The following is a 57,671-nucleotide window of genomic DNA, read 5'->3' as shown; positions in this document are numbered from 1 at the left end:
AACGAACGTCCAGGCGTCAAGTTCAACGATGCCGACTTGGTTGGGGCCCCAATCAGAATTACGGTTGGCCGCGACGCTGCCGATGGCGTAGTTGAAGTTAAGCGCCCAGGCGATGATAGTGCCCAGAAGGTCGCTATCACCGATTTGGACGATTACATTTCTAGCGTATTAGATTAGGATTGAAAACTCGTGACTGATAAAAACGAACTTTTACGTAAGCTTTTAAAGCAGGTGAACTTCCCCCTGAACGGGGAAGATGGGGCGCTTTTACAGGCAGGAGAGATTAAAAACGTGGATGTCTACAGTCAAGAACGTCGGTGGGATATCCACGTTTTTTTTGATACTCCCCTCCAATTTGTGACCTATAACGCCTTAAACACTGCGATTAAAAATGAATTTGCCGACTTTGTCGACGTTAGCCTCTATGTGGAAACGGCTGATGGCAGCCAGCAGCACCTTCCAGACTACTGGCATTTTGCTGTCGAAAATTCACAGTCTCTGGCCAGCCAACCGGCTGCTCAAGCCTTTTTGGCAGAGCAAACGCCGCGCCTGGACAGCCAGCGCTGGGTGATCCCGGTTAACGGCGAGCTGATGGACAAGATTCTGGAACAGCAGTTGCTTGATTCATTCTCTTTGGAACTAAGAAATTATGGCTTTTTCAATGTCAAATTGCTGACAGAAGTGTCCAGCCAGGGCAGCCAAAACGACTTTGATAGTTTGGCCCAGTTGGTGGAAGCTCATGAAAAAAGCATGCAGCAGGCCTTCCAAAATGCTCCGGATAAGCCAAAACCCAAGCCCCAGTCCAAATACCCAGCCAGACGAGGCAAGCGGACCGCTTTTGGTCCAGGCGCCATCGCCGAAAATGCCGAAATTACTCAGCTGAAAGACTTGTCTGAAGACCAGCGCAGCGCGGTCGTTGAAGGTCACGTCTTCAAGGCTGAAATGCAGGAATTACGGTCAGGCTCCTTTATTTTTACCGGGGAAATGACCGACTATACTAGTTCCATCTCCTTTAAAAAGTTCGTCCGGGACTCAGATAAAGAAGAAATTGAATACCTGCAAGGGGTTAAGCCTGGTACCTGGATCAAGATGCAGGGCAGCCTAAAAGACGACCCATATGCCCACGACTTGGTCTTTAACATCTACAGCATGGAATTAACCAAGCACATTGGCCGGCAGGAGACTTATGAAGGCGAAGACAAGCACGTAGAGCTGCATGTCCACACTAACATGTCCCAGCTGGATGCAACCGCTGACGTCAAAGACATTATCCAAACCGCCAAGGCCTTTGGGCAAAAGGCAATCGGGATTACTGACCACGCTGACCTGCAGGCTTTGCCAAACGCCTTTGAAGCCGGCAAAAAGGCGGGAATCAAGGTCATCATGGGCCTTGAAGCCAACATGGTAGATGACCATGGCCTGCTTGTATTAAACCCTGCCTCCATGAAGTATGAAGACCAAGAATTCGTTATCTTCGACGTGGAGACGACTGGTCTGTCTTCTGTTTACGATACCATCATTGAAATTGGGGCCGTCAAGATGAAGAATGGGGAAGTGATTGAGCGCTTTGACAAATTCATCAACCCCCACCATCCGCTGTCAGAAGCCACCATCAACTTGACGTCGATTACCGATGACATGGTGCAGGCAGCCGATGACGAAGACGTGGTCATCAAGCAGTTTATGGACTTCTACGGGAATGACCCGCTTTGCGGCCACAATGTTCAATTTGACGTGGGCTTCGTCAATGCTGCTTTAAGAAGAAACAATTTGCCAGAAATCAGCCAGCCGGTTGTCGACACCCTGGAAGTGTCTAGACTTTTACACCCTGAGCAGTCCCGGCACACTCTGGATTCCCTTTGCCGCAAGTACAATGTGGTCTTGGAGCACCACCACCGGGCCAACCAGGATGCCGAGGCGACGGGGTACTTGATGTTTAAGCTGCTGGATGCCTTTAATGCCAAGTACGGCGAAGATGACCTGGGCAAGATGAACGACTACAGCAACGGCGAAGGCTACAAGCGGGCTCGGCCGACCCATACGACCATCTTGGCCTTGAACCAAAAGCCCGGCCTGCGTAACCTATATGAACTCGTTTCCCTGGCTGGGATCAAGTACAACTACAAGGGCCTAAGAACGCCAAAGTCTGAATTAAGACGCCTCCACGCTGGCCTTTTATATGGTTCTGCCTGCAGCCAGGGTGAGGTCTTCATCGCCATGATGCAAAAGGGCTATGAAGAAGCCAAAAAGAAGGCTGAATTCTATGACTTCTTAGAAATTCAGCCGCCATCTAACTATGAAGACTTGATCAATGACGGTTTGATCAAGGACGAAGCCCAGCTGGAAGAAATCTTGACCAATATCTATAAACTGGGCAAGGAACTAGGCAAGCCAGTGGTCGCAACCAGCGATAGCCACTACATCGAAAAACATGAGGCAGTTTACCGCGATGTCTTGTTGGCTGCCCAAAGGGCCAACCCAAATCGGAACAAAAAGCACCCAGATTTGCACTTTTACACCACCCAGGAAATGCTGGATGAATTTGCCTTTTTGGGCGAGGACGTCGCTAAAGAAATCGTCATCACCAATCCCAACAAGATTGCGGACATGGCTGAACAGGTGCAGCCAGTTCAAGACGAATCCTTCCCGCCAAAGATTCCGCATACGGCTGAGCAGGTGCGGCAATTGACCTATGACAAGGCTCACGAATTATACGGCGATCCCTTGCCAGAGAATATTGAAGCGCGCCTAAAGCGTGAACTTGATTCCATCATCGGTAACGGCTACGGGGTTGTTTACCTGATTTCCCAAAAGTTGGTAGCCAAGTCGGTCAAAGACGGCTACCTGGTTGGTTCCCGGGGCTCTGTTGGGTCTAGTCTTGTCGCCACCATGATGGGGATCACCGAGATCAACCCAATGCCGCCACACTACCGCTGTCCAAAGTGCAAGTACTCCAAGTTCTTTGAAAATGGGGAATATGCATCCGGCTTTGACCTGCCAGATGAAAAGTGTCCAAATTGCGGCACCATGATGGTCAAGGATGGGCAAAACATCCCATTTGAAACCTTCTTGGGCTTCCACGGCGACAAGGTGCCCGACATCGACTTGAACTTCTCGGGTGACTACCAGCCAGTCGCCCACAACTTCATCAGAGTTATGTTTGGTCCTAACCACTCCTTTAAGGCCGGTACCGTAGGTACTTTAGCCGATAAGAAGGCGATCGGCTATGCCAAGCACTACCAAGACGAGCACCCAGAGCTGAAGATGAACAACGCAGAAGTTGATCGCCTGGCGATCGGGGTTACCGGGGTAAAGGCCACGACGGGCCAGCACCCAGCCGGGATCGTCGTTTTGCCAGACGACAAGGACATCTATGAACTGACGCCTTTGCAGTACCCATCAGACGATACGACCAAGGAGTGGAAGACGACCCACTTTGACTTCCACCAGATTCACGACAACCTCTTGAAGTTCGACATCCTGGGTCACCAAGACCCAACCATGATCAGAATGTTACAGGACTTGTCCGGGATTGACCCGGTTACGGTGCCAACCGATGACCCGAAGGTCATGTCGCTTTTCTCTAGCCCAGAAGCCTTAGGCGTGACGCCAGAGCAGATCAATTCTAAGACTGGGACCTTGGGCTTGCCTGAATTTGGGACGCCCTTTGTTAGAGGGATGCTGGAAGAGACCCACCCGTCAACTTTTGCCGAACTCTTGCAGATTTCAGGTTTGTCACACGGGACCGACGTCTGGCTGGGCAATGCTGAAGAACTGATCAACAACGGGACTTGTACCTTGAAAGAGGTAATCGGCTGCCGGGACAACATCATGACCGACTTGATCCACTGGGGCGTGCCTAACGAAGTCGCTTTTTGGACCATGGAAACCGTTCGTAAGGGGAAGGGAATTTCTGACGAGAATATGGCAGTCTTAAAGGAAAACAAGAATATTCCTGACTGGTATATTCCATCCTGCTTAAAGATCAAGTACATGTTCCCGAAGGCCCACGCGGCCGCCTACATCCTGATGGCCCTGCGGGTAGCCTGGTTCAAGGTCTACTATCCAGAAGTCTACTACGCAGCCTACTTCTCAGTTAGAGCAGACAAGGTTGACCTGGAAGCCATGAGCCATGGTAAAAATTCTGTGATGGCCCTGATTGGCCGGATTAAGGAAAAGGGCAATGCCGCTACCAAGCTGGAAAAGGACCTGCAAACCTACATGGAACTGGTCAATGAAGCGATCGAGCGCGGGATCAACTTCAAGATGGTCGACATCAATGAATCAGAAGCCACGACCTACAAGATCGTCGACGAGCACACCATCTTGGCGCCATTTAACGCCGTTGACGGTCTGGGTGACTCCGCTGCCAAGCAGATCGTCGCTGCCCGCAGTGAAGCACCATTTTTGTCCAAGGAAGACTTGCAGGTAAGAGGCAAGGTATCACAAAAGATCATGGACTTCTTTGAGGTCAACAATGTTCTTGAAGGGATGCCAGACCAAAACCAGCTGTCTTTATTCTAGACAACAAGTACTAACTCTTTACAAGTTGCGTAAAGTGTGATATATTTTCTTTAGTTCGAATAAGGTAAATTCGAGTGAGCAGGGATGCTCACTCTTTTTATTACGGAGGAAAATTTTGCCAAAAAACTTAGCGAAAATCCAGGAAGCAATCGAACCCGTGATCAGCGACCATGGCTGTGAACTGGTTGATTTGGAATATGTAAAAGAAAAGAGCCAAGACTACTTGCGCCTTTATGTCGACAAGCAGCCAGGCGGAATTGACATTGAAACGATTGCAGATCTGAGTGAGTTGGTTGGAGAAAAATTAGACTCATTAGTACCTGATCCCTTGCCAGACCCATACATTTTGGAACTTTCTTCACCTGGGCTTGAGCGGCCAATCAAGAAAGACGCCGACTGGGAAAAGGCCAAGGACCAATATATTCATGTTGGTCTTTACCAAAAGCTGGAAGGAGAAAAGGTCTTTGAAGGTTTTTTACGGGACATTGACGAGGAAAACCTTCAGCTTGAAATCAAGATCAAGACGAGACGCAAGCTCATTACTATTCCCCGTAAGCAAGTAGCTAACGCGCGTTTTGCAATCGAATTTTAGAAAGAGTGACCCAAAACTTATGTCAAAAGAAATGCTAGAAGCCTTTGATGTCTTAGAAAAGACCAAGGGCATCAAACAAGAAGTTATCGTTGAAGCCATGAAGGCGGCCTTAGCTGCGGCTTACAAGAAGAACTACGGCCAAGCCGAAAACGTGGAAATCGACTTCAATGAAAAGAAGGGCGACTTCAAGGTAATGGCTATCAAGACGGTCGTTGACGAAGTGCAAGACGAACGCGTCGAAGTCAGCTTGAAGGACGCCTTGGCCATCAACCGGGCTTACGAAGTTGGCGACACCATCAAGTTTGAAGTAACGCCAAAGAACTTTGGTAGAACTGCTGCGGCAACTGCCAAGCAAGTCGTTATGCAAAGACTGCGCGAAGCTGAAAATGCCCACATTGTCAACGAATACTCCCAATACGAAGATGAACTAGTAACGGGTACTGTTGAAAGAACCGACAACCGCTTTGTCTACGTCATGATTGGCAACGTTGAAGCTGTGATGGACATCAAGCACGACACCATCCTTGGCGAACACTACAACCCACAAGACAAGGTACGCGTTTTGGTAACCAAGGTTGGGGCTGACGGCAAGGGTGCTCAAATCCGAGTTTCTCGGACGGCTCCAGACGTTGTTAAGCGACTTTTTGAACAAGAAGTTCCTGAAATCTTCGACGGTACGGTAGAAATCATGTCTATCGCCCGCGAAGCCGGCGAAAGAACTAAGATCGCTGTTAAGTCTAACGATCCTAACATTGATCCTGTTGGGACCTGCGTTGGCCCAAGAGGGACCCGTGTCCAAAACGTGGTTAACGAATTAGGCGGGGAAAACATCGACATCGTCCAATACGAAGACGATCCATCTGACTACATCGCTAACGCCTTGAACCCAGCTGAAGTCATCGCCGTTCAATTTGAAGACGATGAAGACGAAAAGAAGGCCTTTGTCATCGTGCCTGACTACCAATTGTCCTTGGCCATCGGCAAGAAGGGGCAAAACGTTCGTCTGGCAGCCCGCCTTACTGGCTACAAGATCGACATCCGTCCAGAATCAGAAGTTGAATTCGTTGACGAAAGCGACGTTGAAGACGAAGATGCAGAAGCAGAAGGCGCAGTAGAAACTGCAGACGTAGAAACTGCTGAAGACAATGATTCTCAAGTACAAGCAGATGCAGAAGACCTCGGCACTGAAGCAGCTGAAGATGCTGACGCCACTGATGATGAAGAAGAATAGGTGATTTTTTGAAAAAGAGAAAAATCCCAATGCGGAAGGACTTATTGACTGACACCATGCAGCCCAAGAAGGAATTGGTGCGGATCGTCGTCGATAAGGAAAAGAACGTTTCTGTTGATCCAACCGGCAAGAAGTCAGGCCGCGGGGCATATGTGTCCTTAGAGCCAGACAAGATCGCGGCTGCCCAAAAGTCCAAGGTCTTGGAAAGGAGCTTGGGGGTAAAGGTGTCAGATGACTTTTACCAAGAGCTCTTTGAATACGTGGATCACCAGAAGGCAAGAAAAGAATTATTTGGTGATAAAAAATAAATAACAATCGACAAAAAGCCTTGAATTTGCTGGGACTGGCTACGCGTGCCAGGAAGACTGTTTCTGGAACGGAGCTGGTTATCGGCGAAATCAAAAAAGGCAAGCTTAAATGTATCATTATTGCCAGCGATCTGGCAGAAAATAGCCATAAAGAGGTCTTAGCTGCCCTAAATGACCGGCCAATTCCCGTGGTTGACGCCTTTAGCGCGGATGAAATCTCACAAGCAGTAGGTAAAAGACGCAAGGTTTTAGCATTAACCGATCAAGGTTTTGCCAAGGCCCTGCTAGCAAAGATCAAAGAAGGAGTGTGATCTAATGACCAAGAAACAAGAAAACGAAACTTCAAAGGAATTGGGCATGGAAAGCAAGAAAAATAGCGGTAAGAGCGGCAAGCTGAAGATCTCAGTCAGCGCCATTCGCAAGGGCGAAAAGAAGACTGAAAACAAAAAGCCTGGCCAACGTCGTCGCCGCAACCACTCCGGCAATGATCAAGCTAGACGCCGGCGTCCTGCAGCTCAAGACCTGCTCAAAGACTTGAAGCAAAAGCAAAGAGCCGATGAAGTTCAGTTAAATGAACAAAGCCAAGCGGCTAAGAAGGAATACAGGAAGTCCTTGAATAAGCCGGCTGAAGAAGCTAAGCCAGAAGTGAAGAAGGCTGAAGTCAAGAAGGTCGAAACTGCTGAAGCACCTAAGGTGCGGGGGCCAAAGATCTTGAAGCCATCCCCAGCTCGCCTGAAGCAAGGGCAAGAAAAGAGCGAAGGCTCTAGAAACGAACGTTCAGACAGACGTCCTGCTTCAAGAAACAACTCCCGTCCAGCTGCTCGTCCTGACTTTGCCAGTGCTCCGCTTCCAGAAAACAAGGACCGCCGCCGCGGCAACACTGGCAAGCCTGGCCGTAAGGGGCAAAATGCTTTCCAAGACCGCGGCCGAAATGGTTCAAGCGACCGGAGCGAACGCCGCAAGCGCAAGAACAAGAAGCACCAAAATGCTCCTCAAGCTAAAAAGCCAGTTACCCAAAGAAAGGAACGTCCATTACCAGAAAGCTTCGAATACGAAGTAGGCATGAACGCTCAAGACTTGGGCAAGATCTTGCACAGAGAACCAGCTGAAATCGTGAAGAAGCTCTTCATGCTGGGGATCATGACCAACCAAAACCAATCTTTGGACAAGGATACGATCGAACTTTTGGCAGCTGACTACGGCATTGAAGCCGTTGAAAAGGTTCATGAAGACATTTCCGACATTGACAACATCTTTGCTCAAGAAATGGAAGCTTCTAAGAACTCAGATAACCAAGTGGTTCGACCACCAGTTGTTACCATCATGGGTCACGTTGACCACGGTAAGACGACCTTGCTTGACCGCCTGCGTCACACCCGGGTATCTGAACACGAAGCCGGTGGGATCACCCAGAACATCGGGGCCTACCAAGTTCGGATCAACGACCGTTTGATTACCTTCTTGGACACTCCAGGTCACGCGGCCTTCTCCAGCATGCGGGCCCGCGGTGCTGAAATCACTGACATTGTTGTTTTGATCGTTGCCGCAGACGACGGGGTAATGCCTCAGACCATTGAAGCCATCGACCACGCCAAGAGTGCGGGCGTGCCAATCATCGTGGCCATCAACAAGATGGACCGCCCAGGCGCTAACCCTGCCCACGTTACTGAACAATTGATGCAGTACGAACTGATTCCAGAAGCTTACGGCGGCTCTACCATCTTCGTCAACATTTCAGCCAAGACTGGCATGGGAATTGACGAGCTTTTGGAAAACATCATCCTGGAAGCCGACATGCTGGAATTGAAGGCTGACCCTAAGCAAAAGGCCATTGGTACGGTGGTTGAAGCCCGTCTGTCAAGAGGCAAGGGCCCTGTTGCCGACGTCTTGATCCAACAAGGTACTTTAAGAGTCGGTGACCCAATCGTTGTCGGCGACACCTTCGGCCGCGTCCGGACCATGACCAATGACAAGGGTCACCAGGTTAAGAAGGCTACGCCAGCCATGCCAGTAGAAATTACTGGTTTGAACGACGTGCCAGAATCAGCCGACAAGTTGGTTGTCTTTGATGATGAAAAGACGGCCCGTGCCGTTGGTGAAGCCCGTGCACAGCAATCTCTGCAAAAGCAGCGTGAAAACACTCAGCACGTGACCCTGGACAACCTCTTTGACACTATGAAGCGGGAAAGCATGAAGAGCGTCAACATCGTCTTGAAAGCTGACGTTCAAGGTTCTGCTGAAGCCCTGGGCCAATCCTTGCAAAAGATTGACGTTGAAGGCGTCCGGGTTAACATTATTCACTCCGGCGTTGGTGCCATCAACGAAAGTGACGTAACCTTGGCTAGTGCTTCAAACGCCGTTATCATCGGTTTCAACGTTCGGCCAACCGCTACCGCTAAGAGCCAGGCTGCCGGTGAAAGCGTAGATATCCGCCTTTACAGCATCATCTACAAGGCGATCGACGACGTGAAGGCCGCAATGCAAGGTCTGCTTGAACCAACTTACGAAGAAAAGGTTATCGGTAACTTGACTGTTCGGGAAACTTGGAAGGTTTCCAAGATCGGGACCATTGCTGGTGCCTTTGTGGATAACGGCTACGTAACCAAGGAATCCGGTATCCGGGTTATCCGCGACGGCGTTGTTAAGTACGATGGCAAGATTGCCTCACTGCGCCGCTTCAAGGATGACGTCAAGGAAGTTAAGGCTGGCTTTGACTGTGGTTTGACCATTGAAAACTACAACGACATCAAGGAAGGCGACGAATTAGAAGCCTACGAAATGCAAGAAGTAAAGCCAAGCTAAGGGAGGCTTAAATGAAGCATAGAAAAGGACGAGTTGAAGGCGAAATCCTGCGCGAATTGACCAAGATTATTCGCAAGAATATCCGCGATCCTCGCGTTAGCGATGTCACCTTTACTGCAGTGGAATGCAGCAATGATTTTTCATATGCTACTGTTTACTACAGCTTGCTGACTGAAGACGAAGACAAGCAAAAAGAAGCTGAAGCCGGTTTGGAAAAGGCTAAGGGAACCATGCGGCACTTGCTCGGGCAAAGCCTGACCATGTACAAGGTTCCAGAACTGATTTTCAAGCGCGACCAATCCGTAATTTACGGTAGCAAGATCGATCGTTTGCTGGCAGACCTCAAAAAGCAAGAACAAGATCGACAAAATTAGGGAAAAGCGCCTTAGGGCGCTTTTTTGATTGAAAAAAGAGAGTAAAGCAATGATTAACGGAATTATCGTAATTGACAAGGCTGCCGGCATGACCAGTGGGGACGTGGTCTACCACTTGCGAAAGCTCCTCCACCAAAGAAAGATTGGCCATGCCGGGACGCTTGACCCCGAAGTAACCGGCGTTTTGCCGGTGGCTGTCGGCCAGGCCACCAAATTGATCGACCTCATGCATGAGCGGCCAAAAGCCTACCAGGGCAGCGGCATGTTTGGCCTAGCTACGGATTCATATGACTTAGAAGGGAAGACTACTGCTGAAGCAAAGTTAGCTAAGCCTTTTAGCCAAGAAGAAATCCAAGAAGGGATGAATTCATTTTTAGGCGAAATTACCCAGGTGCCGCCAATTTATTCTGCGGTCAAGGTCAACGGCAAACGGCTCTACGAATACGCTAGAGAAGGCATTGAAGTAAAGCGTCCTGAGCGTCAGGTAACCATCAGCAAGTATGAACTAGTTGGCGAGCCGACTTTTGATCAAGCTGCCGGCCGGGAAAACTTTGACTACGAAATTACCTGTTCTAAAGGTACCTATGTGAGAAGCCTGGTCAATGACCTGGGCGAAAAATTGGGCGTTCCTGCCGTGATGACCAAATTGCGGCGGACTGCCAGTTCCGGCTTTGACTTAAGTCAAGCAGTAACGCTAGAAGAATTGGCCGACCACTTAGACCAGCTGGACCAGTATGTGCAGCCAATCGATGCCTTTTTTCAAGACTATCCAAGCTACGATATAAATGATAGCGAATGGAAGCAGATACAAAATGGTGCCTGGATTTCCCTCCCAATTAATGCATCCAAGGTCGCTTTGCGGTACAATAAAAAGGTTAAAGCGATTTATCGGGCAAAAGGCAAGAAATTTTGCCCAGATTTGATGCTATTAAGTAATGAGTAATTGAGGGATCTAGTTTGAAAGTGATAAATACTAGCTACCCAATCAAGGAGCCCTTGACCAAGAGCAAAGTCGTCTTGGCCCTCGGCTTTTTTGACGGGGTACACATAGGACACCAAAAGCTGATTAAAGAGGCCAAGGCCATCGCAGATGAGAAGGATCTGCCCTTGATGGTCATGACCTTTGACCGCCATCCCAAGGAAGTCTATGCCGGAGTAAAAAACTTCGACTATTTGACTTCACCCAGTGAGAAGGCTTATGAGATGGCCAAGATCGGCGTCGATTATCTGGTAATGATCAAGTTTACCAAGGAATTCAGCAAGTTGCCGCCGCAGGTCTTTGTTGACGACATCATCGTCAAGCTGCGGGCGGACACGGTCGTTGCCGGCTTTGACTACAGTTATGGCCCAAAGGACGTTGCCAACATGGAAAATTTGCCTAAATTTGCCAAGGGCCGCTTTGAGATCAAGGTGATTCCCAAGCAGATTTTTGAAGGCAAAAAGATCGGCTCAACCGAAATCAGAATGGCCATTAAAGATGGCAATTTGCTGCTTGCTGAAGAGCTCTTGGGCCACCCATACGCCACCACCGGCAAGGTGGTTCACGGCTTTCGAAATGGCCACAAGCTCGGCTACCCCACGGCCAATTTGCAGCTGGAAGCGCCAAAGGTATTACCCAAGATTGGCGTTTATGCAACCATGACCCGGGTGGGTGACACCTGGTATGAATCCATGACCAGTGTTGGCTACAATGTCATGTTCAATGATGAAAAGCAGATTTTTATCGAATCCAATCTGTTTGACTTTGACCAAGACATCTATGGTCAAGAAATCACCATTGCTTGGTACAAGTACCTGCGCGACGAAATGAAGTTTGACGACCTAGATGGCCTAATTGACCAGCTCGCCAAGGATCGGAAAGCAACTGAAGCTTATTTTGATCAACAAGCTGAATAGAGTGCTAAAAGACGTTTTGCCTAGCAAGACGTCTTTTTTTCGAGGAAAATTAGCAAACGGCTTGATTAACTGCTAATTTCTTGTTACACTATACTTTGTTAGCACATAGAAGCAATGAGTGCTAAAAGTGAGGGCGATATTATGTTGACCGAACGTCAAGAACTAATCTTGAAAACCATTATTCAAGATTTTACCAACACGCATGAACCGGTTGGCTCTAAAACGGTGATGAATCAGCTCCCCATTAAGGTTTCCAGTGCCACCATCCGCAATGAGATGGCGGTTCTAGAAGATAAGGGCTTGATTGAAAAAACGCACTCGTCTAGTGGCCGGATTCCTTCTACTGAGGGCTACCGCTACTACTTAGACAACCTAGTTCAGCCGCTGCAACTGCCAGAAGAAATGTATCACGAGATCGGCTACCAGTTTGATCAGCCTTTTAACCAGGTTGATGAAATCGTTAAAGAAGCCGCTAAGATCTTGTCAGACTTAACTGACTATACAGCCTTTGCTGAAGGCCCGGAAGCTAAAGACGTGATGATCACTGGCTTTCGGATCGTGCCTCTGGCACCGCGCCAGGTGATGGCCATCTTGGTAACCAGTGATGGGGGAGTGAAAAACCAAGTCTACACCCTGCCAAGACACATTTCAGGTGAAGAAATTGAGCAAGCAGTGCGGCTGATTAACGACCAATTGGTTGGCCGCAACTTAAAAGACATCAACAAGGATACTTTTGCCCAGCTCTCCAGCAACAATGTGGTAGGCAAGAACCTGCCAGAATTCCTGGAGCTGCTGGAATCCGTCATTAAGGATGCAGCCAGCGAGCAAATGTATGTTGATGGCCAGCTGAATCTGCTCAACAATGCAGAAAACAGTGACTTACAAGAAATCAAATCGCTGTATGAATTGATCAACTCCAACCACCTGGCTGGGCAATTGATTGATTTAAGCGATAGCCAAAAGGAGAAATATCCAGTCCATGTCCGCCTGGGCTCAGAACTGCAAAATGACCTGTTGAAGGACTTTAGCCTGGTGACGGCTGAGTATAGCGTTGGCAACTATGGCCGGGGGACAATTGCCATTTTAGGCCCAAGAAACATGCCATATTCAGAAATGATCGGGCTGATGGAATATTTCCGCCAAGAACTAGCAAGAAAGCTGCTGGATTACTACGGCAGGTTTAAATAAGGAGGTTAGCCGTGAGCAAAGAAGAATTTCCAAGTGAAAAGGACTTGACTCAAGAAGAAAAAGACGACAAGCTAAAGAAGGCTGAAGCCAAGGATACTGAGGAGGCAGCTGACAAAGCTGCAGAACCCAAGGCTGAAAGCAAGGAAAGTTCAGAACTTGAATCGTTAAAAAAGCAAGTTGCTGATTTAACGGCCAAGAATAAGGAACTGGAAGACAAGTACTTCAGAAGCGAAGCCGAAATCCAAAACGCTCAGCGCCGCTACAGCAAAGAACGGGCCAACCTGGTCAAGTACGAATCTCAGCGCCTAGGCAAGGACATTTTGCCAAGCGTGGACAACCTGGAACGGGCCTTGCAAGTTAAGGCTGATGACGAAGTTTCTAGCCAGCTCAAGAAGGGGATTGAAATGACCCTGGAAGGCCTGGTTCGAGCTTTAAAGGATAACGGCATTGAAGAAATCAAGGCTGATGGCGAAAAGTTTGATCCGACATTGCATCAAGCAGTACAAAGCGTACCGGCTGAAAATGATGATCAAAAAGACCACGTCGTTCAGGTCCTGCAAAAGGGGTATGTTTACAAGGACCGGACCCTGCGGCCAGCCATGGTGGTTGTTGCGCAATAGCCGCTAAAATTTATTAGATTTTTAGATTATTAAATAAGATAAAAAGCAATAATTTAAAGGAGATAAAGATAATGTCAAAAGTTATTGGGATTGACTTAGGTACTACCAACTCTGCTGTGGCAGTTTTGGAAGGCAAGGAACCAAAGATCATTACTAACCCAGAAGGTGCTAGAACTACTCCATCAGTAGTTGCCTTCAAGGATGGCGAAATCCAAGTTGGGGAAGTGGCAAAGCGTCAAGCTATCACTAACCCAAACACCATCGTGTCCATCAAGCGGCACATGGGCGAAAGTGACTACAAGGTTAAGGTTGGCGACAAGGCTTACACCCCACAAGAAATCTCAGCCATGATCTTGCAATACATCAAGAAGTTCTCAGAAGACTACTTGGGTGAACCAGTTACCGACGCCGTAATCACGGTTCCAGCCTACTTCAACGACGCCCAACGTCAAGCTACTAAGGATGCTGGTAAGATTGCTGGCTTGAACGTGCAAAGAATCATCAACGAACCAACTGCTTCAGCTTTGGCATACGGTTTGGACAAAGACGACGATGACGAAAAGGTTTTGGTATACGACCTTGGCGGTGGTACTTTCGACGTTTCCGTTTTGCAATTGGGCGACGGCGTCTTCCAAGTTCTGTCAACCAACGGTGACACTCACCTGGGCGGGGACGACTTTGACAACAAGATCATCGACTGGCTGGTAGCCGGCTTTAAGGATGAAAACGGCGTTGACTTGTCCAAGGACAAGATGGCAATGCAACGTTTGAAGGACGCCGCTGAAAAGGCTAAGAAGGACTTGTCAGGCGTTTCTTCAACTCATGTTTCACTTCCATTCATTTCCGCTGGTGAAGCAGGTCCACTGCACCTGGAAGCAGATTTGACTAGAGCCAAGTTCAACGAATTAACTGATGACCTGGTTCAAAGAACCAAGATCCCATTTGACAACGCCTTGCGTGACGCCGGTCTTAGCGTAAATGACATCGACAAGGTGATCTTAAACGGTGGTTCTACTCGGATTCCAGCCGTTCAAGAAGCCGTTAAGCAATGGGCCGGCAAGGAACCTGACCACTCCATCAACCCAGACGAAGCCGTTGCCTTAGGTGCAGCTATCCAAGGCGGGGTTATCTCCGGTGACGTGAAGGACATCGTTTTGCTGGACGTTACTCCACTTTCCCTTGGGATTGAAACCATGGGCGGCGTCTTCACTAAGTTGATCGACAGAAACACTACTATCCCAACTTCTAAGAGCCAAATCTTCTCAACTGCTGCTGACAACCAACCAGCCGTTGACATCCACGTTTTGCAAGGTGAACGGCCAATGGCTGCCGATAACAAGACTTTAGGCCGTTTTGAATTGACTGATATTCCTGCTGCCCCACGTGGCGTGCCACAAATTCAAGTTACCTTCGACATCGACAAGAACGGTATCGTTAACGTTTCAGCTAAGGACATGGGCACTGGCAAGGAACAAAAGATCACCATTCAATCAGCATCTGGCTTGTCAGATGAAGAAATCGAAAGAATGAAGAAGGAAGCCGAAGAACACGCTGACGAAGACGCAAAGAAGAAGGAAGAAGTCGACCTTAGAAACGAAGTTGACAGCTTGATCTTCCAAACCGAAAAGACTTTGAAGGAAGTTGACGGCAAGCTTTCAGACGCTGACGTTAAGCCAGTTAAGGATGCCCTAGAAGACCTGAAGAAAGCTCAAAAGGACAATAACTTGGACGACATGAAGGCTAAGAAGGACGTTCTGAGCAAGGCCGCTCAAGACCTGGCTGTTAAGCTCTACCAACAAAATGCTCAAAACGGCCAAGGTCAAGCCGGCCAAGCTGGTCCTAACCCAAACGGGGATGCCGGCAATAACGGCTCAAATGGCGACACGGTAGATGGCGACTTTACCAAGGTAGACCCAAACAAGTAAAGCGGCTATAATAAAACAAAAGGAGAAGAACTGCGAGACGTAGTTCTTTTCTTTTGTTAGTAATAAGGAGCATTTATTAGATGGCAGCAAATCGGGATTATTATGACGTCTTAGGCGTGAGCCGGGATGCCAGCGATGCAGAAATCAGCAAGGCATACCGGAAATTAGCTAAAAAGTACCACCCAGACCTTAACCACGAGCCAGGAGCAGAAGAAAAGTATAAAGAAGTCAACGAAGCTTACGAAGTCTTGCACGACCCGCAGAAAAAGCAGCAATATGACCAATTCGGCCAAGCGGGCATGAATGGTAATGGTCAAGGCTTCGGAGCCTCTGATTTTGGCGACTTTGGTGACATCTTTAACAGCTTCTTTGGCGGCGGCGCTCGCCAGCAGATGGACCCAACGGCTCCGCAAAGAGGGGCTGACCTGGACTACACCATGACCATTGACTTTATGGATGCCATCAAGGGCAAGACCAGTGACATTACCTACACGCGCTCTGCCACCTGTGAAAGCTGCGGGGGCAATGGGGCCGAAAAGGGTACTCACCCAATTACCTGTGACAAGTGCGGCGGCAGCGGCATGATGACCATTACTCAAAGAAGCATCTTGGGCATGGTTCAAAGACAAACCACCTGTGACAAGTGCGGCGGCTCTGGCGTAATCATCCAGCACCCATGTAAGACCTGCCACGGTAAGGGCGTCACTGACCAAAAGCAGACTCTGCAAGTCAAGATTCCAGCTGGGATCGACAATGGTCAGCAAATTCGCTTGGCTGGGCAAGGTGAAGCCGGCAAGAACGGTGGCCCTTACGGGGACCTTTACATCGTCTTTAGGGTTCGTCCAAGCAAGGACTTTACTAGACGCGGTCAAACGATCTATACGACGATTCCGATTTCTTTTGCCCAAGCAACCTTGGGAGATGAAATCAACGTTAAGACCGTTTATGGTGAAACGAAGTTAAAGATTCCGGCCGGGACTCAGCCTAACCAGAAGTTCACCTTAAAGGAAAAGGGCGTGCCAAGCCTGCGCGGCGGCGCAAACGGTGATCAGATCACGACGGTAGAAATCGTGATTCCGAAGAGCATCAATGAGGCACAAAGAAAGGCTCTCCTTGAATTTGTCAAGGCTAGCGGCGGCAACATTGCTCCGCAAGAAAAAGGCTTCTTTGAACGGCTCAAGGAAAAGTTAAGCTAAATATGCATTTTTGCCAGAGGTGACCAAATGGTCACCTCTTTTTAGTGGGTAAAGAAAGACAAAGACGCGTTTTTCAGGTATAATTGTTTAGTACTTTAGTAAGGATGCGATAAATTTATGGACTTAAAGAAATTAAAAGAATATCAAAAACACATCCGCAATTTTTCAATTGTGGCCCACGTTGACCACGGCAAATCCACGATTGCTGACCGGATTTTGGAATTAACGGACACCGTTTCAAAGAGACAATTAAAGAACCAGATGCTGGATGACATGCCTTTAGAGCGGCAAAGAGGGATCACCATCAAGATGAACTCGGTGCAGGTGAAATACCATGCCCAAGATGGGGAAGACTACATCTTCCACCTGATTGATACGCCAGGGCACGTCGACTTCTCTTATGAAGTTTCCCGCTCTCTAGCGGCCTGTGAAGGGGCCCTTTTAGTCGTTGACGCCTCTCAAGGCGTGCAGGCCCAGACCCTGTCTAACACCTACCTGGCCCTAGAAAACGATCTGGAAATCCTGCCAGTCTTAAACAAGATTGACCTGCCAAGTGCCGACCCCGACATGGCTAAAAGCGAAATCAGCGACATGCTGGGGCTGGACGCTAGCGATGCTGTCGAAGTTTCCGGCAAGACTGGCCAGGGGATCCCAGAGCTTCTAGAAAGAATCGTAACCGATATTCCGGCCCCAACTGGCGATTTGGAAGCACCGCTTAAGGCCCTCATCTTTGACTCCAAGTATGACGACTACCGCGGGGTAGTGATGTCAGTCCGGATCGAAGAAGGCATGGTCAAGCCAGGCGACGAGATTATGATCATGAACACCGGTAAAAAGTACGAGGTGACGGAAGTCGGCGTTTCCAGCCCTCACCCGGTCAAAGAAGACGTCTTGATCGCTGGTGACGTTGGCTATATTACCTCCAACATCAAGTCGGTCCGGGAAACCCGGGTCGGTGACACGATCACCTCGGCTGCTGACCCAACCAAGGAAGCCTTGCCAGGCTACCGGCAGATTCCGCCGATGGTTTATTCCGGGATGTACCCAACCGACAACCGGGATTATGATGACTTAAAAGAAGCTCTGCAAAAGCTGCAATTAAACGATGCATCCTTGGAATTTGAGCCAGAAACCTCTCAGGCCCTGGGCTTTGGCTTCCGCTGCGGCTTTTTGGGCCTGTTGCACATGGACGTTGTGCAAGAGCGTTTAGAGCAAGAATTTGACCTGGACTTGATCATGACGGCGCCATCGGTTGACTACCACGCCATCATGCCTGATGGTGACGTGAAGCTGATCGATAACCCGGCTGACCTGCCAGATGCCGGTGAATATAAGGAGCTGCAAGAGCCTTATGTGAAGGCTGAAATCATGGTGCCTAACGACTTTGTTGGTTCAGTCATGCAGCTGTGTGAAGGCAAGCGCGGGGAATTCCAAACCATGGACTACCTGGACAAGTACCGGGTAAACGTGATTTACGAAATGCCGCTTGCTGAAATTATCTACGACTTTTTTGACCAGCTGAAGTCTTCCACCAAGGGCTATGCATCTCTTGACTACGAAATCATCGGCTACCGGGCAACCAACCTGGTCAAGATCGACATCCTGTTAAACAAGGAACCAATCGATGCCTTGAGCTTCATCGCCCACAGAGAAGAAGCCCGCGACCGGGCGGTTCAGATGACCAGTCTTTTAAAGAAGCTGATCCCAAGACAAAACTTCCAAGTGGACATTCAAGGGGCTATTGGGTCTAAGATCATTTCTCGGGCTACCATCAAGCCATACCGGAAAGACGTTACTTGGAAGATCCACACCGGTGACCCAGACCGGCGGGCTAAGCTTTTGGAAAAGCAAAAGCGAGGCAAGAAGCGGATGAAGGCCGTCGGCCGGGTAGAAGTGCCGCAAGATGCCTTTATGGCCGTCTTGCGGATGAATGATGACGACATCAAGGGCAAGTAATGACTAAGAAGCAAAAACAAAAGAAAAAGACCGACAAGTCCGCAATCTTCCTGCGAATTGCCGCAACCATACTGTTGCTGGTTGGCCTGGCTCTGGTTTTTAACCGCCAGATCAGTGCTTTTTTCGTCAAGCAAAATCAAGCTAGTGCCTTAAATGGCTTGACGGCTGAGCAGATTGCTGACAACCAAAAGAAGAAGGGCATGTATGACTTCAGTAAGGTTAAGTCCTTGGGGATCAATGAAACCTTGAAAAGCCGGGTGAAAAATACGGCCGGGGCGATTGGCATTATTGCTATTCCGTCCGTTAACCTGAATTTGCCAATCATGCAGGGCTTGTCTAACGATGCCTTGTCAACGGGCGGCGGCACCATGCGGGCCGACCAGAAAATGGGCCAGGGCAACTATCCCTTGGCCGGCCACTACATGACCGATAAAGGTGCGCTTTTTTCACCGCTGGAGCGGGTACAAATTGGCGCCAAAGTCTACTTAACCGACTTAAAGAAGGTCTACACCTACCAGATCTACTACAAGAAGGTGGTAGACCCAACGGCGGTCTGGCTGGTGGAAAACACGAAGAAAAAGATTGTTACCTTGATTACCTGTGTTGATGGCGGGACCAACCGCTGGTCCTTACGGGGCAAGCTGATCAAGACCGCGAAGGCAAGTAAGCAAAACTTGGGGATGTTTAAGACTAAATGAAATGGCAAGAAAGAAAGGCTGCGCCTTTAGCAAGCGATCTAGCTGAAGAATTTCAACTTAGCCCGTTAACGGCTAAGTTGTTTTCTTTGCGCGGGATCAATACGGCTGAACAGCTCGAGTACTGGTTTAATGCAACAGAAGAGGATTTGGCTGATCCCTACCTGATGCACGACATGGATAAGGCCGTTGACCGGATCAATCAGGCCCTAGATAATGGGGAAAAAATCACCATCTACGGCGACTATGATGCTGACGGGATTACGGCAACTGCTATCATGACCGAAATGCTGTCGATCATGGGGGCAGACGTTCACTACTTTATTCCAGACCGCTTTAAAGACGGCTACGGGCCTAGCCTTGACCGCTACAAGGATATCGTGGCAGACGGGACCAATTTGATCATCACTGTCGACAACGGGGTCACCGGGATCGAAGAAGTGGCCTATGCCAAAGAGCATGGCGTAGACACGATCGTGACCGACCACCACACCTTTAAAGATCAGATGCCGGATGCCTACGCCATCGTCCACTGCAACTATCCAGGTCAGGATTATCCTTTTGATGACTATTGCGGGGCCGGGGTGGCTTATACCATTGCTCGGGCCGTTTTAGAAGATACAGCCAGCGAATTTTTGGAATTAGCCATGATCGGCACCATTGGCGACATGGTTAAGGTGTCAGGCGAAGGACATGTTTTGGTAAAAAGGGGCTTGGAGCTCTTAAACGAGACCAGCCGGCCAGGTCTGCGCGCCTTGATCAATAATGCCGGCCTGAATTTTGGCCAGATCAACGAAGAAGACGTGGGCTTTAACATTGCGCCGCGCCTGAACGCCTGCGGCCGTCTGGCAGACGCTTCTTTAGCGGTTAGACTGCTGTTAGCTGAAAGCCCAGGCGAAGCCCAAGAACTGGCTGACCAGGTGGAAAAGCTGAATACCGAAAGAAAAGACCTGACTCAGCAGACCATGGACCAGGCTGACGCCCAGATCAAACAAATGGGCTACCAAGATAAGCCGACCCTGACCCTTTATAACCCGTCTTGGCATGAAGGGGTTATGGGACTGGTAGCCAACAAGGTCGTTGAAAAATACCATAAGCCAACCTTGATGCTGACTAAAAATAAATCCGGGATCGTTAAGGGGTCTGGCCGCTCTGACGCCCGCTTCAACCTCTTTAATGCCTTGAAGCCCCTAGAAGGGCAGTCAATCGTCCAATTTGGCGGCCATGACTTTGCCTGCGGCCTGTCAACGACGGAAGACCAAGTAGCCCAGCTCCGGGCTGACTTTAATGCTAGCTTTGAAAAAGGGGAGATCAAGGAAGAAAAGGTTCAAGAGTACGACGGGAAGATTAATCCGCAAGACGTAAGCTTAGATGCGGTTAATAACCTGCAAGTCGCTGGGCCTTTTGGTCAAGACAATCCTGAGCCAGTCTTCCTCGTTGACCAGCCCAAGATTTCCAGCTTCCGTCCGATGCGGAAGGGGGCCAGCTTTAACGTGGGCTCGGTCCGGGCCGTGGACTTTGCCCATCCCTTGAGTGAGACGACGGTGCCTTTTATCAGTCAAATCCTGGTAAAACCGGTCATCAATACCTTTAAGGGCAGAAGCAATGTCCAGTTCCGAGTGATTGACCTGAAGTACGGTCCAAGCTTAGCAGCCTTTGCCCCGCACATTGTGGACTTAAGGGGGCAGGAGGGGCTGCTGGGCTTTGCGGACAAGTATCTGCTCTTTGATGAAAAGAATATCCCGCTGGCTAAAGAGCGTTTCGGTCTAGGCGATGGCCAGCTTGCCTTGGCTAAAAATGATGAGGACTTAAGTCAAGCTATCGTTTCTGTCTTAGACGTACCCGCCAATGCTGCCCAGCTCAACTATGTCTTGAAAAAGCCGTACCGGCAGCTCTTCTTGCGTTTCCAGCTGGACCGCTTGCCAGGGCAAAATCTCCCAAGCCGGATGAACTTTGGTCAGGTCTGGGAATACCTAGTTCAGCATCCAGGAGAAAAGCCGAATGATTATGTCAGAGCCAGTGCCAAAATAGGCCTTGATCCGGATACTCTCCTTTTCATCTTGAGGGTGTTTTTTACGCTGGATTTTGTTAAAATGGAAGAGGACAGATTGGTTCCAGAGCAAAGCCCTGCTAAGAAATCTCTTGAAGATTCGGCCTATTACCGGTCAGTGAAAGCAGAGTATGCTTTCGTCAATAAATTACGAACAATCTCTTCAAATGAATTGTTGCGCTATGCGGAAAGCCTAGTGAATGGAGGATTTTAAATGTCAATCGATTATAAGAAGTATATTGCCAGTGTCAAGGACTTCCCTAACGAAGGGATCATCTTTAGAGACATCACCCCAATCTTGCAAAATGGGGAAGTTTTTGCGGCTGCTACTCACGAAATCGCAGAATACGCTAAGAGCCGTCACGCTGACGTGATTGTTGGGCCAGAAGCACGTGGCTTTTTGGTAGGGACCCCAGTTGCCATTGAACTGGGCATCGGCTTTGTACCAGCCCGTAAGCCTCACAAGTTGCCAAGAGAAGTTGAAGCAGCCGCTTACGACCTGGAATACGGCTCAAATGTTTTGGAAATGCACAAGGATGCTATTAAGCCTGGCCAAAAGGTCGTAATTTGCGACGACTTGATGGCTACTGCCGGCACCTTGCACGCAACTAAGGAATTGATTGAGCGCCTTGGCGGGGAAGTCGTTGGTGCAGCCTTCTACATCGAATTGACTGACCTCAAGGGCCGGGAAAAGTTCCCAGATGTTGATATCTTCTCCCTGGTTCAATACGAAGGTGCTTAATTAATCAAGCAAGAAGAGAAAAATACTATGAAAAAAGCAGTAACCAGCTGGTTACTGCTTTTTGATGTGCTCAATATGTTCAGTCATGGCATCAATGATCTCAATGATGTCGGGGTCATTGATGGAATAATAGATAAAGTTGCCATCGCGTCTTTTCTGGACAAACTCAGCCTTGCTCAAAATCCCGAGCTGCTTGGAGACGACGGGCTGGGAGGCTTTTAGGTGGGTTACCAGGTCACCGACTGCGCTTTCTCCGTTTTGCCTTAAGTAGATCAAGATATGGATCCGTAGGCTGTTGCCTAGGATCTTAAAGAGGCGGGCAGCCTCCGCGATTAAGTAGTTGTGGTCCATCGTGTCCTCACTTCCAATCTTAGGTGTTAAATCTTAACTTAATTATAACGCAATTTCCGAAAAAAAATCTTGCATATATTCCGTTTTAGATATATACTACTAGTAAATAATATTCCAAAATAGATATATAGTTACACTTATCCTTAATCTGATTTAACTAAGAAAAAAGGAAATAAAAATCATGAATGCCAAATCTACCAAAAGCTACATGTGGGTGACCATCTTAAACGTCGCCGTGACGGCGGCCGAATTCGTGGGCGGCTTTTTATCCGGTTCTTTAGCCCTCTTGTCAGATGCAGTTCACAACTTAACCGATGTTGCCTCAATCGTTTTGGCATACATTGCTAATCTAATTGCCAAAAAGCACAAGAATGAGCACAAGACCTTTGGTTACAAGCGGGCCGAAACTTTAGCTGCCTACACCAACGGGGTCATCTTGATCTTGATCAGTGCCTACTTGTTTGCAGAAGCCATCCAGCGCTTTTCTAAGCCGGAGGTTATCAAGGGCAAGTTGATGTTTGCCATTTCCCTGGTTGGCTTAGCCGGTAACCTTTTTTCCATGCTGATCTTGATGCGGGGGGCTAAAAAGAGCTTAAACGCCCGGGCCCTCTTTTTAAACATGCTGTCTGACACCTTGTCCAGCGTAGCAGTTGTTGCCGGTTCACTGGTGATTACCTACTTTGGCTGGAAGCTGATTGACCCCATCTTGACCCTGGCAGCTTCTGTCATGCTCTTTAAAGAGGCAATTGAGGTCACCAAGGACTCTGCTGACGTTTTAATGGAGGCTAACCCTGATCTAGACTTAAAAGCCATTGAAGGAGCTGTTTTGTCCTTTAAGGAGGTCAAGAGACTGCACCATTTGCACGTTTGGCGCTACAGCGATGACACCATCATGCTGGATGCCCACCTGAACGTTGATCCCGACTTGTCGGCTCAACGCATTGAAGAACTGAGCCAAGAAATTGCGGACCGCTTAAAGACGGAATTTGGCATCAACCACGTAACTCTGCAAGCTGAATGCGGTCGGGGGATGGATGAAGACTTGATTTCTAGCGACAAGGAGAACTAAAATAAGGCCGAAAGGCCTTTTTTCTTTTGAAAATTAAGAAAATAAGCGCAAAATGAAAATCTTTTTAAAAACTGCTTGCAAAGACCTAAAAAGAGTATTATAGTTACTTCTATAAATTAGTGATTGAATTTTTTAGGAGGTAAGACCTATGGCTAAGAAAGATCTTGATTGGGCAAATATCGGCTTTGGCTATCACCAAACCGACAAGCGATACGTGGACTATTTCCACGACGGTGCTTGGGAAGGCGGCAAGCTGGTAAGCGATCCTAACGTTGTTTTAAATGAATGTGCTGAAACCCTGCAATACGCACAACAAGTCTTTGAAGGGATGAAGGCATATACCTGGAAGGATGGCTCAGTTGTTGTCTTCCGTCCAGACCAAAACGCTGAAAGAATGTACAACTCAGCAAAGAGAATCGAAATGGAACCTTATCCAAAGGACAAGTTCGTTGAAGCCATCGACCAAGTGGTTAAGGCTAACGTAGACTGGGTTCCACCATACGGTTCTGGTGCATCTCTTTACATCAGACCTTACGAAATCGGTACTACGCCAATCATCGGCGTTGCACCAGCGCAAGACTACATGTTTAGAATCTTTACCACTCCAGTTGGCCCATACTACAAGGGCGGGGCTACGCCAGTTGCCGTTCAAGTTGCGCAATATGACCGTGCCGCTCCTCGCGGGACTGGTCATGTAAAGGCCGCTTTGAACTACGCCATGAGCTTAAAGGCAACTGTGACTGCCCACCAAGCCGGCTTTGCTGAAAACATGTACCTGGACCCAGCTACTCAAACTTACATTGAAGAAACTGGCGGCTCAAACATTATCTTTATTGACCAAAACAACCACTTGGTTGTTCCTAAATCCAATTCAATTTTGCCATCAATCACTAGACGTTCTCTCGTATACTTGGCTGAAAACTACCTGAACTTGACTGTTGAAGAAAGAAAGGTTCGCTTCGACGAACTGCCTTCCTTCAAGGAATGTGCCTTAGTTGGTACGGCAGCCGTATTGTCACCAGTTGGCCGCGTAGTCAACGGCGATCAAGTCATCGACTTCCCATCCGGGATGGAAAAGCCAGGCAAGTACATGGAAGAACTGTACAACACCTTGACTGGTATCCAAAACGGGGAAATCGAAGGCCCTGCCGGCTGGATTCACCACGTATTGTAAATCTAGTTTTCCAATTTAGTTAGAAAAAGCAGACAAATTGTCTGCTTTTTCTTTTGCTAAAAATTGTTATAATGGTATTCAAAAGCTGTTCAGAATGAAAAGAGGGATTGGATCAACTACTTGGGAATAAATTCCCAGGTTTGCAACTAGCTAATCGTGGTACTAGCGAGTAAAGAAACTCTCCCACAACCAAAGGCTAAAAGTCTTTTACGCTGTTGCTTCTCAAACGTCAAAAGACGTTTCCGCATGTTGATAGGTACGGCGGTCTAGCATAATTTATACACTAGACTAATTTTTGATATGTTGGCTTATAATTACCGCTAACGTACATTGTTCCAAGATTTTGGATATTCATTGCGCCGATGCGGTCGTCATTTGACTTGTATCCACATTTATCACAAATGTACAAATGTAGATTGTGCTTACGGTTTTCCTTGTTAATACGTCCGCATTTTGGACAGCGCTGACTAGTACAGTAAGCGTCAACTTTAATCACTTCACTGTGATTGAGGTGAGCCTTGTAAGTCAATTTCTGTTCAAGGTCGTAGAAAGACCAGGAGCAATGCTCATATCGGTCTTCACGCTTGCGGTTATTAACGGTATCAAAGGTTATGTCAGTTAGATCTTCCAAAACAAACAACGAATCAGTTCCATATTTTTCAACGAGTGTCTTAGACAAACAATGATTATAATCGCTCATCCAGCGGTTCTCTCGCTGACCGATTTTGCGGATTCGTCTTTTAGAGGATTTGGTATTAGTCAGCTGTAAGTGACGTCTTAACTGCTTGTAATGGTTACGTTTTTTAGCAATCTGCTTACCGTTTTTGAATAAGGTTTTGCCTTTTTCATCATAGCAGGTCACGATTTGTCTTAAACCACGGTCGATTCCAATTACGTGACGAGTTTGATTAATATCGTAATCGTCAATTTCCCGGCTTGCGGAAATATGGAGATACCAGTGCTTACTGGATTTCAAAACCCTAGCACTACCAAATTGCCAATCTTGATATTTTTCAAAGCCTGACATTGAGATTTGACAAATAATCCGGCCATCAAGCGTATTAAGGCTAACTTGATTGTCGTTTTTAAACGACCAGTCACGATTTCTGACCAGCTCAAATTGCGGTCTAGAAAAAGTAATAGGTTTCCACAGCCAAGTTAAGTCGCGCTTGATTTTATAGCCTAGGCATTTGTACGGCTTTTGACTTAGCTGTGTGGCAACAGTCTTATAACGAGCAATTACAGTCCGTAAAACAGATTGTGCCATTTGAGACTTCAAGTCGAAGGTATCACGCAAGTCGTGATACAAGGCTTTGTTAAGCTTCGATTGACCAAGTTCAAAATTGTTGTTAAAAACATACTGCGACGCATAATTACAACCTTGTCTGTAAGCTTCCATCGTTTTCTTAAGCGATTCAGCTTCGCTTTGACTAGGATAAATGCGAGCTTTAATAGTTAGAGAAATTTCCATTTATTTAGCCTCCTTTCAACAGCTCGATTGTATCATGTTCCCTATTGAAAGTGAAAGCTAAAGCATTATAGAAAGGAGAAAGGCGTGCTCCTCCCTCGATTTAAATCGAAGGTTTCCGCACGCCAAACAATCAATGAAAAATCAATTTTGGAACCACTTCGATCGTAAATATGTCAAAGTCGCCCTGTACGCCCTAGGAACGGTTTTATTGGGGCTAGCCATCCTGCTATTATGCTACGAATCAACCGGCTTTTGGGTCCGGCTAGGCAAGATTTTAGGGGCCATCGCCACGCCGCTTATCTATGGCCTGGTTTTAACATACCTCTTGATGCCTTTGACTAATTTTTTGGATAAAAAATTGTCTAAAGGCAAGAGTCAAGGTGCAATTGCAACTGGGTCAAGATCACTGGCCGTTGCCTTGACCTTGCTGTCCTTGTTCTTGGTTTTTGTCTTAGCCTTCGTGGCCATCTATGTGACCTTCTCCAAGCAGCTGAGCAACATTAATGTAAAAAGCTTGGAAAATATCTACGCCCAGTTGCAAAGTCAGTACAGCTCCTTTATTAACGAAATCATGAATTACCTGAATAAGCAGGGCATGTCGACCAGCGGGTTGGTCAGCTACCTGCAGGCCAGCGTGGGCAAGGTTACCAGCTTCTTGAGCGACTTCTTCTTTGGGCTCATCTTTGCCATTTACTTCCTTTACGATGGCCACCGGATTGCTGGCTACTGGAAAAAGAATTTTGTAGCACTCTTTAGTCCGAAATTGGTTAAGGGCGTTAAGGTGTTTTTGGCAGACGCTGACAGTGCCTTTTCCGGCTACATCCGCGGGCAGATCATCGATGCCTTTATCGTGGGCGTCTTGGTCAGCTTAGCCATGCTGATTGCCAAGGTACCGTACGGCCTTTTAATCGGGATGGTAACGGGTGTCGGTAATTTGATCCCATATTTTGGGCCAATTTTAGGCTACGGGATGGTCATCTTGTCTTGTCTACTTAACCAGAATTGGACGGCCTTGATCGCTGGGATGATTATTTTGCTAGTGATTCAAGGGATCGACGGCAACTTGATCAACCCCAAGCTGCTCAGCAATGCCATCCACATTCATCCTCTCTACGTCATCGCCTGCGTCATCGCCGGCGGGGCCATGGGCGGCTTTGTCGGGATGTTGATTGCTGTTCCACTAGGTGCACTCTTAAAGACGGAATTTGAGCGGCTGGTTGCTTATAAAGAAAAATGTCTGCTAAGAATTCAAGTAGCAGCAATTGAAGAAGATACTAAGTCTTGATCTTCAAAATCAAAACAAAATCCTGCTAGTTTAGCTAGCAGGATTTTGTAATTTAAGAAAAAACGAATTAGAGATGATTGATTACTGGCTGGTAGACCAGGTCAATGAGGACAGCGCCAATGAGGGCAACCAGGAGCGTTAAAGCTAGCTCTTGCAGGTTAATTTGGGCCATGGCGATGCCGCAGATGGCCAAGAGACAGGTGAGGACGATATCGGAAATCTGCACGCTGGCAACTAATTTTGACGGAGTAGATTGCCAGAAGAACTTTTTCGTCCGGGTAATTAAGACAATCAGCATGGCACTGGCCACCATGAAGACATAGACCATGGTGGAAATGTGGTCGTGGCTGACGCCATACTTAGTTAAGCCGCTGACAAATAAAAAGGCAATGATGGTCCAGGCAAAGGCTAGGGAGAAGGCAATTTTGGCCAGTTTAGCCATGTTCCAGTTTTCTGGCTGGTAGCTGATATGGGTATTGTCGGTCCCGATCATCATCGTCACCATGTTGTTCATGATGGTGTAGATAACCATGGCGTTTAGAGCCATTGGCAGGTAGCCAAAGACCAGGTAGGCGATGGTCAAGAGCATGGTTAATTCTGCCGTTCTAGCCAGCTTGGTCAAAGACCAGGTGGTCATCCGCTCATAAACCCGGTGACCGGCGTCCAGGATCTTGACGATGGGGGAGAGGCCATCGTCTAAGAGCACCATCTTGGAGCTCTTTTTAGCCACGTCTGCGGCGTTTGAGACAGCAATGCCGACTTCGGCTTGTTTCAAGGCTGGAGAGTCATTAACCCCGTCCCCGGTCATGCCAACGATATAGCCGTGCTCTTGGAAGTGCTTGACCATGTCCAGCTTGTCTTCAGGCAAGACTTCGGCAATCCCGGCAATTTTCTGCGGATCAAGGTCTTTAGTGAAGTCACTGTAGGCAATGACCTGCCCCTCTAAGCCGACTTCGCTAGCAACGGCTTCCGCAGTTTTCTGGTTGTCCCCGGTCAGCATGATCGGCTGAATCCCTCGGCGGCGAATTTCTGCTAGTGCTGCTTTGGAATCAGGCCGGATTTGATCCTTGGTGATAAAAATTGCGGCTAACTGGTCGTTGACCAAAAGAGCAACAGAGCGGCCAGTCGTCAGGTCAATCTTTTTGGCCTTGTTCATTAAGTCTGGGTCGATTTGGCTGAGGATCTTAAGTGAACCAAGCTTGATATTTTGCCCATTTTTTTCAGCTTCGGAATAGCCCTTGCTGGAGGTAAAGGCAGTAAAGGCATCAGGCTCTGCTATCTGGATTTGCTGTTGCTTTAAATAGTCACCAAGAGCCTGGTCAATGATGGAAGAATTCCGTAAGTCTAGGGCTAGACCAGTTAAGGCTAGAACTGCTTCATCGCTTTCTTGAGAAAAATTGGTAAAAGAAGCAACAGCAGTTTTGTTTTCGGTAATGGTCCCGGTCTTGTCCAAAAGGAGCAGGTTCAAGTTAGCTGCGTCCTGGATCCCGGTCAAGTCACTGGTCAAGACGCCTTCTTTTGACAGGCGGGTGGCCTCAAAGGAGTTGGACAGGGCAAAGGTTGATGGCATGGCTACTGGAATAGAGGCAATGAACATCATGGCCAAGAAAGGTAGCATTTCCAGGATGTTTTCCCCGCGGATAACGGCTGCGAGCAGTAAGATCAGGGTCAAGCCCCCGCTTAAGAGGCAGAGGTAGTAGATAATTTTGGTCAAGAGCTGCTGCAAGTGGCCGGGGGCTGCGGAATTGTTGATCAGGTTGATGGTTTGCCCGCTTCTGGAATGGGTCCCCGTGGTCGTGACCGTAGCCAAGGCTTCGCCGTCTAGGACAGTCGTTCCGGCAAAGGCAGTTTCCTTTTCTGTCTTTTTAATGGCATCGGCCTCCCCGGTGATGGAGGATTCATCTAAGGTTAATTTGCCTTCTAGGATTTGGGCGTCGGCGGCTAAGATGTCCCCGCGCTTTAAGCTGACTAAGTCGCCAGGTACCAGGTACTTGGAGTCCAGCTTTTGCCAGCTGCCATCCCGGCAAACGGCGACCTGCGGGGTCAGTTCTTGGGAGATTTGACTGAGGACCTTGCGGGACTTCTTTTTCTGGCTAGCGCCATTATATGCCGCAAACAGCAGCATCAACAAGACAAAGCCAGACTGGATCCACTTGCCTAGCAGGCATTCCAGCAAGAGCGCAGCTTCTAGGATCCAGGCGCTGAGGTTCCAGAGCTTGCCGGCAAATTCCTTCCAGAAGCTAAAGGGCACTTCTGGCACCTGGTTTAAACCGTATTGGTCTAGCCGCTTTTGGGCTTCAGCTTGACTTAAGCCTGCTATTTTTTTATTCATGATAATACTTCCTCTCTGCTTTCATTGATATTTATCTTACACGTCTTCTTGCTATTAAGAAAATACTGATTTATGATTAGAGATAACAAAAAGATTGATATCTAAGGACTAAATTAAGATGAATTTTAAGCAGCTAAAGTATTTTACCATTGTAGCCGAAGAAGGGCAGATCACTTCTGCCGCCAAGAGGCTCTACCTGGGTCAGCCGGCCCTAAGCTACCAATTGCGACAGCTGGAAGAAGAAATGGGGGCGAGACTTTTTATCAGAAAGCCCCATGGGATTGAATTGACCCAAGCCGGGAAAAAGTTTTATGCCTATGCCAGCCAGATCTTGCTTTTAGCCAAAAATGCCCAAACAGAATTATCCGACATTGAAACGGGAAAAAGCGGTACAATCAAATTGGGATCGGTGTCGTCATCAATTGGCGTTTTGCCGTCTCAAAAGCTGGTTGCTTTTGCCCAGGTTCATCCTGGACTTTCCTTTGACATCTATGAGGACAATACCTACGGCATTTTGGATAAGTTAGAAGACCGCTTGCTGGACTTAGCAATCATTCGGACGCCTTTTAACCGGACCAAGCTAAACAGCATCAAGGTCCTGGATGAGCCCATGGTGGCGGTCAGTCAAGGGGATTTGCCAGAAAATCTTAATTTGGGAAAATTGTCTAAATACCCCTTAGTCATCTACCGCCGCTTTGAAAATCTGTTTACCGAGACTTTTAACCAGGCAGGCCTTACGCCTCATTTTGTGGTCAAAAGCGACGACTCAAGAACCGCAATCCGCTGGAGCGACCAAGGGCTGGGCGTGGCTCTAGTGCCAGCCTCCATTGCCCAGGCTTATGCCCAGGGGAGGGTGAGAAAATTGACAATTCCAGCTTGGCACACCCAGCTGGAGCTGGTTTGGCTGAAAGACCAGGTTATAACGCCATTGATGAGTGATATTATTGATCTTTACCGGTAGGGTAATGGTAATGGTATAATGGAAAGTAAAAATTAAAAAGAAAGATAAAAGAAAGGTGGACAACAGATGGCAAAATTAACGCGAATTGAAGAAATCAACCTTATTTTGGACATTCAGGGGATGCTGGAAAAAGCAGGTAGCAATGAAAATGACAATCCGTGGGATCGTGTAGAAGCTAAACTGCAAGGGCTTGGCTATTTGCCAGGAGGAACAAAATGCAGTGAGCAAGAGATAAAAAAAGCCTACCTATGTCTACTTGCCAAACTAACTGATGATGCCTTAGCCCAATCCGGGAGAGGAAAAGTAGTTTACCAGATCAATTCTGAGGCTTTAGAACAACTAGGAGTGGCTCCTGATGAAGATCCTGACTTTTATCCAGATCTAATAGCCGATTTGAAAAAGAACATGGCTGCTTATGCCCAGATTGTATTGAGCTTTCAGTTGTGGCGGGAAAAATGGCAGCATGACTTAAGCGGGGAAGACTACCGGCAAAAGTTTGGCGATTTGGATCAAAGAAGAAGCAGGATTCACGATCATCTGCGTCAGCGTCTAGACCTGGTTAATTCTGAGGCCCGCGGCCAGGGCTTGCCACTGATTATCGATGTTGGCGAAAGCCGCGTTCAAGAGGTCAACCGGACGGATGTGGCCAATGCAATTTTAATCTGGTACCAAGAGCAAGTTAGTCAAGAATTGCATAAATAACAAAAAGATCGTTAGCTTTGCTAACGATCTTTTTTGCTTATTTTCTTATAGATTGGCTAATTGCAATTAGCTGCGAGCACTAGTCAGGTTCATCTTCTTTTCAAAGTAGTTCAGAAGACGGGTTAAGATAAAGGTAACCACGAAGTAGATGCACATGGTGATGAACAGCGGCATGACGCCCCGGTAGGTGGCAGTTTGTACCAAACCAGTTTCGTACATCAATTCACCAACCCCGATTACGGAAACCAGTGAGCTGTCCTTGGTCAGGGTGATGAATTCGTTGCCCAGAGCTGGCCAGATGTTCTTTAAGGCTTGTGGGAAGACTACGTAGCGGTAAGTCTTGGCCTTAGACAAGCCTAATGAACGTGCAGCTTCGGTTTGACCAGGGTCAACGGAGTTGATCCCGGAACGGATGTCTTCAGCCACGTAGGCCCCAGAGTTAAGCCCAATGGCGATAATCCCGGCAGCCAAAGCTGGCATGTTCTTGATCAGCATCCCCACGCCGAAGTAGACAAACATGACTTGAACCATTTGCGGGGTCCCGCGGAGGAATTCAATGTAAACAACAGCAATGGCGTGCAGGATTGGGTTGTTGGACAAACGCATCAAAGCGAAGATCACGCCCAGGATCAAACCGATCGTGATGGAGCAGATGGTGATGATCATGGTGTAGCCAAGACCGGTAGCGAAGTAGCTGGAGTACTTGATCATGGAGTTGGACTTCTTGCTTGAAGCAGACTTCATGGCCTTGGCAGCAGCTGGGATGTACTTCTTGTTAAAGAGGTCTTGCTTTTGGCACTTGTTGATAGTCTTGTTGATGGCGCTAACCAAGTCGCTTTGGCCCTTGGCAACGCCGACCGCATTGCCCATTTGGGCTTGGCTGAGGCTGGATTTAACCAGGGAAAGGCTTGAGTCGTTGGTCTTGTAGGTCTTGGCGTTTAATTCCCCTAAAAGAACTGCATCCACCTTGCCAGACTTTAAAGCCATTAAGAGGTTGGAAATCTTGGCTAAGCCCTTGACCTTGATATTAGCCTTAGAGGCACTCTTTTTCAAACTGGTGTATTGAAGAGACCCAGTTTGCGCCCCAACCGTCTTGCCCTTGAAGGAACTGGTTGAGGTGTACTTAGCCTTGTTGGTCTTGTTGATGACGAAGTAGTCAGACTTTTCGGCGTAGTAGATCTTGGAGAAGTCGATGCTCTTCTTACGTTCGCTGGTTGGGGTCATCCCGGAAATTATGACGTCGATCTTGCCCGTTTCCAAGGCCACCAGCAAGGAGTCAAAGTCCATGTTCTTGATTTCCAGCTTAACGCCCAAGTCTTTGGCAATTTGCTTGGCCAGTTCCACGTCGACGCCGACAAACTTGTTCTTGCCGTTGACGTTCTTGGTAAACTCCATTGGCGGGTAGTCAGCGGACATGCCGACCACGATTTTGCCGGAGTTCTTGATCTTTTTCATAACGGTGCCAGCAGCGACTTTTTTGCTGGCGGCTTCAGCTGAAGAGGTGAGGGGGCTGGCGGCCAGCCCCATTAAAAAGAGAAAAATAATGGTAAAAATTTTGATGAGTTTTTTCATGTTCTTGCCTCGGTTTATGCTTCTAGGATCTTGTTCAAAAAGTCTTTCAAACGGTCATTTTGTGGATGGTCAAAGACTTCATCTGGGCTGCCTTTTTCCAGCAGGTAGCCATCAGCCATAAACCAAACCTCATCGGAAACCTTGCGGGCAAAGCCCATTTCGTGGGTGACAACCACCATGGTCATGCCGGACTGGGCTAGTTCTTGCATGGTCTTTAAAACTTCGCCGACCATTTCCGGGTCAAGGGCACTGGTTGGCTCGTCAAAGAGCATCATGTCAGGACTCATGGCTAGCGCCCGGGCGATGGCGACACGCTGCTGCTGGCCGCCTGACAGGCTGGCTGGGGCATGATCTGCAAAGTCGTCTAAGCCAACCTTTTGCAAGAGCTTATGAGCCAATTTGGTAGCAGATGCATCATCCATCCCCTTGACCTTCATTGGTGCCAATTTGATGTTTTCGATGACGGACATGTTCGGGAACAGGTTGAAGCTTTGGAAGACCATTCCCATCTTTTGCCGCAGGTCGTCAAGCTGTTCTTCTTTTAAGTCGGTTAATTCTGTTCCTTCAAAAATAACCTGGCCACTGGTTGGCTTTTCCAGTAAGTTCAGACAACGCAAAAAAGTACTCTTCCCGGAACCAGATGGTCCGATAACCGTAATTACCTTGCCTTTTTCAATGACGGCGTTGACGTCCTTTAGGACTTCTTTTTCACCGTAGTTCTTCTTTAAGTGCTTAACCTCGATGATCTTGTTCATGTGCAATCCTTTTCTATGATCTAAGGCAAAGCTGACTCTGGCAAGCTGTTTGGCTAATTAGAAAGAGTACTTTTAAATTCTGTAATAAAGTTAATAAGATTAAAAAGATCATATAAGCATATTACTGGATAAAAGAGTGACTGATTAGACAGACAAGTCGCTAGGCAGCAGTGCCTAATTAACGATGTTTGCGAATTGGCTGCTAAAGCTTCATCAAAGAGATGATCTTTAGCTTTGTCTGTTGCTCCTAGTCCTCATGGTAATTTGCTCCAATCTGTTTAAGAAAAAAATAAAAAATAAGAAATTTACTTAGTTCTTTTATTAGTTTTTAATTTTAGACTAAATCTTAGTAAAATGCAAGAGGAAAAACAATTTTCATGAAAATTTGTCAAAAAGAGTGTAAAACTATTCTTTATTTATCATTTATGCATTTCACGTTAAAAAATAAATAAAATTCGGTCCAAGACTTAAGATTCTAACAAGGAGACCGGCAAATTCTTGAAAAAATAATTTTCTCTTGCTATCATTAATAGCCAGTAATAGCTAGGAGATGAATTTTATTGAAAAAAATCAAGAGGAGCGGAGGTGGAATCCTCAATAGGGCACTGACCCTCATCGCTCTGGTGGCAGTTTTAGCGGCAGGGGTCGTTATCGGCCAGCACCTACCCAAGCAAAGCAAGGATCAGGTGACGGTGGCGACGGTTTCGGCCAAGCTGGAAGATATTGCTGAGCTGTCAACGGAAAAATATACTTATACGGGCCTCTACAAAGTTTCGCAAGGGCAAATTCCTTTTATCACTAAGAAGGGCTTTACCATGGTCTATACGGCTAATTTTAAGGCGGGGATCAAGGTTAAGCAGATGAAGATCAAGGTCTCTGACCAGCAGGTGACCGTGACCCTGCCCAAAGCGGTGATCCTGTCGAAGGCGATTGACGCTTCTTCCATCAAGTTCTATGACCAAAGCTATGCCTTGTTTAACTGGAACAAGAAAGAAGACGTAACAGATGCTGAAGCAGCTGCTTTGAAGAAAGCGACCAAGCTGGCAAGGCAGGCAGGGATTACCAAGCAGGCCAACCAAAACGCCAAGAAGGTAGTCAAGCAGCTCTTAAAAGGGCAGCTGGATGGTAAAAAGTTAGTAATTCAAACCGCTTCCAGCAAATAGACAAGAGTAGACATTAAAAAAGGGCATAAAAAAAGACTTGCAGATGCAAGTCTTTTTTAGATCAATAACTAATTAAATTAGTCTTGAGCTGGGAAGAAGTCAAGGCGTTCGCCGTCGCCAAGTTGTTCTTCGATTCTAAGCAATTGGTTGTACTTTTCAACACGTTCTGAACGAGCTGGAGCACCAGTCTTCAATTGGCCACCGTTAGTAGCAACTGCGAAGTCAGCGATGAAGGTGTCACCAGTTTCACCTGAACGGTGAGAAATCATAGTGTTGTAACCGTGTTGACGTGAAATCCGGATAGTTTCCAAAGTTTCAGTTACAGTACCGATTTGGTTCAGCTTGATCAATGAAGCGTTACCTGCGCCTTCCTTGATAGCCTTTTCAAGCAAGCGTGGGTTGGTGCAGATAAAGTCGTCAAGAACGATTTGCAGACGGTCCTTGTGGCTTTGAGTGAACTTAACCATACCTTCAGTGTCGTTTTCGTCGTATGGGTCTTCCATTGAGATCAATTCTGGGAATTCTGCGAGCAACTTGTCGTAGTATTCTGCCAATTGGTCACCGTCAAGAACCTTGCCTTCCAGGTGGTACTTGCCGTCTTCCTTGTTGTAGTAGTATGAAGCAGCACAGTCGCAGGCGATAGCGATGTCTTCACCCGGAACGTAACCAGCACGTTCGATGGCTTCGTGCAATGCACGCAAAGCTTCTTCTGAGTCCTTCATGTTAGGTGCGAAACCACCTTCGTCACCCAAGCCAGTTTCGTAACCCTTTTCTTCCAAAACCTTCTTCAAGGTGTGGTAAGTGTTAACGATCTTTTCGAAGCCGTCACGGAATGAAGTCTTCTTAACTGGAGTGATCATGAATTCTTGGATGTCGATGCCGTTGTCAGCGTGTTCACCACCGTTGATAACGTTGTGGAAAGTTTGTGGCATTGACAAGTCAGTACCGCCAAGGTAACGGTAAAGAGGTTGGTGGGTAGCCTTAGCAGCTGCTACAGCAGTAGCCATGGAAGTACCCAAGATAGCGTTGGCGCCCAACTTACCCTTGTTTGGAGTACCGTCAAGTTCGATCATAGCCTTGTCGATAGCTGGTTGGTTGAATGGGTCAGCACCTTGTAATTCGTTGTTGATGGCAGTGTTAACGTTGTTAACAGCCTTCATAACACCCTTGCCGCCCAAACGTGAACCACCGTCACGCAATTCAACAGCTTCGTTTTCACCAGTTGAAGCACCTGATGGAACTTCAGCGCGGCCAACTACGCCGTTTGACAAAGTAACTTCAACTTCAACAGTTGGGTTACCACGTGAGTCAAAGATTTCTCTAGCATGAACGTTTTCAATAACAACCTTGGTCATTAAAAAATCCTCCTTAAAATACGCTAGTAGCTTGCTACCAGCAAGAGCATACGCTCTGTAATTATTTACAAGTTCATTATAGTATAAGTTTGTGAATCCGTAAACAGCGTATTTTTTGAAAGTGATTCCAAAAACGCTTTTTTACGCTTATTTTACTTTCTTAGGAAAAGATTTGACAAAAATCTCTGGAAGCGGTTCGCTAAAGATGCATTTTTGGCATGAAAAACTGTTAAAATAGAGGCAGAGGATCATGAGCTGATTGCAAAGTGAGGATTGAATAAAATGGAAAATGTAAGACTAATCGTGGACTCAAGCGCCAACACCTTGTCAGACCCAGCCCGCAACTTAGAGGTGGTGCCACTGACTTTGACTTTTGGCGAAGAGAACCTGCTTGACGATGAAAATTTAAATATCAGCGACTTTTTAACCAAGATGGAGGTCAACCAAGAAGCTGGCAAGACCGCGGCTCCCAGCATCCAGCGCTGGCTGGATGCTTTAGACGGGGCGGAGCAAGCCATTATCGTGACCATTACCAGCGGCATGTCGGGGACTTACTCGTCAGCCTTGCAGGCTAGAGATATTTACCTGGAAAGCCACCCCCTGGCCAAGATTATTGTGGTTGACTCCCGGTCGGCAGGGCCAGAGCTCGAGCTGATCATAGAAGGCATCGAAGAGATGCTGCAAGACCCGAAGCTGCGCTTTGCTGACCTAGAAAGCAAGATTGCTGAATACCGGACCAAAACGAGTTTGCTCTTTTTGTTACAATCTTTGAGAAATCTTTCCTTAAATGGTCGGGTGTCCCCAGCCGTAGCCAAGTTAGCTGGCCTACTCAAGATCAACCTGATTGGGACGGCCAGCGTCGACGGCGACTTAAAACCGTTGACCAAGGCCCGCGGGATGAAGAAGGCGCTCAAAGAGCTGGTTAAGCAAATGGAAGAAAATAAGTATCAAGGCGGCCGGGTGATTATCGATGAATGCGAAAACCTGACCGATGCTGAAAAGCTCAAAGAGCTGATTTTAGAAAAGTATCCAGATGCCAAGATTACCATTCGCCCGATGCGAGGGCTTTGTTCTTTTTATGCTGAACGCGGCGGCTTGATGGTGGCCTTTGTAAATGCATAGAGTTTAATAGTATATGAAAACGTCCAAGATGATTCTTGGACGTTTTTTCTTTTCTATTTTCTCTATTGCAAAAAAAGAGCAGCGTAGATGCTTTGAACGACCGTGAAGCAAAAGACCGATAAGGCAACTGCGCCTAAGACGTCTGAAGGGTAGTGGGCCCGCAGGTTTAAGCGGGAGATGACCACAAAGAGCCAGTAGACAATCAGGAAAATGCTAAAAAATTCTGGCAGGACCCGGCGAAGGAGGGCGTACAAGATGAGACACATCGTGGTTGCGCCTAAGACATGGCCGCTAGGGAAGCTGTATCCTTCTTCTTCAGATAAGTGGGCGTGGGGGCGGTTTCTCTTCACGATATGCTTGATGACAAAACCAGCCCCATCAGTAAAGCCTAAGGTTACCAAGGTCCACAGGGCTAAGGGATAGTTGCCATCATTTAAGAGAAGGCCTGCCAAGAGGACATCCCAAACAATCACTAATTTGGGCTCGTTGACAAAGGCAATGATTTTCCAAAAAATGTTTTTCTGCGTTTTTACTAATTTCTGGTGCAAGGCCTGATCGAAGCGGTTGAAGCTTGGTGAAAAAAGAATGTTGAGAATCAGCCACAGCAAGACGAAACCAGAGATGATTAATGAGATAATATCAATTCGCAAGTTTTCTCGTCCTTTTGCTATTCAAAGCCAGGAGTTCACCCAGCGTAAAAGTTCGGTATTACCGGAAATATTTTACACGTCGCAGAGAAGAAAAGCAACCTGCAAGAAAGCGGAAACAAAAGTGTGGCCTTTTCTTGATGAAACCGCTTGCTATTTTAGAAAAGGTTTGCTAAATTAATGGAGGCTAAAAATATCAGGACTTGGGAGTGTTCGATGCATATTTTTACAAGAGCCTTGAGATGATAGGAGAAAAAAGCGCAATGAAAAAAACGATCAAGATGATGGCTAAGCAGGTGATTCGGCGAGAGCTCTTGCCAGATTTATTGGCGAATGAAGCGTTAGAAGAGAAGGTTACCATCGATAATAATTACCGGATCAAGCCCAGCACCTTGTTTGCCTTTGACTGCCAGCTAAAGCCGATCCAGGATAAATACCAGACTGTGGTTTTTGATCAAGAAGAAGGACTAATTTTACTGGAAAAAATGACCACCCGCAGCCTCTTTTATCAGGCCTATAAGACAGCGCCCGACCGGGAATTGACCATCAAGAAGTTTCTTTCTCGCCTGTTAAACGTTACTGGTCAGCACGTTCAGGCCTTTGGCTCATATGCCTATTTTAGCTTCTTTTCCTTGAGAAACCGGCCTCTAGACTTGGTCAGCCTGCACCAGATGCGCCGTTTTGACTGCAGTCAGGAGATGGGACATTTCTTGACCCTGGACTGCCGCTATGCTTTTGAAACGCCCCTGCCAGCCAGAAAGGGCAGTGCTTGGACTCTTTTGCAGGATGCAATCACCTTAAATGCGGCATGCCTAGAGTTGCTGCGGCAAAGAGCCAGCATGTGGGGCTGTCAATTAAAGACTAGTCGGCAAAAGAGCCTATTAACCGACCCAGCCTACCAACGCTCTGATATCGTAACTTCTTTAAAAGAGGTCGATTTGTACCAGCTTTACCAAGAAGCTGACAGCAAGATTATCGATCTGTGTTCAGATTCTTTTTATCAAGAATTTGCCGACGAAATCGATAAAAAGTGCTGGAAGATCGGGGATTTGCATAACCTATTGGCTAAGTGCAGCCACAATTACATTGAGTTCAAATAAAAAAGCAGCCATGTGGCTGCTTTTTATATTTATTAGATTAAATCTTGCCCCTTCATCCAGCTCAGGAGGTCAACGATGTTTTGGTTGTCGCTGTCTTGAGCGGTAATGAAGCTGACATTTGAAGACAATTCGGTAATGAACGGAATTCTCTTTAAGTCGGCAAAGTTGTCATTAGACAGCTTGCCAACGTATGGCTGAATGGCGATGCCTTGGTGGGCCATGACCATCATGGCTTGGGCAACGACATTGTTGGCAAAGAAGATTCGGCTGTCTTTGCACTTTTGTTCAACCTTGTCCTGCATCAAGGTAATGAGCGGTGATGAACAGCTGAGGTCTAAGAAGACTAGGTCGCTGCCGTTTAAGTCCTCATCCGTCATTTCGTCCTTTTCAGCCAGTGGTGAGTCAGTTGGCACCAATACGCACCACTTGAGCTTTGCTACATTGTTGGTGTTGAAGATTGGGTACTTTGGCATGGCTTCCGGCGTTGACAAAACCAGGTCCAGTTCATGGGTAAACAGCTTGTCAAAAAGAGTACCGTTGTCGTCAACGTAGAATTCAATGTTGACATTTTCGTGCGTTGCCCGGTATTCCCGAACTAGGCGCGGCAAAATAATTTGTTCAGCTAAGTTGCCGCTTAAGCCGATTCTGATGGTGACTTGCCCTTCTGACAGGGCAATGCGCTTAGCCTTAGTAACGGCGGTGCGGTAGTCGTTTAAACCGTTCTTGATGCTGCTATATAAAGAACGGCCTGCTGAGGTCAGCAACATTCTGCGGCGGGATCTGCTAAACAATTGGTAGCCAAGCTGCTTTTCAATTGATGAAATTGCCAAAGAAACGGCTGGCTGAGACATGTTCATGTTCTGAGCAGTTTTTGTGAAGCTCTGCGTTTCAGCAGCGCTGACAAAAATTTCTAAGTGTTCGATTCTCAAGGTAGTGAGCTCCTCATTCTAAAAAGATTGAAATGTTTTATCAACATGCAAAGTGAACAAACAGTTCTGATATAATCATAAATCAATTCTAACTAAAAAAAAACACCTGTTATTAAAAAATTGATTAAATCTATCCAAAAATAGAGATTCCGGACTTGCACCGCTGTTGTTAACCTGAACTAACGGAAAGAATTATTCAAGAGCAAGATTTAGAATTGATACTATGACTAAACTTTATTGCGAAATTGGCTAAAATGCAAGCAAAATTCCCCATTTGCTGGAAAATTTTATCTATTTTTATAATTTGATTAATTGATGTAATTACTTAGGCAAAAATATGATAGAATTGTGAAGCACAAACTGACGAAGAGAGGTTTATTAATGAGATATGTTTTTAAGTACTTAAGCGACTATCGCAAAGAAAGCATATTGGCACCACTTTTTAAGCTTTTGGAAGCTTTATTTGACTTATTTGTGCCGATTGTCGTCGCCCGGATCATCGACCAGGGGATTAAGACCCATAACCAGCCATACATCTTTGGTCAAGTAGGCTTGTTATTTTTACTGGCCTTCTTGGGAATTGCGGCCAGCATCACGGCCCAGTGGTTTGCGGCCAAAGCCAGCGTGGGGATGGCGACCAAGCTTAGACAGGCCACTTTTGACAAGGTTGAAAGCCTCAGCTTTGCCAAAATTGACCAGCTATCGCCAAGTTCCTTAATTACCCGCTTGACCAGCGACATCAACCAAGTGCAGACCGGCTGCAACATGGCACTGCGTTTGCTCTTGCGGAGCCCCTTTATCGTTTTTGGCTCCATGATCGCCGCCTTTTTGATCAATGTCAAAGCAGCCTTGATTTTTTTGGTGGCCGTGCCGCTTTTGGCACTGGTCGCTTTTGGCATCATGCTGGTCAGCATCCCCTTATACCGAAAGGTACAAAAAAGCCTTGACGAAATTACCCGCCTAACCAGCGAAAACTTGACTGGTGTCCGGGTAATCCGGGCCTTTCGCAAGGAAAAGAGCGAAGTTGCCAAGTTTGATGCCAAGCTGACGGCCATGACCACGCTGAACGAGTTTGTCGGTCGTCTGTCGGTTGCCTTAAACCCGATTACCTACGTCATGATCAACCTGGCTATGATTGCCTTGATCTGGTTTGGCGGCCAAGAGGTTAACCAAGGCCAGATGGCTCAAGGGCAGGTGGTGGCTCTTTACAACTACCTGGCCCAAATGATCGTGGAACTGATCAAATTAGCCAGCTTGATCATCACCATTAACCGGGCCTGGGCCTGCGGGGACCGGGTTGGCCAGGTGCTGGCTACGGAAAACGATTTGACCTACCCAGAAAGTGGTGCTAAGCCTCAAGACAAGTCAATTAAGGTAGAAAACGTCAGCTTCACTTATCCCGGTGCTGGTGGGCCAAGTATTAGTCAGATTTCTTTTTCTGTTAAGCCTGGAGAAACCGTGGGCATCATCGGCGGGACCGGGAGCGGGAAGACTAGCTTGATTAGCCTCTTGACCCGCTTTTATGACGTGACCAGCGGCAACCTATTATTAGGCGGAAGAAAGGTTCAAGATTACAGCAAAGAAGACCTGCTTGCCCAATTTGCCCTGGTGCCGCAGAAAGCCCAGCTCTTTAAGGGAACGATCAGAGACAATCTGAAATACGCCAGCAGCCAGGCTAGCGACGCTGACTTGTGGGAAGCCTTAAAGGTGGCGCAAGCTGCTGACTTTGTATCCAGTAAAAAAGGCGGCCTTGACTTTGAGCTGGAACAAGAAGGACGGAACCTGTCCGGCGGGCAAAAGCAGCGCTTGACCATTGCTCGGGCTTTAGTCAAAAAAGCCGGCATCCTGCTGTTAGATGACAGCGACAGCGCCTTAGACTTAGCCACTTCTGCCAAGCTGCGCCAGAGCCTGGCCAAGCTAGATCCTAAGCCAACGACCATACTGGTTTCGCAAAGAGCCAGCTCAGTCATGCAGGCAGACCAGATCCTGGTTTTAGATGATGGAAAGTTGGCTGGACGGGGGACGCACGCCGAACTCTTGAAGAATAATCCAGTTTACCAAGAAATCTACTACTCACAGTTTCCTAAAGAAAAGGAGGGTGAATAATGGCAAATAAAAAGAAGCAACAAAGCAATGCCCAAAGCTGGCAGGCTATTGGCAAGGTCTTGAAGTTCATCAGCCGCTACCGTCTGCTCCTCTTTTTCAGTATCCTCTTGGCTGGCGTGTCCGTCTTGCTCCAGCTGTACGTGCCGATCGTCTTTGGGAATGCCATTGACCAGATTGTTGGTCCCGGCAGGGTAGACTTTGGCAAAATCACTGGCTACTTAGGCCAGATTGCCGTTTTGATCGCCTTGTCAGCGGCAGCTTCTTGGGTCATGGGCTTGATCAACAATAAGTTGATCTACCAAACCATCCAAGACATCCGCCAGCGGGCTATTCGGCAAATCCAGGTCCTGCCTTTGTCCTACCTTGATAGCCATTCAAGCGGGGATATTGTTTCCCGGATCATTGCCGACACCGATCAATTGTCAGATGGTTTGCTGTTAGGCTTTTCTCAGCTTTTTACCGGGGGTGTGACCATCTTTGCCACCTTGGTCTTCATGTTCTCAAAGTCCGTCTTGATCACCTTATTAGTGATTTTACTGACGCCGCTTAGTTTTGTAGTAGCCCATTTTATTGCTGGGCATTCTTATCAGATGTTTCGTCTGCAAAGCCAAACCCGGGGCGTTCAAACGGCCTTAATCGAAGAAATGGTCGGCGGGGTCAAGGTGGTTAAAGCTTTTGGCTATGAAGGCCGGGCTTCAAAGCGTTTTGCTAAGATCAATGAGCAGCTGCAAGAATACAGCCAAAAAGCCACCTTCTTCTCTAGTTTGACTAACCCAGCCACCCGTTTTATCAACTCCTTGATCTATGCCTTGGTGGCCTTAGCCGGGGCCTTGGCTATCATCAGTGGGCGCCTGACCGTGGGGGGGCTTAGTGCACTTTTAAACTATGCCAACCAGTACATGAAGCCTTTTAACGACATCAGTTCCGTCGTAACCGAATTGCAAAATGCGGCAGCTTGTGCCAGCCGGGTCTTTGAACTGATTGAGCAAGAGCCGGAAATCGATGCCGTCAGCTTGACTGGCAAGGAAGAGAAGCCAGGTCTAACTTTAGGAGCTGGAACAGTACGCTTAGACCATGTTGACTTTTCCTATACGCCTGACAAGCCATTAATCCGCGACTTTTACTTGACTGCCAAAAAGGGGATGCGGATTGCCTTGGTGGGGCCAACCGGCTGCGGCAAGACGACCACAATCAACCTCTTGATGCGCTTTTATGATGCCCAAGATGGCGACATCCTGATCGATGATCAGAGCATATACAGCGTCAACCGCTCGTCTCTCCGGGAAAAATTCGGCATGGTTTTGCAAGACACCTGGCTGGAAGAAGGCACGGTCAGAGACAACATTGCCTTTGGGAAGGAAGACGCCACTGATGAAGAGATTATCGAAGCTGCCAAAGAAGCTCACAGCTGGGACTTTATCAAGCGCTTGTCTCAGGGCCTTGATACTGAGCTCTTGGCTGATAGCCTAAGTGCCGGGCAAAAGCAGCTCCTCTGCATTACCCGGGTCATGCTGGTTAAGCCGCCAATGCTGATTTTGGATGAAGCCACTAGTTCGATCGACACCAGAACTGAAATGCTGATCCAGAAAGCATTTGACAAGCTGATGGAGGGGCGGACCAGCTTTGTGGTTGCTCACCGCTTATCGACAATCGTCAATAGTGACTTAATCTTGGTGATGAAGGATGGCCAGATTATTGAACGGGGCCAGCACGAAGACTTGCTCGCTAAAAAAGGCTTTTACTACAAGCTTTACAACAGTCAGTTTGCTAAATTGGCTTAAAAGCGCTAACTTAATATTTTCTGATAGGATCACCGGAAAAGTAGGTGATCCTATTGCTTTTATGCTAAAATAATGAAAGAATAGCTTTAAAATTAAGCTTTACAAAGTTAGAAAGCGGAGATTGAGCATGAGGGATGAAAAGAAGATTAATCAAGAAACCAAGATGCTGTTTTTTTTTGTCTATGAACCATTTATGGCTGCCAAAATTGGGGCTGATCACTTAGAACTTGTCTATGCCAATCACAAGCTGCTTGAATTATTGTCATGCCAGGATGACCAAGAACTGGCTAATTACCTTCAGTCTAACTTTTGGCAGAGCCTAGCCAAGAAAGTTGCCGATCAGTTGAAAGAGAAGGGTAGTGTCAATCTCTGTAAGCTGCTTTTGACTGACCAGGCTGGCAAGAAGAAGCTGCTGAACCTGACAGTTAAAGAAGCGGAAGTTGGCGAAGAGAAGGTCCAGCTTTTTTACTTGCGGCCATTTTCCCTGCAAAAAGACCGGGTTACTGGCCTTCTGGACCTGCATTCCTTTAAAGAAGTTGCCCTAAGTCAAATCAAGGAACTAGCCAAGGCTGGCCAGCAGGTCTGCCTCATTTCCTTTGACCTGGTGGGGATGAAGGAATATAACAACAAGTTTGGCTACCAAAAAGGCGATGACTTGCTGCACTTTGTTGGCCAAACCATTAAAGACTGCTTTGGTGAATTTGCCTCTACTAGAGCGGTTGAAGATCGCTTTTATGCCTTTGGCTCGGTTGAAGGCCTGGAAGAGCAGCTGAAAAAACTGGCTGACCAGATCAAGACCCGGCGGGAAGTCCGGATTGGGGTCAGAAAGTTTGTCTACGGTCAAGACGACTTTACCGCGGCGCTGAACCAAGCACGGATTGCCGGCGAAAGTCTGGACAATCCTAATGAATCTGGAGTTGTCTACTACGATGACCGGATGAGCAGGAAGTTCCAGATGCAGGAATACCTGTTAAGCCACTTAGACGAGGCCTTAGAAAAGGGCTGGATCCAGGTTTACTACCAGCCGGTTGTCCGCACCTTGAGCCGAAAGGTCTGCAACCTGGAAGCCTTAAGCCGCTGGATTGACCCACAGTATGGCTTTATTTCACCTGGCGTCTTTATCCCGGTTTTAGAAGAAGCCAACTTATCTCACAAGCTGGACTTGTACGTGGTTAGAAAAGTCACCGAAATGATGAATGAGCGCTTTGACAAAGGGCAGGCGATTGTGCCGGTTTCCGTCAATATTTCTCGCTCAGACTTTACCAGCATCGACCCAGTGGCCGAAGTAGCCAAAATCGTCGACAGCCATCATTTAGGCCATGACCTGCTTCCAATCGAAATCACGGAAACAGCTGTCATGCGTAGCCGGGAAGAAATCGTCCAAGCGATCGACCGCTTCCAAAAGCTCGGCTTTAAGGTTTGGATGGATGACTTCGGGAGCGGCTATTCATCTTTGAATGCCTTAAAGGACTTTAAGTTTAATGAGATCAAGATTGACATGAACTTCATGCGCAACTTTAATGAGCGCTCGAAGAAAATCGTGTCTAAAGCTATCTCCATGGCCAAGTCTTTAGGCATCCACACCCTGTGTGAAGGGGTCGAGACCAAGCAACAGCTTGATTTTTTGAGCGACTGCGGTTGCGAGCGGATCCAGGGCTTTTACTACAGCAAGCCTTTGCCTTATAAGGAGCTGGAGCCGAACTTGATTTTTAAAAAGCTCCCTTTTGAAAATGAGGAAGAAGCCCGCATGTACAACCGTGCGGGCAAGATCGACGTGATGGTGGCCCAGCCGCTAGCCATCTATTCCTACGACGGGACTGACTGCCGGTCGCTTTTTGCGAATAAGAGTCTCCAAGACTTCTTCAAGCAAAATAAGCTTGGGGATGATTTTGTCCAAAGCGAGCGCTTCTTGAAATTGGCTGAAAGAGCAATTTACTCCCACCAAAAGGTTTCTAAGACCTTTGTCTACGGCAACCACTACTACCAAATTTCCTTTAAACCGGTGGCTGAAGGCCGCAATAATTGCCTGCTCTTAATGATGGTTGATGGGATGGTGAGCGAGCTTGAGGAAAGAGAGCTTAATCTCGATACCTCTTTAAAGAATATTTTGCCAATTTACAATCGCATTTACCTGCTGGATTATGCTCAAGACGAATGGAAGGTCTTAACCAGTGACCTGCCAGGGGAAAAGGGCGGCTTAACTATTCACGGCATTCGGGACTTTTCCGTTGACTATGGTCTGCGCTGCATCATGCACGATGACTTGTCCAAGTGGCGAAATCTGCTTGATTATCAGGCTTTGAGTGACATTTTTAAACAACAAGATAAAAACTGGTTCACGGTCAGTTTGAGAACGCAAACCAGCGTTGAAAACTATGTCTGGACCGACTACACCATCATCAAGGTCAAAGAAAACCAGATCATGCTTTTGGTCAAGATCGACACCAATGCTGAAGAATATCAGCGTGAAGACTTGATGAAGAACATCCTTAAGGGCCAGCAGCGGGGGTTTGATTCCTCCTTTGGCAATGCTCAAAGCAGGGTTTGGCAAACCCTGCTTGATGAAAGCAATATCAAGTTATTCTGGAAGGATACTCAGCGCCGCTTTGTTGGGGTCAGCCAGGCTTTTCTGGACTTTTACGGCTTTAAGAGTGCCAGTGAGATCATTGGCAAGACTGATGACCAGATTGGCTGGCACGTCAGCAATAAGCCTTTTAGAGAAGACGAGCTGATGGTCCTAGAAGAAGGCCGGGCAATTATCAATGCCAAGACCACCATGGTCTTTGATGGGGTAATTCAGCCCATCCATGCGTCGAAGTTCCCGATTTTTGACAATGGCAAGGTGGTTGGTCTGGTTGGCTACTTTGAAACGGAAAATCTGCAAAGAGAAAAGAAGTTGCCAGCCAAAAGTCAGCCGCTAGTTGACAATATGGCCAATGTTTTAAACTCGAACAGCTTGGTTCCAGAAATCATCAAATATGACGATGCCTATAAGAAGAACGGACAAGACTATGTTGCCTGCTGGATTGAAATCAGCAACTTTGACCAGCTGAAAATGGCAAATGGTCAGCGCTTTACCAGCCAGCTGATTGACCAATGCGCCAAGGCCATCAAGAATGAGATGGGGACCAGCTCCATCATTGGCCGGATTAAAGATGCTTCCTTTGTCGTAATCAGCAACTTGCTAGGCAAACAAGAAATACTGGCTGAAAGCAAAGACGTGGTAAATGAACTGAGAAATATTCATGAGGTGGCGGGAATCTCTTGTGACCTCAAGCCCCTCTTTGGCCTAGCGCTTGGCTCAGAAGCCGAAAACGGCATTGAAGCCGTCAACTTGGCCTTATACCGTAGTCAAAGTGAACAAAAAATCTCCTTTGATTCCTTTGATGAGTACCTGGACCTGCCGCTCCCAATGATCATCTATAAGCCAGTCTTTAATGCCCGGGGCGACCAGGTTGTGGATGGCATCTTGATTTTTGTCAATGAATGCTATCTGGAACTATATGGGGCCAACAAGGATGAACTCCTGGGCCGGCGTTACCGCGAAATACTGACGGGATATCCGGACTGGCTAGCAACTAGCGGTCAGGCCATTAAAGGCCGCAGCGTTCAGGGCCAATGCTATGACCGGGGGATGCGCGCCTGGGTCAACTACTATACTAAAGCGGCAGCTTTGCCTGACTGCGTGGTAACGGTCTTTACTGCTAATCGCGGTGATGACCGTCAGCTAAGAAGGGTTGCGTCGACTTCAGAAGAATACTTTGCTGTACGGTCTTACCTCCTTGACGATCACCAGTACTTTAATGCCATCCAGAAGGCTCTTAAAGAACTTGGTGAAGTTACCAGAGCCAGCCATGCGGCCTTGATTGAAATTGACCAGACGACCATGACTATTAACTATGAATGGGCCAAGGACAAACCCTTTAAAGCTGATTTGCAAAGGGTTAACTTGCAATTATTTGAACCGTTCCAAAAGATCTTGGATCAAGAAGGCGTTTTGCGGGTCAAGGATCTACATGAGTTCATGAAGGCCTATCCAGAGATTGATCAGCGCCTCAGCTTTTTGGATAGCTACCAGTTAGAAAATCTGCTGATTGTTCCTGTTAGAGACGATGAAAAACACGATATCGCCTACTTGATATTGACAGATTACTTTGACCAAGGGGATATCGATCCGGAAACCATGCTGTGGCATCTTGCGCCAGTCTTTATGAAGAAGCTCCGCGATGCGGTCTATAGAATGGATCAAAATGACCAAGACTAAAAAATAAAAGCAGTCATCATTAGATGACTGCTTTTTGCTCTACTTAGTTTTTGAGTAGTGATTGATGTTTTTTGACTATTTTCTAATCAAAAAGTTTGATCCCTTAGTCTTGTAGCTGAAGCCTTCGCCGATAGCTTCGGTAGCATCAAAGAAGGTGATGAAGGCCTTGGGATCTTCGACCTTGACTATTTTTTTCAGCTTCGGGATTTCCTTCGGCTCTAAAACCAGGTAAATCACGTGCTGCTTTTCGTTAGAATATCCGCCTTCAGCGTTAATGTAGGTAAAGCCGCGCTCTAGTTCCAGGTCGATCAGCTTGGCAATCTCCTGATATTTTTGGGAGATGATGAAGGCTCCGCGGGCTCTACGGCCACCTTCAGCGATCATGTCTAGGACTTTGGTCAAGATATAGCAAGAAACCATGGTATAGCCCACATGGTAAAAGTCTAGGTAAGACAGCGAGCAAAAGAGAGCAAGCATGTCTAAGGCCAGCATTCCGTTGCCTGGCGCAATGCCGTATTTTTCTTGGACGATTCGGGCGATAATGTCGCTGCCCCCGGTCGTTCCGTTATAGCGAAAAACTAGACCCAGGCCAAGGCCTGATACGCATCCGGCCGTCACCGTGGCCAAGAAGGGGTCGTGATGAAGCGGAACTTGTTTTATAATAGATTGCAGAGACCACGCATTAAGGAATAAGGAAAGGCAAAGGGTCCCCCAGGCTGTATAGATCATGGCTCTCTTGCCCATGTATTTTAAGCCAAGAATAATCAAGGGGATGTTGATGATGAAGGTGCTGATCCCGGGATTGATCCCCCAGAAGTGCCGAATGATCAAGGTGAAGCCGGATAGGCCCCCGTCAGCCAGCTTGTTGGGGATGGAGACCATGTCCACGCTAAAGGCGTAGATGGCTGCACCAAGTGCAATCATGATTAGATCGATCGTATTGCTAAATGTCCATTTCAAAGGTGACTTAGACATTATAATTACTCCTTTCTAATTAACCCCATGCGTAATCAATTGTAACAAATAATTATGAAAATGGAGAAGTTGAAGCAAAAGATGAAGATAAATAATTTACCCGAAGTCTTTTTAAAAGCCCAGCCGGTTTTGCAAGCCTTGGAAGATGCCGGCTTTGAAGCCTACTTTGTCGGCGGCTGCGTCCGGGACTTGCTGCTTGACCGCCACATCCACGATGTCGATATTGCCACTAGTGCCTACCCCGAAGAAGTCAAGAAGACTTTTGCCAAAAGCATTGACACCGGCATCCAGCACGGGACGGTAACAGTCTTGTATGGCGGTGAAGCTTACGAGATTACGACTTTTAGAACCGAATCGGGCTACCAGGACTTCCGCCGGCCGGACAAGGTGACTTTTGTCCAAAATCTGGAAGAAGACTTAAAGCGGCGGGACTTTACTATCAATACCCTGGCCATGAACTTGTCAGGCGAAATCGTGGACCTTTTTGACGGGCTCGGCGATTTGCAGAAAAAGGTCATCAAGGCAGTTGGCGTAGCTGAAGACCGCTTCCATGAAGACGCGCTTCGGATGATGCGGGCTGTCCGCTTCATGAGTCAGCTGAATTTTGCACTTGAGGAAAAAACGGAAGCAGCGATTGCTGACAACCATGTGCTCTTAAGCAAGATTTCGGTTGAAAGAATCAGAGAAGAATTAGTCAAACTGGCTCTTGGACCAAACAGCCAAGAGGCTTTTGACAAGTTTATTGATACTGGCCTAAGCGGCGAATGTCCAGGGCTGGCTGGCCAAGAAGAGAAGTTGCGGGTCTTTACCCAGCTGAAGGGCAGGATCACTGACGAGGCAGTTTTCTGGGCGCTTTTAGCCTTAATTATCAACCTACCGGTTAACAAGGTTACCTCCTTCATGCGGACCTGGAAAAATTCTAACGCCATGGGGCAAGAAGCCAAAGCGATCGTGACGGCTTTTGATCAGGTGACCATGGGCCAGGTCAGCAACTGGGACTTGTTTGTTTTTGGGCAAAATGCCTTAACCAAGGCACTTGAAGCAGCCGCCCTCTTGGGGCAGCCGGTTTCCAGTCAAAGCCTGCTTGACCGCTACGCGGCCTTGCCGATCAAGGACAAGGGCGAATTAGCCGTAGACGGCGGCTGGCTGATCAAGAAGGGCGTCAAGCCCTCTCCAGCCTTGGGCGACCTGCTAGACCGGGCTTTAAAAGGCGTGGTCTTGGGGCAGGTGGCTAATGACGAAGAAAGTCTGGCAGCATTTTTAGATCTGTAAGTTTTTATGAAAAATAGTAAGTAAAAAAGCGCCAATGGCGCTTTTTGTATATACAATTAGACATAGAATAAGACTGAGAAAAACATCAAGATTGAGCCCAATAAGACGAAGAAATGCCAGATGACGTGGCTAAAGGCCAGTCCCCGCATGGAGAAAAAGAGGCAGCCGAAGGTGTAGGCGATCCCGCCCCAAACCAAGAGCCAAAAGCCAGTTGAACCAAGCCGGCTATACAGCTGGCTGCCGGCCAAGATGACCATCCAGCCCATGGCGATATAAAGGATGGTGTCTAAGATGGTATGCTTGCCCTGGTTGAAGATGTAGTAAAGGATACCGGTGACAGCCAAGGCCCAGATGATGCCAAACATGATCCAGCCCTTGGCCCCGCCGATCGCGACCAGCGTATATGGGGTGTAAGACCCAGCAATGGCGATGTAGATGGAGGAGTGGTCAAAGATCTGGAAGACCCCGCGGGCTCTAGTAAAAATCAAGCTGTGGTAAAGGGTGGAAAAAAGGTAGAGCAAGAGCATGCAGGAGCCGTAAATGCTGAAGGTGGTGACTCTTAAGGCGCTGCCGGTATGGGCGGCATGGACGATCAAGATGACTAGACCGGCAACCGCCAGGCCAAAGCCAATGCCGTGGACGACTGCTGACAGGACATTGTCAACGATCAAGTATTTTTTTGAGCGGTCAGGGACCGGTTGCCAAAGATTTTTCGTCATTAGTCAAAAGTTCCTTTCGTTTAAGTCAATTAGCTTAATTTTTTTGTAAAAACTTTGTTATACTAAATCATGTATTAATTTAGATTCTATCATACTCACCATTTTTGGTAAGATGATTTGGAAATTGAGGTCAGTAAATTGTCGAAAATCAAGATTATGACAGACTCTTCAGTACAACTGAGTTCTGCAGAAATTGAAAAGTATGGGATTACCATTGTGCCTTTATCAGTCACGATTGACGGACACACTTATACTGATGGAGTGGACATTACCCGGGCCAACTTTATCCAAAAGATGGATGAAGCCAACGCCTTGCCAAAGACCAGTCAACCGCCTGTTGGTCTTTTTGTGGAAAGAATGAAGGAGCTGACTGCTGACGGCAGCGAGGTTTTGGGCATCTTCATGGCCAAGTGCCTGTCTGGTACGGTTGATTCTGCCAGACAAGCCGCTGAGCTGGTAGAAGGCAAGATCACGGTTGTTGACTGCGGCTATACCGACCGCTCTCAGGGCTACTACTGCCTGGCGGCTGCCAAAGATGCAGCTGCCGGCAAGAGCATGCAGGAAATTTTGGACCACCTGGAGACGATCGGGCAAAACATGCACCTGGAAATGATGATACCAAACTTAAAGAATATCTTAGCTGGCGGCCGCCTGGGCCGGCTGGCTAGCCGGGTAATTTCTGCCTTGAACTTCCATGTTGGCTTGACCATGAAAGAGGGCAAATTGAACGTGCCTTACCGCGGCCGCGGCAAGAAGTTCATCAAGAAATTTGACGACATGCTGGTTGACCAGATCCGCGACTTAGGCGACCAGGTCAAGTACGTGGGCATTTCTTACGTTGACACGCCAGAAGCGATGGCAGACTTAGGCAAGCGCTTTGAAGAGGCTAACCCAAACGTTGAAGTCTTTATTCAAGAGACCAGTCCGATCATCATCACCCATGCAGGCCACGAAGCTTACGCAGTCATGTTTTACACTGAATAAGCTAATTAAGCTAAAAAGTTAAAGATAGAGGTAGATTTTTATGGCGTATCGGCAGAGCTTTTATCAATTCTTGATGACCCTGAGAAATCCGGATTCAAATGAGGACATCGCGGCTTTTGCCAATAATGCCCAATTTGACTCAACTTTTCCAAGGCATGAGCAAGACTACGAGAAATTGTCAGAGTATCTGGAAGAAAATGCAGCTTACCTGCCCAGCATGACGATTTTTGACGAAGCTTATCAAGAGTATAAAGATAAAATGCAATATTAGGAATGACAAAGGGAGCCTCGGCTTCCTTTTCTATCGTTTATGAATAAAAAAGAGGGAAATAAGAATGACTAAAATACAATGGTTTCCTGGTCATATGAACAAGGCCAGAAATCAGCTGGAAGAAAAATTATCTTTGATCGACGTCGTCGTGGAAATCCTGGATGCCCGGATTCCCCTGTCATCCAGAAACCCGATGATTGAAGAACTGGTTGGCAACAAGCCCCACATCATCATCTTGAACAAGGCGGATTTGGCCGATCCCGTCATGACCAAGTTATGGCAAAAGAAATTACAAGGTCCAAGGACCCTGGTCATGGCCATGGATGCCCAGCACAACACCAACGTCCAAGCCTTGGTGACCCTCATTAAGAAGGCTTCTAGCGAAAAGGTAAAGAAGCTGGAAGAGCGCGGCGCATCAAACCCGATCGTCCGCATTGCCCTAGTTGGCGTGCCAAACTGCGGCAAGTCCACCATCATCAACCGCTTAGTTGGCCATAACGTGGCTATTACTGGCGACAAGCCAGGCGTTACCAAGGGGCAGGCCTGGCTGAAGACTAACTACGGCATCCAAATCTTGGATACGCCAGGGATCCTGTGGCCAAAATTTGAAGACCAGGACGTGGGATACAAACTGGCTGCCTTTGGCGCGATCAAGGATACGATTTTCCACGCAGACGACGTTGCCTTGTTTGTAATTCGACTTTTAAAGCAGTATTATCCAGCTTACTTGGCAAAGTTTGCCAACTGCAGCAAGGAAAAGATTGCGGCGATTAGTGACACTGACCTGCTTTTGGCCCTGACCCAAAACAACGGGATGCGGGATGACTATGACCGCTTCTCCTTGTTCATGCTGCAGCGGCTAAGAAAGGGCAAGCTGGGCAGAATTACCTTGGACAGAGTTAATAATGAAAATTAATGAAATCAAAGACTTGCTAAAGCAAGAAAATCCTGATCCTGCCTTACTTGAAAAACTTAGAGAGGACCCGCGCAAGGGAGTCGCTCAGCTTTTAGCCAGTTATGATCGCCGGCAAGAAAAGCTGAAAAAGAAGAAGGCAGAATTTTTAGGCCGCTTTGCCTATGAAAAAGCTTTTTGGCAAAGCGGGCAGCTGGTGGCCGGCGTTGACGAAGTGGGCCGGGGGCCTTTAGCTGGCCCGGTCGTTGCGGCGGCGGTAATTTTGCCAGAGGACTTTGACTTAATCGAGGTCAACGATTCCAAAAAGGTCAGTCCCGCGCGTCGCCTGGCTCTATACCCGCAGATCCTGGAAAAGGCCGTGGCGGTTGGCATTGGCCTGATGGATAATCAGGTGATTGACCAGATCAACATCTATGAAGCTGACCGACAGGCCATGAAGCAGGCGGTTGAAAAGCTCAGCGTTAAGCCGGACGCACTCTTGGTCGACGCCATGAATGTGCCGGTTGACTTGCCGCAAACTGAGCTGATCAAGGGGGATGCCAAGTCCAATTCAATTGCGGCTGCCTCCATTGTAGCTAAAGTCTACCGGGACCAGCTGATGGATGAATATGCCAAAACCTACCCGCAATATGGCTTTGAACGCAATGCCGGCTACGGGACTAGCGAGCACTTAAAGGCCTTAGCGGAATTTGGCCCAACCCCGATTCATCGGCTGACCTTTGCCCCGGTCAAAGAAAGTCTGGAGCAGCACCGGAAGAATTAAGCGTAGGATATGTTAACCAAACGATTCACTATTTTGCTAGTGGATCGTTTTTACTTGTTTTTTTAAAAAATATTTTTGCCTGCAAGTCAGGGCCAATAAAGCTTGGGCTGACCGGCTTCTTACAATCTGATCTGGATGTAAGAACAACGCTAGATCAGGCTTTGTTGCTATTTACCTGCAAGTAGCACGAGATTATCTTTTCTAGTATGCTTGGGCTGTGGCATTAATTGAAAGAAAAATTACAGTATCGATAATTATAAAATGAATAAGACAGAATTTTTGCTTCGGCTCAAGCTGCAAAAGGGGCTCAGCTACCTCAAGATTCTGCAGGTCATGCAGCAGATGCCGGTTGATGAAGATATTGACCATGAATGGATCAATTGCTTGGAATTGCCAGAAGATATTCTGACGCTAGTTGAACACGCCTACCTGGATGATCGCTATGAAAGTGCAATTGAGAATTTACAACAGCAGTTTAACATTATTAGTTTTTTTGATGAATCCTACCCTTTGGCCTTGAGAGAAATCTACAGACCGCCAATTATGCTTTTTGCCAAAGGCGACTTGTCCTTACTCAGGCATGAGGTCACGGTCATTGTGGGCTCCCGGTATCCAACTTCTTATTCGGCCCGGGTCATCGAAAACATCATGCCGGCCTTGATAAAGAGAAAGCAAGTCGTTGCTAGCGGCCTGGCACGAGGCGTTGACGCCATTGCCCATCAGATGACCCTGCGTTTTGGCGGCAAGACGATTGCGGTTGTAGGTAACGGCCTTAATTATTTTTACCCGCAAGAGAACATGGAGCTGCAGCGGCAGATCGCTGAACGTGGGCTCTTGCTGAGTGAATACCTGCCGGATACGCCGCCGCGTCCTTTTCGCTTCCCTGAACGCAACCGGATTTTGGCTGGGATCTGTAAGAACGTCATCGTGACCGAGGCTAAGGAACATTCGGGATCGCTAATCACGGCAAATTTAGCCTTGCAAGAAAATCGCAACGTTTATGCCGTGCCAGGACTAATCACCAGCCCCTTGTCCAAAGGCACCAATCAGCTGATTTCAGCGGGGGCTACGCCCATTATTGACGGCAAGCTTGAAATGTTAATGTAAAGTAAAATTAGTCTTTTTTCTAAAAAGTCATTTGTTCTTTGGTTGACAATTTCCAAAATTATTTCTATATTGAAGGAGATTTAATTTCAAATTTGAGGGAAAGGGGCATTTGATGCCTACCAAAGCAAAAGATACCGAAAGTAAGAAGACTAAAGCCGCTAAGACGACAAAGGCCAAGACCAAAAAGACCCGTGCTAAGAAGAGCAAGGTCAAGAAGGACCTGGTGATCGTTGAATCCCCGGCTAAGGCACATACGATTGAGAAATATTTGGGCAACAAGTATCACGTCATTGCCTCTAAAGGCCATATCCGGGATTTGCCCAAGTCCCAGATGGGGGTTGACCTAGACAACAACTACCAGCCAAAATACATCTCGATTCGCGGCAAGGGCGATACCATCAAAGAGCTGAAGGCTGAAGCCAAGAAGGCTAATAAAGTTTACCTGGCTTCCGACCCTGACCGGGAAGGAGAAGCGATTGCTTGGCACGTTGCCCACGTTTTGGGCTTAGATGAACACGACAAAAACCGGGTTACCTTTAACGAAGTTACCAAAGATGCGGTTAAAGATGCCTTCAACCATGCCAGAACCATCGACATGGACACGGTTGATGCCCAGCAGGCCCGCCGGGTCTTAGACCGCTTGGTTGGCTACTCCTTGTCCCCAATCTTGTGGTCCAAGGTCAAGAAAGGTTTGTCAGCAGGGCGCGTTCAGTCAGTTGCCTTGAAGCTGGTTATTGACCGGGAAAAGGAAATCAAGGCCTTTAAGCCAGTTGAATACTGGACAATTGAAGCTGAATTTGCTCATGGCAAGAGCAAGTTTCAAGGCTCTTTTTACGGCTTAAAGGGTAAAAAAGCTGATTTGCCAAATAACAAAGCTGTTCAAGACGTTTTAGCCAAGCCTGACAAGAAAAAGCCTTTTGCTGTAACCAAGGTGGTTAAAAGAGAAGTCAAGAGACAGCCCGCTGCCCCATTTACCACTTCCACCATGCAGCAAGAAGCCAACCGCCGACTGAACTTTAGAACCTCTAAAACCATGAGCATTGCCCAGCACCTTTATGAAGGGGTGAGCCTGGGCAGAGAAGGCACGGTAGGTTTGATTACTTACATGAGAACTGACTCTAAGAGAATCAGCCCAGTTGCCCGGGCAGAAGCTGCCAAGTTTATTGACGAAGAATATGGCGCAGAATACGCGGTTAAGAAAGAGCGCCACTTCAAGAACCAAGAAGATGCGCAAGACGCCCACGAAGCAGTCCGTCCAACTAGCGTCTACCGGACGCCAAAATCATTGGAGAAGGTGCTGACTAAAGACGAACTGCGTCTTTACACCTTGATTTGGAGCCGCTTTGTGGCTAGCGAAATGACGCCGGCTGTCTTTGATACGGCCCGCTATGACTTAACGCAAAATGACGTGACCTTTAGAGCTAGCGGCTCTGTGATGAAGTTTGCTGGTTATACCAAGGTCTATGACAACCGGAGTGACAAAAACGTTGCCCTGCCTGACCTGGCTGAAGGGGCAGAAGTCAAGATGACCAAGTCTGACAACAAGCAGCACTTTACCCAGCCGCCTGCCCGCTATACTGAAGCCAGCCTGGTCCGGGCCCTTGAAGAAAACGGCGTTGGCCGGCCGTCAACTTATGCCCCAACCATCCAAAACATCCAGTCTCGTAACTACGTTAAGCTGGAAGGAAAGGCAATCGTACCAACTGAACTTGGCGAAATCGTCGATGGCTTGGTTGAGCAGTTCTTCCCAGATATTACCAGCGTTGACTACACGGCCAAGGTGGAAAATGATCTGGACGAAGTGGAAAAGGGCAAAGAAGAGTGGGCTAAGGTTGTTGACCGTTATTATAAGCCATTTTCTAAAGAACTGGAAAAGGCAGACAGCGAGATTCAAAAGATTCAAATCAAGGACCAGCCAGCTGGCTTTGACTGTGAGATCTGCGGGGCGCCAATGCTGATCAAGATGGGTCGCTATGGCAAGTTCTATGGCTGCTCTCGCTTCCCTGACTGCCGCCACACCCAAACCATCGTCAAGAAGATTGGCGTTACCTGCCCTAAGTGCGGGAAGGGTGAAGTTTTGGAGAAGAAGTCCAAGAAGGGCCGGAAGTTCTATGGCTGTTCTCGCTACCCAGAATGCGACTTTGTTTCCTGGGACAAGCCGATTGCCCGGGCATGTCCAAATGATGGTCACTTCCTGGTTGAAAAGAAGCGCAAGGACGGGATCGTGGTCTTATGTCCAAATGGCGACTACAAGGAAGAGCCACAAGAACCAGAAGAAGCTGAATAAAGCTAGATAGTCTTAACTAGATATTAAAATGCCGCCTGATGGCGGTATTTTTTTCGAGTCAATCATTGGGTAGCCAACAGCTGTAAAAAAATGTAATCAAAAATATCAATTGGTAAATTGCAAGAATAATTTGAACACCCAC

General features: G+C 47.5%; 46 protein-coding genes (1 of these 46 running past the window's edge). 36 read left to right on the top strand and 10 right to left on the bottom strand.

What is annotated here, in order from left to right:
* The 18 genes from FC20_RS00880 to FC20_RS00795 form a co-directional block, all read left to right on the top strand.
* Window positions 1–177, top strand: partial view of a proline--tRNA ligase gene (locus FC20_RS00880; RefSeq protein WP_008459889.1) — the 3' portion only. The gene continues 1,521 nt to the left of window position 1, outside the view; only the last 177 of its 1,698 coding nucleotides appear in the window; its start codon lies beyond the left edge, outside the window; it ends in the stop codon at window positions 175–177.
* A 12-nt stretch (window positions 178–189) separates the two neighbouring features.
* Window positions 190–4,524 (top strand): PolC-type DNA polymerase III, encoded by a 4,335-nt coding sequence (locus FC20_RS00875; protein ID WP_008459891.1) that lies wholly within the window; start codon window positions 190–192, stop codon window positions 4,522–4,524.
* A 115-nt stretch (window positions 4,525–4,639) separates the two neighbouring features.
* Window positions 4,640–5,116 (top strand): ribosome maturation factor RimP, encoded by a 477-nt coding sequence (gene rimP / locus FC20_RS00870; protein ID WP_008459892.1) that lies wholly within the window; start codon window positions 4,640–4,642, stop codon window positions 5,114–5,116.
* A 19-nt stretch (window positions 5,117–5,135) separates the two neighbouring features.
* Window positions 5,136–6,347, top strand: a complete 1,212-nt coding sequence (gene nusA / locus FC20_RS00865) for a transcription termination factor NusA (protein WP_008459894.1) — start codon at window positions 5,136–5,138, stop codon at window positions 6,345–6,347.
* Window positions 6,348–6,355: 8 nt separating this feature from the next.
* Entirely contained in the window at window positions 6,356–6,655 is a 300-nt protein-coding gene (rnpM, locus tag FC20_RS00860) for an RNase P modulator RnpM (protein ID WP_054667677.1), read from the top strand.
* Between the two features lie 26 nt (window positions 6,656–6,681).
* Complete coding sequence (locus FC20_RS00855) at window positions 6,682–6,966, top strand: L7Ae/L30e/S12e/Gadd45 family ribosomal protein (RefSeq protein ID WP_195837452.1); 285 nt, start codon at window positions 6,682–6,684, stop codon at window positions 6,964–6,966.
* A 4-nt stretch (window positions 6,967–6,970) separates the two neighbouring features.
* A complete protein-coding gene (gene infB, locus FC20_RS00850; RefSeq protein WP_008459900.1) occupies window positions 6,971–9,457 on the top strand; it encodes a translation initiation factor IF-2 in 2,487 nt (828 codons plus the stop codon).
* Window positions 9,458–9,468: 11 nt separating this feature from the next.
* Entirely contained in the window at window positions 9,469–9,831 is a 363-nt protein-coding gene (locus FC20_RS00845; RefSeq protein ID WP_008459901.1) for a ribosome-binding factor A, read from the top strand.
* Window positions 9,832–9,880: 49 nt separating this feature from the next.
* Entirely contained in the window at window positions 9,881–10,774 is an 894-nt protein-coding gene (gene truB / locus FC20_RS00840; protein WP_008459902.1) for a tRNA pseudouridine(55) synthase TruB, read from the top strand.
* Window positions 10,775–10,788: 14 nt separating this feature from the next.
* Window positions 10,789–11,727: a riboflavin biosynthesis protein RibF gene (gene ribF, locus FC20_RS00835; RefSeq protein WP_039943122.1), complete on the top strand. Its 939-nt coding sequence runs from the start codon at window positions 10,789–10,791 to the stop codon at window positions 11,725–11,727.
* 141 nt (window positions 11,728–11,868) lie between these two features.
* On the top strand, window positions 11,869–12,915 hold the full coding sequence (hrcA, locus tag FC20_RS00830) for a heat-inducible transcriptional repressor HrcA (RefSeq protein WP_008459904.1): 1,047 nt from the start codon (window positions 11,869–11,871) through the stop codon (window positions 12,913–12,915).
* Between the two features lie 11 nt (window positions 12,916–12,926).
* Window positions 12,927–13,535 (top strand): nucleotide exchange factor GrpE, encoded by a 609-nt coding sequence (gene grpE / locus FC20_RS00825; protein ID WP_008459905.1) that lies wholly within the window; start codon window positions 12,927–12,929, stop codon window positions 13,533–13,535.
* Window positions 13,536–13,606: 71 nt separating this feature from the next.
* A complete protein-coding gene (dnaK, locus tag FC20_RS00820; RefSeq protein ID WP_008459906.1) occupies window positions 13,607–15,460 on the top strand; it encodes a molecular chaperone DnaK in 1,854 nt (617 codons plus the stop codon).
* Between the two features lie 80 nt (window positions 15,461–15,540).
* Window positions 15,541–16,656 (top strand): molecular chaperone DnaJ, encoded by a 1,116-nt coding sequence (dnaJ, locus tag FC20_RS00815; protein WP_008459907.1) that lies wholly within the window; start codon window positions 15,541–15,543, stop codon window positions 16,654–16,656.
* A 117-nt stretch (window positions 16,657–16,773) separates the two neighbouring features.
* Entirely contained in the window at window positions 16,774–18,612 is a 1,839-nt protein-coding gene (lepA, locus tag FC20_RS00810; RefSeq protein WP_008459908.1) for a translation elongation factor 4, read from the top strand.
* Window positions 18,612–19,310, top strand: coding sequence for a class A sortase (locus FC20_RS00805; RefSeq protein WP_008459911.1), 699 nt, complete (start codon window positions 18,612–18,614; stop codon window positions 19,308–19,310). The genes lepA and FC20_RS00805 overlap by 1 nt, the downstream gene beginning before the upstream one ends.
* Window positions 19,307–21,571, top strand: coding sequence for a single-stranded-DNA-specific exonuclease RecJ (recJ, locus tag FC20_RS00800; RefSeq protein WP_008459913.1), 2,265 nt, complete (start codon window positions 19,307–19,309; stop codon window positions 21,569–21,571). The genes FC20_RS00805 and recJ overlap by 4 nt, the downstream gene beginning before the upstream one ends.
* Window positions 21,572–22,099 carry an adenine phosphoribosyltransferase gene (locus FC20_RS00795; protein ID WP_008459915.1) on the top strand — a complete coding sequence of 176 codons (528 nt, stop codon included), beginning with the start codon at window positions 21,572–21,574 and terminating at the stop codon, window positions 22,097–22,099.
* A gap of 51 nt (window positions 22,100–22,150) precedes the next feature.
* Here FC20_RS00795 and FC20_RS00790 read toward each other — a convergent pair whose 3' ends face one another.
* On the bottom strand, window positions 22,151–22,450 hold the full coding sequence (locus tag FC20_RS00790; protein WP_008459916.1) for an ArsR/SmtB family transcription factor: 300 nt from the start codon (window positions 22,448–22,450) through the stop codon (window positions 22,151–22,153).
* 181 nt (window positions 22,451–22,631) lie between these two features.
* On the opposite strand from FC20_RS00790, the gene FC20_RS00785 reads away from it, so the two are divergent.
* On the top strand, window positions 22,632–23,519 hold the full coding sequence (locus FC20_RS00785; RefSeq protein ID WP_008459918.1) for a cation diffusion facilitator family transporter: 888 nt from the start codon (window positions 22,632–22,634) through the stop codon (window positions 23,517–23,519).
* Window positions 23,520–23,667: 148 nt separating this feature from the next.
* Window positions 23,668–24,693, top strand: a complete 1,026-nt coding sequence (locus FC20_RS00780; protein ID WP_009558156.1) for a branched-chain amino acid aminotransferase — start codon at window positions 23,668–23,670, stop codon at window positions 24,691–24,693.
* Window positions 24,694–24,976: 283 nt separating this feature from the next.
* Here the strand turns inward: FC20_RS00780 and FC20_RS00775 are convergent, their stop codons facing one another.
* Window positions 24,977–26,164 (bottom strand): RNA-guided endonuclease TnpB family protein, encoded by a 1,188-nt coding sequence (locus tag FC20_RS00775; RefSeq protein WP_008459929.1) that lies wholly within the window; start codon window positions 26,162–26,164, stop codon window positions 24,977–24,979.
* A gap of 133 nt (window positions 26,165–26,297) precedes the next feature.
* Here FC20_RS00775 and FC20_RS00770 point away from each other — a divergent pair, with 133 nt between their 5' ends.
* A complete protein-coding gene (locus FC20_RS00770) occupies window positions 26,298–27,449 on the top strand; it encodes an AI-2E family transporter (RefSeq protein ID WP_008459932.1) in 1,152 nt (383 codons plus the stop codon).
* 67 nt (window positions 27,450–27,516) lie between these two features.
* Here the strand turns inward: FC20_RS00770 and FC20_RS00765 are convergent, their stop codons facing one another.
* Window positions 27,517–29,781 (bottom strand): HAD-IC family P-type ATPase, encoded by a 2,265-nt coding sequence (locus FC20_RS00765; RefSeq protein ID WP_008459935.1) that lies wholly within the window; start codon window positions 29,779–29,781, stop codon window positions 27,517–27,519.
* A 118-nt stretch (window positions 29,782–29,899) separates the two neighbouring features.
* Between FC20_RS00765 and FC20_RS00760 the strand changes: the two genes are divergently transcribed.
* Together FC20_RS00760 and FC20_RS00755 are read left to right on the top strand one after the other, a co-directional pair.
* Window positions 29,900–30,742 carry a LysR family transcriptional regulator gene (locus FC20_RS00760; RefSeq protein ID WP_008459937.1) on the top strand — a complete coding sequence of 281 codons (843 nt, stop codon included), beginning with the start codon at window positions 29,900–29,902 and terminating at the stop codon, window positions 30,740–30,742.
* 66 nt (window positions 30,743–30,808) lie between these two features.
* Window positions 30,809–31,444: a hypothetical protein gene (locus FC20_RS00755; protein WP_008459938.1), complete on the top strand. Its 636-nt coding sequence runs from the start codon at window positions 30,809–30,811 to the stop codon at window positions 31,442–31,444.
* Window positions 31,445–31,510: 66 nt separating this feature from the next.
* On the opposite strand, the gene FC20_RS00750 is transcribed toward FC20_RS00755, so the two are convergent.
* The gene (locus FC20_RS00750; protein ID WP_039943124.1) at window positions 31,511–33,016 is read right to left on the bottom strand and encodes an ABC transporter substrate-binding protein/permease; all 1,506 of its coding nucleotides are present in this window, start codon (window positions 33,014–33,016) and stop codon (window positions 31,511–31,513) included.
* Between the two features lie 14 nt (window positions 33,017–33,030).
* Window positions 33,031–33,771: an amino acid ABC transporter ATP-binding protein gene (locus FC20_RS00745; RefSeq protein WP_008459941.1), complete on the bottom strand. Its 741-nt coding sequence runs from the start codon at window positions 33,769–33,771 to the stop codon at window positions 33,031–33,033.
* 560 nt (window positions 33,772–34,331) lie between these two features.
* On the opposite strand from FC20_RS00745, the gene FC20_RS00740 reads away from it, so the two are divergent.
* Window positions 34,332–34,934 carry a DUF4230 domain-containing protein gene (locus tag FC20_RS00740; protein ID WP_008459943.1) on the top strand — a complete coding sequence of 201 codons (603 nt, stop codon included), beginning with the start codon at window positions 34,332–34,334 and terminating at the stop codon, window positions 34,932–34,934.
* A 77-nt stretch (window positions 34,935–35,011) separates the two neighbouring features.
* Here the strand turns inward: FC20_RS00740 and eno are convergent, their stop codons facing one another.
* Window positions 35,012–36,289, bottom strand: a complete 1,278-nt coding sequence (eno, locus tag FC20_RS00735) for a phosphopyruvate hydratase (RefSeq protein WP_008459945.1) — start codon at window positions 36,287–36,289, stop codon at window positions 35,012–35,014.
* A gap of 282 nt (window positions 36,290–36,571) precedes the next feature.
* Between eno and FC20_RS00730 the strand changes: the two genes are divergently transcribed.
* Window positions 36,572–37,411 carry a DegV family protein gene (locus tag FC20_RS00730; RefSeq protein WP_008459947.1) on the top strand — a complete coding sequence of 280 codons (840 nt, stop codon included), beginning with the start codon at window positions 36,572–36,574 and terminating at the stop codon, window positions 37,409–37,411.
* 62 nt (window positions 37,412–37,473) lie between these two features.
* On the opposite strand, the gene FC20_RS00725 is transcribed toward FC20_RS00730, so the two are convergent.
* On the bottom strand, window positions 37,474–38,061 hold the full coding sequence (locus FC20_RS00725; protein ID WP_008459949.1) for a phosphatase PAP2 family protein: 588 nt from the start codon (window positions 38,059–38,061) through the stop codon (window positions 37,474–37,476).
* A 260-nt stretch (window positions 38,062–38,321) separates the two neighbouring features.
* Here FC20_RS00725 and FC20_RS00720 point away from each other — a divergent pair, with 260 nt between their 5' ends.
* Window positions 38,322–39,158, top strand: coding sequence for a hypothetical protein (locus FC20_RS00720; RefSeq protein ID WP_008459950.1), 837 nt, complete (start codon window positions 38,322–38,324; stop codon window positions 39,156–39,158).
* 32 nt (window positions 39,159–39,190) lie between these two features.
* Here FC20_RS00720 and FC20_RS00715 read toward each other — a convergent pair whose 3' ends face one another.
* On the bottom strand, window positions 39,191–40,087 hold the full coding sequence (locus tag FC20_RS00715; protein WP_008459952.1) for a LysR family transcriptional regulator: 897 nt from the start codon (window positions 40,085–40,087) through the stop codon (window positions 39,191–39,193).
* Window positions 40,088–40,468: 381 nt separating this feature from the next.
* On the opposite strand from FC20_RS00715, the gene FC20_RS00710 reads away from it, so the two are divergent.
* The 3 genes from FC20_RS00710 (at window position 40,469) to FC20_RS00700 (ending at window position 48,238) form a co-directional block, all read left to right on the top strand.
* Window positions 40,469–42,193 carry an ABC transporter ATP-binding protein gene (locus FC20_RS00710; protein ID WP_008459953.1) on the top strand — a complete coding sequence of 575 codons (1,725 nt, stop codon included), beginning with the start codon at window positions 40,469–40,471 and terminating at the stop codon, window positions 42,191–42,193.
* Window positions 42,193–43,974 (top strand): ABC transporter ATP-binding protein, encoded by a 1,782-nt coding sequence (locus tag FC20_RS00705; RefSeq protein WP_056945275.1) that lies wholly within the window; start codon window positions 42,193–42,195, stop codon window positions 43,972–43,974. The genes FC20_RS00710 and FC20_RS00705 overlap by 1 nt, the downstream gene beginning before the upstream one ends.
* A gap of 127 nt (window positions 43,975–44,101) precedes the next feature.
* Window positions 44,102–48,238 (top strand): EAL domain-containing protein, encoded by a 4,137-nt coding sequence (locus tag FC20_RS00700; protein ID WP_008459955.1) that lies wholly within the window; start codon window positions 44,102–44,104, stop codon window positions 48,236–48,238.
* A gap of 75 nt (window positions 48,239–48,313) precedes the next feature.
* On the opposite strand, the gene FC20_RS00695 is transcribed toward FC20_RS00700, so the two are convergent.
* Window positions 48,314–49,213 (bottom strand): YitT family protein, encoded by a 900-nt coding sequence (locus FC20_RS00695; RefSeq protein ID WP_008459956.1) that lies wholly within the window; start codon window positions 49,211–49,213, stop codon window positions 48,314–48,316.
* Between the two features lie 81 nt (window positions 49,214–49,294).
* Between FC20_RS00695 and FC20_RS00690 the strand changes: the two genes are divergently transcribed.
* On the top strand, window positions 49,295–50,485 hold the full coding sequence (locus FC20_RS00690; RefSeq protein ID WP_008459957.1) for a CCA tRNA nucleotidyltransferase: 1,191 nt from the start codon (window positions 49,295–49,297) through the stop codon (window positions 50,483–50,485).
* A gap of 56 nt (window positions 50,486–50,541) precedes the next feature.
* Here the strand turns inward: FC20_RS00690 and trhA are convergent, their stop codons facing one another.
* Window positions 50,542–51,204 (bottom strand): PAQR family membrane homeostasis protein TrhA, encoded by a 663-nt coding sequence (gene trhA, locus FC20_RS00685; protein ID WP_008459958.1) that lies wholly within the window; start codon window positions 51,202–51,204, stop codon window positions 50,542–50,544.
* A gap of 138 nt (window positions 51,205–51,342) precedes the next feature.
* Here trhA and FC20_RS00680 point away from each other — a divergent pair, with 138 nt between their 5' ends.
* From FC20_RS00680 to topA, 6 genes are all read left to right on the top strand, one after another.
* Window positions 51,343–52,188: a DegV family protein gene (locus tag FC20_RS00680; protein WP_008459959.1), complete on the top strand. Its 846-nt coding sequence runs from the start codon at window positions 51,343–51,345 to the stop codon at window positions 52,186–52,188.
* A 40-nt stretch (window positions 52,189–52,228) separates the two neighbouring features.
* Entirely contained in the window at window positions 52,229–52,459 is a 231-nt protein-coding gene (locus tag FC20_RS00675; protein ID WP_008459960.1) for a YozE family protein, read from the top strand.
* A gap of 64 nt (window positions 52,460–52,523) precedes the next feature.
* Window positions 52,524–53,375, top strand: a complete 852-nt coding sequence (gene ylqF, locus FC20_RS00670) for a ribosome biogenesis GTPase YlqF (protein ID WP_008459961.1) — start codon at window positions 52,524–52,526, stop codon at window positions 53,373–53,375.
* Window positions 53,365–54,135: a ribonuclease HII gene (locus FC20_RS00665; RefSeq protein ID WP_008459962.1), complete on the top strand. Its 771-nt coding sequence runs from the start codon at window positions 53,365–53,367 to the stop codon at window positions 54,133–54,135. Before ylqF ends, FC20_RS00665 begins: the two co-directional genes overlap by 11 nt.
* 261 nt (window positions 54,136–54,396) lie before the next feature.
* Window positions 54,397–55,242 (top strand): DNA-processing protein DprA, encoded by an 846-nt coding sequence (gene dprA, locus FC20_RS00660; protein WP_008459963.1) that lies wholly within the window; start codon window positions 54,397–54,399, stop codon window positions 55,240–55,242.
* A 112-nt stretch (window positions 55,243–55,354) separates the two neighbouring features.
* Complete coding sequence (gene topA, locus FC20_RS00655; RefSeq protein WP_008459965.1) at window positions 55,355–57,529, top strand: type I DNA topoisomerase; 2,175 nt, start codon at window positions 55,355–55,357, stop codon at window positions 57,527–57,529.
* The last annotated feature ends 142 nt before the right edge of the window (window positions 57,530–57,671 follow it).

It is taken from the genome of Lactobacillus equicursoris DSM 19284 = JCM 14600 = CIP 110162 (assembly GCF_001434815.1).
Classification (GTDB): domain Bacteria; phylum Bacillota; class Bacilli; order Lactobacillales; family Lactobacillaceae; genus Lactobacillus; species Lactobacillus equicursoris.
This window is presented reverse-complemented; position numbering and strand designations above follow the sequence as displayed.

What these genes read in the sequence shown, in the direction of transcription:
- nusA (WP_008459894.1), top strand. Translation starts at nt 5,136, where the DNA reads ATGTCAAAAGAAATGCTAGAAGCCTTTGATGTCTTAGAAAAGACCAAG.
- infB (WP_008459900.1), top strand. Translation starts at nt 6,971, where the DNA reads ATGACCAAGAAACAAGAAAACGAAACTTCAAAGGAATTGGGCATGGAA.
- FC20_RS00845 (WP_008459901.1), top strand. Translation starts at nt 9,469, where the DNA reads ATGAAGCATAGAAAAGGACGAGTTGAAGGCGAAATCCTGCGCGAATTG.
- truB (WP_008459902.1), top strand. Translation starts at nt 9,881, where the DNA reads ATGATTAACGGAATTATCGTAATTGACAAGGCTGCCGGCATGACCAGT.
- hrcA (WP_008459904.1), top strand. Translation starts at nt 11,869, where the DNA reads ATGTTGACCGAACGTCAAGAACTAATCTTGAAAACCATTATTCAAGAT.
- dnaK (WP_008459906.1), top strand. Translation starts at nt 13,607, where the DNA reads ATGTCAAAAGTTATTGGGATTGACTTAGGTACTACCAACTCTGCTGTG.
- dnaJ (WP_008459907.1), top strand. Translation starts at nt 15,541, where the DNA reads ATGGCAGCAAATCGGGATTATTATGACGTCTTAGGCGTGAGCCGGGAT.
- lepA (WP_008459908.1), top strand. Translation starts at nt 16,774, where the DNA reads ATGGACTTAAAGAAATTAAAAGAATATCAAAAACACATCCGCAATTTT.
- FC20_RS00805 (WP_008459911.1), top strand. Translation starts at nt 18,612, where the DNA reads ATGACTAAGAAGCAAAAACAAAAGAAAAAGACCGACAAGTCCGCAATC.
- recJ (WP_008459913.1), top strand. Translation starts at nt 19,307, where the DNA reads ATGAAATGGCAAGAAAGAAAGGCTGCGCCTTTAGCAAGCGATCTAGCT.
- FC20_RS00795 (WP_008459915.1), top strand. Translation starts at nt 21,572, where the DNA reads ATGTCAATCGATTATAAGAAGTATATTGCCAGTGTCAAGGACTTCCCT.
- FC20_RS00790 (WP_008459916.1), bottom strand. Translation starts at nt 22,450, where the DNA reads ATGGACCACAACTACTTAATCGCGGAGGCTGCCCGCCTCTTTAAGATC.
- FC20_RS00785 (WP_008459918.1), top strand. Translation starts at nt 22,632, where the DNA reads ATGAATGCCAAATCTACCAAAAGCTACATGTGGGTGACCATCTTAAAC.
- FC20_RS00780 (WP_009558156.1), top strand. Translation starts at nt 23,668, where the DNA reads ATGGCTAAGAAAGATCTTGATTGGGCAAATATCGGCTTTGGCTATCAC.
- FC20_RS00775 (WP_008459929.1), bottom strand. Translation starts at nt 26,164, where the DNA reads ATGGAAATTTCTCTAACTATTAAAGCTCGCATTTATCCTAGTCAAAGC.
- FC20_RS00770 (WP_008459932.1), top strand. Translation starts at nt 26,298, where the DNA reads ATGAAAAATCAATTTTGGAACCACTTCGATCGTAAATATGTCAAAGTC.
- FC20_RS00765 (WP_008459935.1), bottom strand. Translation starts at nt 29,781, where the DNA reads ATGAATAAAAAAATAGCAGGCTTAAGTCAAGCTGAAGCCCAAAAGCGG.
- FC20_RS00760 (WP_008459937.1), top strand. Translation starts at nt 29,900, where the DNA reads ATGAATTTTAAGCAGCTAAAGTATTTTACCATTGTAGCCGAAGAAGGG.
- FC20_RS00755 (WP_008459938.1), top strand. Translation starts at nt 30,809, where the DNA reads ATGGCAAAATTAACGCGAATTGAAGAAATCAACCTTATTTTGGACATT.
- FC20_RS00750 (WP_039943124.1), bottom strand. Translation starts at nt 33,016, where the DNA reads ATGAAAAAACTCATCAAAATTTTTACCATTATTTTTCTCTTTTTAATG.
- FC20_RS00745 (WP_008459941.1), bottom strand. Translation starts at nt 33,771, where the DNA reads ATGAACAAGATCATCGAGGTTAAGCACTTAAAGAAGAACTACGGTGAA.
- eno (WP_008459945.1), bottom strand. Translation starts at nt 36,289, where the DNA reads ATGACCAAGGTTGTTATTGAAAACGTTCATGCTAGAGAAATCTTTGAC.
- FC20_RS00730 (WP_008459947.1), top strand. Translation starts at nt 36,572, where the DNA reads ATGGAAAATGTAAGACTAATCGTGGACTCAAGCGCCAACACCTTGTCA.
- FC20_RS00720 (WP_008459950.1), top strand. Translation starts at nt 38,322, where the DNA reads ATGAAAAAAACGATCAAGATGATGGCTAAGCAGGTGATTCGGCGAGAG.
- FC20_RS00710 (WP_008459953.1), top strand. Translation starts at nt 40,469, where the DNA reads ATGAGATATGTTTTTAAGTACTTAAGCGACTATCGCAAAGAAAGCATA.
- FC20_RS00705 (WP_056945275.1), top strand. Translation starts at nt 42,193, where the DNA reads ATGGCAAATAAAAAGAAGCAACAAAGCAATGCCCAAAGCTGGCAGGCT.
- FC20_RS00700 (WP_008459955.1), top strand. Translation starts at nt 44,102, where the DNA reads ATGAGGGATGAAAAGAAGATTAATCAAGAAACCAAGATGCTGTTTTTT.
- FC20_RS00695 (WP_008459956.1), bottom strand. Translation starts at nt 49,213, where the DNA reads ATGTCTAAGTCACCTTTGAAATGGACATTTAGCAATACGATCGATCTA.
- FC20_RS00690 (WP_008459957.1), top strand. Translation starts at nt 49,295, where the DNA reads ATGAAGATAAATAATTTACCCGAAGTCTTTTTAAAAGCCCAGCCGGTT.
- trhA (WP_008459958.1), bottom strand. Translation starts at nt 51,204, where the DNA reads ATGACGAAAAATCTTTGGCAACCGGTCCCTGACCGCTCAAAAAAATAC.
- FC20_RS00675 (WP_008459960.1), top strand. Translation starts at nt 52,229, where the DNA reads ATGGCGTATCGGCAGAGCTTTTATCAATTCTTGATGACCCTGAGAAAT.
- ylqF (WP_008459961.1), top strand. Translation starts at nt 52,524, where the DNA reads ATGACTAAAATACAATGGTTTCCTGGTCATATGAACAAGGCCAGAAAT.
- FC20_RS00665 (WP_008459962.1), top strand. Translation starts at nt 53,365, where the DNA reads ATGAAAATTAATGAAATCAAAGACTTGCTAAAGCAAGAAAATCCTGAT.
- dprA (WP_008459963.1), top strand. Translation starts at nt 54,397, where the DNA reads ATGAATAAGACAGAATTTTTGCTTCGGCTCAAGCTGCAAAAGGGGCTC.
- topA (WP_008459965.1), top strand. Translation starts at nt 55,355, where the DNA reads ATGCCTACCAAAGCAAAAGATACCGAAAGTAAGAAGACTAAAGCCGCT.